The sequence below is a fragment of the Micromonospora sp. NPDC049230 genome, from assembly GCF_040647875.1.
Taxonomy (GTDB): domain Bacteria; phylum Actinomycetota; class Actinomycetes; order Mycobacteriales; family Micromonosporaceae; genus Micromonospora.
Genome location: NZ_JBEZCZ010000044.1, coordinates 1 through 56532 on the forward strand (window position 1 = coordinate 1; position 56532 = coordinate 56532).

At 71.3% G+C, this 56532-nt stretch carries 55 protein-coding genes and 2 pseudogenes (1 of these 57 only partly in view); 29 read left to right on the top strand and 28 right to left on the bottom strand.

What is annotated here, in order from left to right; all coding sequences use genetic code 11:
* The 5 genes and pseudogenes from AB0A95_RS28420 to AB0A95_RS28440 all read left to right on the top strand — a co-directional run.
* A pseudogene (locus tag AB0A95_RS28420) lies at positions 1–105 on the top strand (dTDP-glucose 4,6-dehydratase); the annotation flags it as partial.
* Positions 102–989: a dTDP-4-dehydrorhamnose reductase gene (gene rfbD, locus AB0A95_RS28425; protein ID WP_357558801.1), complete on the top strand. Its 888-nt coding sequence runs from the start codon at positions 102–104 to the stop codon at positions 987–989. The pseudogene AB0A95_RS28420 and the gene rfbD, both read left to right, overlap by 4 nt.
* Positions 986–1357, top strand: coding sequence for a DUF2304 domain-containing protein (locus AB0A95_RS28430; protein ID WP_357558802.1), 372 nt, complete (start codon positions 986–988; stop codon positions 1355–1357). Before rfbD ends, AB0A95_RS28430 begins: the two co-directional genes overlap by 4 nt.
* Entirely contained in the window at positions 1350–2051 is a 702-nt protein-coding gene (locus AB0A95_RS28435; protein WP_357558803.1) for a glycosyltransferase family 2 protein, read from the top strand. Before AB0A95_RS28430 ends, AB0A95_RS28435 begins: the two co-directional genes overlap by 8 nt.
* Positions 2048–3358, top strand: a complete 1311-nt coding sequence (locus AB0A95_RS28440) for a polysaccharide biosynthesis protein (RefSeq protein ID WP_357558805.1) — start codon at positions 2048–2050, stop codon at positions 3356–3358. Before AB0A95_RS28435 ends, AB0A95_RS28440 begins: the two co-directional genes overlap by 4 nt.
* A gap of 119 nt (positions 3359–3477) precedes the next feature.
* Here AB0A95_RS28440 and prcA read toward each other — a convergent pair whose 3' ends face one another.
* The 3 genes from prcA to AB0A95_RS28455 form a co-directional block, all read right to left on the bottom strand.
* A complete protein-coding gene (prcA, locus tag AB0A95_RS28445) occupies positions 3478–4305 on the bottom strand; it encodes a proteasome subunit alpha (protein WP_357558806.1) in 828 nt (275 codons plus the stop codon).
* Positions 4306–4366: 61 nt separating this feature from the next.
* On the bottom strand, positions 4367–5206 hold the full coding sequence (gene prcB, locus AB0A95_RS28450; protein WP_357558807.1) for a proteasome subunit beta: 840 nt from the start codon (positions 5204–5206) through the stop codon (positions 4367–4369).
* Positions 5125–5433: an endonuclease VII domain-containing protein gene (locus AB0A95_RS28455; RefSeq protein WP_357558856.1), complete on the bottom strand. Its 309-nt coding sequence runs from the start codon at positions 5431–5433 to the stop codon at positions 5125–5127. The genes prcB and AB0A95_RS28455 overlap by 82 nt, the downstream gene beginning before the upstream one ends.
* Between AB0A95_RS28455 and AB0A95_RS28460 the strand changes: the two genes are divergently transcribed.
* Positions 5320–5799 (top strand): hypothetical protein, encoded by a 480-nt coding sequence (locus AB0A95_RS28460; RefSeq protein ID WP_357558862.1) that lies wholly within the window; start codon positions 5320–5322, stop codon positions 5797–5799. The two genes, AB0A95_RS28455 and AB0A95_RS28460, sit on opposite strands and share 114 nt — an antisense overlap.
* 35 nt (positions 5800–5834) lie before the next feature.
* Here the strand turns inward: AB0A95_RS28460 and AB0A95_RS28465 are convergent, their stop codons facing one another.
* The 4 genes from AB0A95_RS28465 to arc all read right to left on the bottom strand — a co-directional run bounded on the left by AB0A95_RS28465 (position 5835) and on the right by arc (position 11675).
* Complete coding sequence (locus tag AB0A95_RS28465) at positions 5835–6050, bottom strand: ubiquitin-like protein Pup (protein ID WP_030332902.1); 216 nt, start codon at positions 6048–6050, stop codon at positions 5835–5837.
* A 104-nt stretch (positions 6051–6154) separates the two neighbouring features.
* Complete coding sequence (gene dop / locus AB0A95_RS28470; RefSeq protein ID WP_357558809.1) at positions 6155–7672, bottom strand: depupylase/deamidase Dop; 1518 nt, start codon at positions 7670–7672, stop codon at positions 6155–6157.
* A 121-nt stretch (positions 7673–7793) separates the two neighbouring features.
* Complete coding sequence (locus tag AB0A95_RS28475; RefSeq protein WP_357558810.1) at positions 7794–9758, bottom strand: hypothetical protein; 1965 nt, start codon at positions 9756–9758, stop codon at positions 7794–7796.
* A gap of 132 nt (positions 9759–9890) precedes the next feature.
* Positions 9891–11675, bottom strand: a complete 1785-nt coding sequence (gene arc, locus AB0A95_RS28480) for a proteasome ATPase (RefSeq protein WP_357558811.1) — start codon at positions 11673–11675, stop codon at positions 9891–9893.
* 178 nt (positions 11676–11853) lie between these two features.
* Between arc and AB0A95_RS28485 the strand changes: the two genes are divergently transcribed.
* Positions 11854–12147, top strand: a complete 294-nt coding sequence (locus tag AB0A95_RS28485) for a ferredoxin (protein WP_357558812.1) — start codon at positions 11854–11856, stop codon at positions 12145–12147.
* Positions 12148–12204: 57 nt separating this feature from the next.
* Here the strand turns inward: AB0A95_RS28485 and AB0A95_RS28490 are convergent, their stop codons facing one another.
* The 3 genes from AB0A95_RS28490 to AB0A95_RS28500 are packed head-to-tail and all read right to left on the bottom strand — an operon-like array spanning position 12205 to position 14910.
* Positions 12205–12777: a hypothetical protein gene (locus AB0A95_RS28490; RefSeq protein ID WP_357074003.1), complete on the bottom strand. Its 573-nt coding sequence runs from the start codon at positions 12775–12777 to the stop codon at positions 12205–12207.
* Between the two features lie 46 nt (positions 12778–12823).
* Complete coding sequence (locus AB0A95_RS28495; protein ID WP_357558857.1) at positions 12824–13774, bottom strand: tRNA (adenine-N1)-methyltransferase; 951 nt, start codon at positions 13772–13774, stop codon at positions 12824–12826.
* Positions 13775–13818: 44 nt separating this feature from the next.
* Positions 13819–14910: a site-2 protease family protein gene (locus AB0A95_RS28500; protein ID WP_357558858.1), complete on the bottom strand. Its 1092-nt coding sequence runs from the start codon at positions 14908–14910 to the stop codon at positions 13819–13821.
* Positions 14911–15050: 140 nt separating this feature from the next.
* Between AB0A95_RS28500 and AB0A95_RS28505 the strand changes: the two genes are divergently transcribed.
* The 4 genes from AB0A95_RS28505 to AB0A95_RS28520 all read left to right on the top strand — a co-directional run bounded on the left by AB0A95_RS28505 (position 15051) and on the right by AB0A95_RS28520 (position 20673).
* Positions 15051–15965: a PD-(D/E)XK nuclease family protein gene (locus AB0A95_RS28505; protein WP_357558813.1), complete on the top strand. Its 915-nt coding sequence runs from the start codon at positions 15051–15053 to the stop codon at positions 15963–15965.
* Between the two features lie 343 nt (positions 15966–16308).
* Entirely contained in the window at positions 16309–16995 is a 687-nt protein-coding gene (locus AB0A95_RS28510; RefSeq protein ID WP_357558815.1) for a response regulator transcription factor, read from the top strand.
* A 355-nt stretch (positions 16996–17350) separates the two neighbouring features.
* Entirely contained in the window at positions 17351–18118 is a 768-nt protein-coding gene (locus AB0A95_RS28515; protein ID WP_357558816.1) for an ABC transporter ATP-binding protein, read from the top strand.
* The gene (locus AB0A95_RS28520; RefSeq protein WP_357558818.1) at positions 18118–20673 is read left to right on the top strand and encodes an ABC transporter permease; all 2556 of its coding nucleotides are present in this window, start codon (positions 18118–18120) and stop codon (positions 20671–20673) included. Before AB0A95_RS28515 ends, AB0A95_RS28520 begins: the two co-directional genes overlap by 1 nt.
* A 49-nt stretch (positions 20674–20722) precedes the next feature.
* Here AB0A95_RS28520 and AB0A95_RS28525 read toward each other — a convergent pair whose 3' ends face one another.
* The 4 genes from AB0A95_RS28525 to AB0A95_RS28540 form a co-directional block, all read right to left on the bottom strand.
* Complete coding sequence (locus AB0A95_RS28525; protein ID WP_357558859.1) at positions 20723–21373, bottom strand: HAD family phosphatase; 651 nt, start codon at positions 21371–21373, stop codon at positions 20723–20725.
* A gap of 120 nt (positions 21374–21493) precedes the next feature.
* Complete coding sequence (locus AB0A95_RS28530; protein ID WP_357558819.1) at positions 21494–22237, bottom strand: neutral zinc metallopeptidase; 744 nt, start codon at positions 22235–22237, stop codon at positions 21494–21496.
* 106 nt (positions 22238–22343) lie between these two features.
* Positions 22344–22544 carry a hypothetical protein gene (locus AB0A95_RS28535; protein ID WP_357558820.1) on the bottom strand — a complete coding sequence of 67 codons (201 nt, stop codon included), beginning with the start codon at positions 22542–22544 and terminating at the stop codon, positions 22344–22346.
* Positions 22545–22755: 211 nt separating this feature from the next.
* Positions 22756–23856, bottom strand: a complete 1101-nt coding sequence (locus tag AB0A95_RS28540) for an ionic transporter y4hA (RefSeq protein WP_357074382.1) — start codon at positions 23854–23856, stop codon at positions 22756–22758.
* A gap of 72 nt (positions 23857–23928) precedes the next feature.
* Between AB0A95_RS28540 and AB0A95_RS28545 the strand changes: the two genes are divergently transcribed.
* From AB0A95_RS28545 to AB0A95_RS28555, 3 genes are read left to right on the top strand one after another with little or no spacing between them, the layout of a single operon-like run.
* Positions 23929–24309 carry a metalloregulator ArsR/SmtB family transcription factor gene (locus AB0A95_RS28545; protein ID WP_357558821.1) on the top strand — a complete coding sequence of 127 codons (381 nt, stop codon included), beginning with the start codon at positions 23929–23931 and terminating at the stop codon, positions 24307–24309.
* Positions 24306–24824, top strand: coding sequence for an SRPBCC family protein (locus AB0A95_RS28550; protein ID WP_357558823.1), 519 nt, complete (start codon positions 24306–24308; stop codon positions 24822–24824). The genes AB0A95_RS28545 and AB0A95_RS28550 overlap by 4 nt, the downstream gene beginning before the upstream one ends.
* A 33-nt stretch (positions 24825–24857) precedes the next feature.
* Positions 24858–25358 (top strand): DUF5946 family protein, encoded by a 501-nt coding sequence (locus tag AB0A95_RS28555; protein ID WP_357558824.1) that lies wholly within the window; start codon positions 24858–24860, stop codon positions 25356–25358.
* 7 nt (positions 25359–25365) lie between these two features.
* On the opposite strand, the gene mug is transcribed toward AB0A95_RS28555, so the two are convergent.
* Positions 25366–25941, bottom strand: a complete 576-nt coding sequence (gene mug / locus AB0A95_RS28560; RefSeq protein ID WP_357558826.1) for a G/U mismatch-specific DNA glycosylase — start codon at positions 25939–25941, stop codon at positions 25366–25368.
* A gap of 74 nt (positions 25942–26015) precedes the next feature.
* Here mug and AB0A95_RS28565 point away from each other — a divergent pair, with 74 nt between their 5' ends.
* The 4 genes from AB0A95_RS28565 (at position 26016) to AB0A95_RS28580 (ending at position 32268) form a co-directional block, all read left to right on the top strand.
* A complete protein-coding gene (locus tag AB0A95_RS28565) occupies positions 26016–26759 on the top strand; it encodes a methyltransferase domain-containing protein (RefSeq protein ID WP_357558827.1) in 744 nt (247 codons plus the stop codon).
* Between the two features lie 37 nt (positions 26760–26796).
* Complete coding sequence (locus AB0A95_RS28570; protein WP_357558829.1) at positions 26797–27660, top strand: CPBP family intramembrane glutamic endopeptidase; 864 nt, start codon at positions 26797–26799, stop codon at positions 27658–27660.
* Positions 27661–28143: 483 nt separating this feature from the next.
* Positions 28144–29343 (top strand): ThuA domain-containing protein, encoded by a 1200-nt coding sequence (locus tag AB0A95_RS28575; RefSeq protein ID WP_357558830.1) that lies wholly within the window; start codon positions 28144–28146, stop codon positions 29341–29343.
* 90 nt (positions 29344–29433) lie between these two features.
* On the top strand, positions 29434–32268 hold the full coding sequence (locus tag AB0A95_RS28580; protein ID WP_357558831.1) for a PQQ-dependent sugar dehydrogenase: 2835 nt from the start codon (positions 29434–29436) through the stop codon (positions 32266–32268).
* 112 nt (positions 32269–32380) lie between these two features.
* On the opposite strand, the gene AB0A95_RS28585 is transcribed toward AB0A95_RS28580, so the two are convergent.
* The gene (locus tag AB0A95_RS28585) at positions 32381–32965 is read right to left on the bottom strand and encodes a hypothetical protein (RefSeq protein ID WP_357558833.1); all 585 of its coding nucleotides are present in this window, start codon (positions 32963–32965) and stop codon (positions 32381–32383) included.
* Between the two features lie 173 nt (positions 32966–33138).
* Here AB0A95_RS28585 and AB0A95_RS28590 point away from each other — a divergent pair, with 173 nt between their 5' ends.
* Both AB0A95_RS28590 and AB0A95_RS28595 read left to right on the top strand, forming a co-directional pair.
* The gene (locus AB0A95_RS28590) at positions 33139–34176 is read left to right on the top strand and encodes a hypothetical protein (protein WP_357558835.1); all 1038 of its coding nucleotides are present in this window, start codon (positions 33139–33141) and stop codon (positions 34174–34176) included.
* 55 nt (positions 34177–34231) lie between these two features.
* Positions 34232–35179 carry an NAD(P)H-binding protein gene (locus AB0A95_RS28595; RefSeq protein ID WP_357558836.1) on the top strand — a complete coding sequence of 316 codons (948 nt, stop codon included), beginning with the start codon at positions 34232–34234 and terminating at the stop codon, positions 35177–35179.
* Between the two features lie 50 nt (positions 35180–35229).
* Here AB0A95_RS28595 and AB0A95_RS28600 read toward each other — a convergent pair whose 3' ends face one another.
* Positions 35230–35721, bottom strand: coding sequence for a GNAT family N-acetyltransferase (locus tag AB0A95_RS28600; RefSeq protein ID WP_357558838.1), 492 nt, complete (start codon positions 35719–35721; stop codon positions 35230–35232).
* A gap of 227 nt (positions 35722–35948) precedes the next feature.
* Here AB0A95_RS28600 and AB0A95_RS28605 point away from each other — a divergent pair, with 227 nt between their 5' ends.
* Positions 35949–36443: a GNAT family N-acetyltransferase gene (locus AB0A95_RS28605; protein ID WP_357558839.1), complete on the top strand. Its 495-nt coding sequence runs from the start codon at positions 35949–35951 to the stop codon at positions 36441–36443.
* 14 nt (positions 36444–36457) lie between these two features.
* Here the strand turns inward: AB0A95_RS28605 and AB0A95_RS28610 are convergent, their stop codons facing one another.
* Positions 36458–36898 (bottom strand): VOC family protein, encoded by a 441-nt coding sequence (locus tag AB0A95_RS28610; RefSeq protein ID WP_357558840.1) that lies wholly within the window; start codon positions 36896–36898, stop codon positions 36458–36460.
* Between the two features lie 313 nt (positions 36899–37211).
* Here AB0A95_RS28610 and AB0A95_RS28615 point away from each other — a divergent pair, with 313 nt between their 5' ends.
* The 3 genes from AB0A95_RS28615 (at position 37212) to AB0A95_RS28625 (ending at position 40123) form a co-directional block, all read left to right on the top strand.
* Entirely contained in the window at positions 37212–38087 is an 876-nt protein-coding gene (locus AB0A95_RS28615) for an alpha/beta hydrolase (protein ID WP_357558841.1), read from the top strand.
* 111 nt (positions 38088–38198) lie between these two features.
* On the top strand, positions 38199–38969 hold the full coding sequence (locus AB0A95_RS28620) for a hypothetical protein (protein ID WP_357558842.1): 771 nt from the start codon (positions 38199–38201) through the stop codon (positions 38967–38969).
* Positions 38970–39025: 56 nt separating this feature from the next.
* Entirely contained in the window at positions 39026–40123 is a 1098-nt protein-coding gene (locus AB0A95_RS28625; RefSeq protein WP_357558843.1) for a hypothetical protein, read from the top strand.
* 50 nt (positions 40124–40173) lie between these two features.
* Here AB0A95_RS28625 and AB0A95_RS28630 read toward each other — a convergent pair whose 3' ends face one another.
* A complete protein-coding gene (locus AB0A95_RS28630) occupies positions 40174–41187 on the bottom strand; it encodes a MerR family transcriptional regulator (RefSeq protein ID WP_357558844.1) in 1014 nt (337 codons plus the stop codon).
* Complete coding sequence (locus AB0A95_RS28635; protein ID WP_357558860.1) at positions 41181–41867, bottom strand: HEAT repeat domain-containing protein; 687 nt, start codon at positions 41865–41867, stop codon at positions 41181–41183. Before AB0A95_RS28635 ends, AB0A95_RS28630 begins: the two co-directional genes overlap by 7 nt.
* Positions 41868–42011: 144 nt before the next feature.
* On the opposite strand from AB0A95_RS28635, the gene AB0A95_RS28640 reads away from it, so the two are divergent.
* Entirely contained in the window at positions 42012–43520 is a 1509-nt protein-coding gene (locus AB0A95_RS28640) for a cellulose binding domain-containing protein (RefSeq protein ID WP_357558845.1), read from the top strand.
* Positions 43521–43581: 61 nt separating this feature from the next.
* On the opposite strand, the gene AB0A95_RS28645 is transcribed toward AB0A95_RS28640, so the two are convergent.
* Both AB0A95_RS28645 and AB0A95_RS28650 read right to left on the bottom strand, forming a co-directional pair.
* The gene (locus AB0A95_RS28645) at positions 43582–46074 is read right to left on the bottom strand and encodes a helix-turn-helix domain-containing protein (protein ID WP_357558846.1); all 2493 of its coding nucleotides are present in this window, start codon (positions 46072–46074) and stop codon (positions 43582–43584) included.
* A gap of 230 nt (positions 46075–46304) precedes the next feature.
* A pseudogene (locus AB0A95_RS28650) lies at positions 46305–46665 on the bottom strand (homocysteine S-methyltransferase family protein); the annotation flags it as partial.
* Between the two features lie 291 nt (positions 46666–46956).
* Between AB0A95_RS28650 and AB0A95_RS28655 the strand changes: the two are divergent.
* From AB0A95_RS28655 to AB0A95_RS28665, 3 genes are all read left to right on the top strand, one after another.
* Positions 46957–47826: a PAC2 family protein gene (locus AB0A95_RS28655; RefSeq protein WP_357558847.1), complete on the top strand. Its 870-nt coding sequence runs from the start codon at positions 46957–46959 to the stop codon at positions 47824–47826.
* A gap of 123 nt (positions 47827–47949) precedes the next feature.
* Positions 47950–48741, top strand: a complete 792-nt coding sequence (locus AB0A95_RS28660; protein WP_357558861.1) for a GntR family transcriptional regulator — start codon at positions 47950–47952, stop codon at positions 48739–48741.
* A gap of 348 nt (positions 48742–49089) precedes the next feature.
* A complete protein-coding gene (locus AB0A95_RS28665; RefSeq protein ID WP_357558848.1) occupies positions 49090–50334 on the top strand; it encodes an acetylhydrolase in 1245 nt (414 codons plus the stop codon).
* Between the two features lie 138 nt (positions 50335–50472).
* Here the strand turns inward: AB0A95_RS28665 and mshC are convergent, their stop codons facing one another.
* The 6 genes from mshC to AB0A95_RS28695 form a co-directional block, all read right to left on the bottom strand.
* Complete coding sequence (gene mshC, locus AB0A95_RS28670) at positions 50473–51711, bottom strand: cysteine--1-D-myo-inosityl 2-amino-2-deoxy-alpha-D-glucopyranoside ligase (protein ID WP_357558849.1); 1239 nt, start codon at positions 51709–51711, stop codon at positions 50473–50475.
* Positions 51712–51777: 66 nt separating this feature from the next.
* Complete coding sequence (locus AB0A95_RS28675) at positions 51778–52596, bottom strand: SCO1664 family protein (RefSeq protein ID WP_357558850.1); 819 nt, start codon at positions 52594–52596, stop codon at positions 51778–51780.
* Positions 52593–53183 carry a DUF3090 domain-containing protein gene (locus AB0A95_RS28680; protein WP_357558851.1) on the bottom strand — a complete coding sequence of 197 codons (591 nt, stop codon included), beginning with the start codon at positions 53181–53183 and terminating at the stop codon, positions 52593–52595. The genes AB0A95_RS28675 and AB0A95_RS28680 overlap by 4 nt, the downstream gene beginning before the upstream one ends.
* Before the next feature lie 184 nt (positions 53184–53367).
* The gene (locus AB0A95_RS28685; RefSeq protein ID WP_357558852.1) at positions 53368–54072 is read right to left on the bottom strand and encodes an MSMEG_4193 family putative phosphomutase; all 705 of its coding nucleotides are present in this window, start codon (positions 54070–54072) and stop codon (positions 53368–53370) included.
* 297 nt (positions 54073–54369) lie between these two features.
* Positions 54370–55206: an undecaprenyl-diphosphate phosphatase gene (locus tag AB0A95_RS28690; RefSeq protein WP_357558853.1), complete on the bottom strand. Its 837-nt coding sequence runs from the start codon at positions 55204–55206 to the stop codon at positions 54370–54372.
* Entirely contained in the window at positions 55203–56255 is a 1053-nt protein-coding gene (locus tag AB0A95_RS28695; protein ID WP_357558854.1) for an LLM class F420-dependent oxidoreductase, read from the bottom strand. The genes AB0A95_RS28690 and AB0A95_RS28695 overlap by 4 nt, the downstream gene beginning before the upstream one ends.
* A 186-nt stretch (positions 56256–56441) precedes the next feature.
* On the opposite strand from AB0A95_RS28695, the gene AB0A95_RS28700 reads away from it, so the two are divergent.
* Positions 56442–56532, top strand: the beginning of a protein-coding gene (locus tag AB0A95_RS28700) for an aldo/keto reductase (RefSeq protein ID WP_357558855.1). It continues 881 nt past the right edge of the window; only the first 91 of its 972 coding nucleotides appear in the window; its start codon is at positions 56442–56444; the stop codon falls past the right edge of the window.

Sequence of the window (56532 nt, forward strand, 5' to 3'; positions counted from 1 at the left end):
TACACCCCCAGCATCACCCTCGACGCCGGCCTCGCCGACACCGTCACCTGGTACCGCGACAACCGCACCTGGTGGGAACCCCTCAAGACCACACCCACCGCATGACCCGACTACTCGTCACCGGCGCCGGCGGGATGCTCGGCCGGGACCTGGTCACGGTGCTGCACGCCCGGTCCGACCTCAAGGTGACCGCGGCGGGGCGCGCCGACCTGGACATCACCGATCCCGCCGCCGTCCGCGAGGCGGTCGCCGAGCACGACATCGTGATCAACACGGCGGCGTGGACCAACGTTGACGGCGCCGAAGCCAACGAGGCGGCAGCCACCGCCGTCAACGGCCACGGCGTGGCGAACCTCGCGTCGGCGTGTGCCGCCAGCGGCGCGCGACTGATCCAGGTTTCCACCGACTACGTCTTCTCCGGCGACGCGAACACCCCCTACCCGGAGGACGCCCCCACCGCACCGATCAACGCGTACGGCCGAGGCAAGCTGGTCGGCGAGCGGGCCGTCGCCCGGCTGCTGCCCGACAACGGGTACGTGGTCCGCACCGCCTGGCTGTACGGCGCGCACGGGCCGAACTTCGTGGCCACCATGCTCCGACTCGCCGCCCAGCGGGAACAGATCACCGTGGTCGACGACCAGCACGGCCAGCCCACCTGGTCCTACCCGCTCGCCGAGCGGCTCGTCGCACTCGCCGACGCCGCCCTGGAGGGCCGGGCCGCTCCCGGCGTCTACCACAGCACCTGCGCCGGCCAGACGACCAAGTACGGGCTGGCCCGCGCCACGTTCACGCTGGCCGGACTCGACCCGGACCGGATCCGACCCACCACCAGCGACCGGTATCCTCTTCCTGCTCCTCGTCCGGCGTACAGTGTGCTAGCGCACAGCCGCTGGGCGGCCGCAGGTCTGCCGTCGCTCCCCGACTGGCATGCCACCCTCGTCGACGCGTTCGACTCCCCCGCTCCGCCCGCTCCGTGGAAGGTCGCATGAAGCTCACCCTCGTCACCGGCCTGACCGGCCTGATATTGCTGGCCACGATCGTCGAGCTGCTGCGCCGCCGGCAGCTCCGCGAGAAGTACGGCATGCTCTGGCTCGGCGTCCTGGTGATCGTCATCCCCCTGTCGCTCTTCCCCCGTCTGTTGGACAACGTCGCCGAGCTGCTCGGCGTCGCCTCCGGCGTGAGCCTGGTGCTCTTCCTCGGCATCATCTTCCTGCTGCTGGTGTGCGTGCACCTCAGTTGGGAGGTCAGCGCCCTGGAAGAAGAGACCCGCACGTTGGCAGAAGACTTCGCTCTGCTCCGCACCGAGATCGACGCGGACCGGGCGGCCCGAGACGAACTGGTGCGCACCGATGGTTAACGGCAAGCGGGTCCTGATCATCATCCCGGCGCTCAACGAGTCCGGCTCGATCGCCGACGTGGTCGGCGAGGTCCGCGGTGAGCTGCCCGGCGTCGACGTGATCGTCATCGACGACGGCTCCACCGACCGCACCGCGGCGGTCGCCGCCGCCGCCGGCGCCCTCGTCGCGAAACTGCCCTACAACCTCGGCGTCGGCGGCGCCATGCGGGTGGGTTACCGGTACGCGCGCGACCACGACTACGACGTCGCCATCCAGATCGACGCGGACGGCCAGCACGACCCCCGGTACGTGCCGAAACTCGTCGACCTGCTCGACGAGACCGACCTGGTGATCGGCGCCCGGTTCGCCGGCGAGGGTGACTACAACGTGCGCGGCCCCCGCCGCTGGGCCATGGTCATGCTCTCCGGGGTGCTGTCCCGCGTCGCCCACACCAAGCTCACCGACACCACCTCCGGGTTCCGGGCGGCCAACCGTCGGGTGATCGAGATGTTCGCCGCCTGGTACCCGGTGGAATACCTGGGCGACACGGTGGAGACCCTCGTGCACACCGCCCGACGCGGCTACACCATCCGCCAGGTGCCGGTGGCCATGCGCAAGCGGATGGCGGGCACCCCCAGCCACTCCCCCGCCAAGGCCATGATCTATCTCGGCCGCGCGTTCGCCGTCCTCACGTTGGCGCTCATTCGCCGGTGATCCGCCGGCTCCTGAGTCTGGTCCCACCGGGCACCGTCGCTGTCGGCGCCGGGCTGGCCCTGCTGGGGCTCGCCTCCTACGTCCACCTGGCGGTCGCCGGGCACAGCCTCAGCGGACCGGACTACAACTCCCTGTCCGTACTCTGGTCGATCGTCTTCACCCTCGGCATCGGCCTCTTCATGCCGGTCGAGCAGGAGATCGCCCGACTCGTCGCCGCCCGGCACAGCCAGGGCCTTCCCCCCGGGCCGGTACTGGCCCGGGGGGCGGCCCTGGCCGCCGGCCTGCTCGCCGCCGTCGTCGCCCTGATCATCGCCACCCGGGAGGCACTCGCCGACCGGCTCTTCGCCGGCGACAGCGCGATGGTCACCGTCCTGATCGGCGCGCTGGCCGGGCTCGCCGTCGCGCACACCACCCGCGGCGTCCTCTCCGGCCTGCAACTGTTCCCCTGGTACGGCACCCAACTCGGCATCGACGGCGGCCTGCGCATCGCACTCGTCGCCGTGCTCGGCCTCAACGGCGTCACCAACCCCGTCTGGTACGGCGCGGTGCTGCTCATCGCGCCCGTCGCCGGTGCCATCCTCACCGCGCCACCGATCCTGCGAGCCATCGGCGGTGGCGCCCCGGTGGCCTGGGCGACCCTGCTGCGCGGCCTCGGCCTCCTCACCGCCTCCAGCCTGCTCGCCCAGGTCGTGGTCAACATCGGCGTGATCAACGTCAAGGTGCTCGACCCGTCCGACGTGGCAACCGCCGGCGCCCTGCTCTCCGCGCTGGTGCTGGTCCGAATCCCCCTGTTCGTCTTCGCCTCGCTCCAGGCATCGCTGCTACCCGGCCTCGCCACCTCGGCCAGCACCGGCGACCTCAGCGGCTTCCACAACCTGCTCCGCCGCGCCCTCGGCATCGTCAGCGCCCTCGGCCTCACCGGCGCCATCCTCGCCGTGCTCCTCGGCCCCTGGCTGGTGCAGACCCTCTTCGACGCGCCCGGCGTCCTCGGCCACGCCGACTTCGCCTGGCTCGCCGTCGCGACTCTCGCCTACCTCTGGGCGATGGTCCTCGGCCAGGCACTGCTCGCCCTCAACCGGCACCGGGCACAGGCCCTCGCCTGGGCCATCGGCGTGGCGGCACTCGTCGTCGCGACGCTCGCCCCGGTCTCCACGGCGCTGCGGGTCGAGCTCGGCTACGCCATCGGCTCCGTCGTGGTCGCCGCCGTCATGGCCGTGCTGCTGCGCACCCGCGCCACCACCCCGGCACCCACCCACACCCCGGCCTTCGAGGCCGCCACGCCTGGCGGCGTGCCCGGAGGGGTCTGATCGGGGTCACACCCCGAGCACCCAGGTCACGCTGACCTGCGGTGCCCGAGGCGCCCCGGGTGCTGGACATGCCGCGGCGGGCGGCCAGGACACCCAGCCGCCCGCCGCGTCGACCGCTGCTACTTGCCGTCCGCCGGCTTGTCCTCCAGGTCGGCGGACGCCGCCGACGTCGTCGGCTTGTGCGACTCCGTGGTGGGTTGCGCCGGAGTGTCCGGCCCACCCGCCTCCGCCGGCTGCTCGGCGGACACGTCGCCGTCCAACAACGCGGTCAGCGCCGCACCGGTGATCCGGCGGAACGTACGCCCCACCCGGTGGCGGTCCAACACCGCCACCTCCAACTGGTTGGCGGCGATCGTCCGGGCCGCACCGCCCTCGCCACCAACAGTGCTCAACGCCTGCACCGCGACCCGGGCCGCCTCGCCGAGGGACATGTCCGCGCGGTGCTGCGACTTCAGCACCCCGGTGATCGCCTCGGCCTGGCCACCCATGGCCATCCGGCCCGGCTCGTCGTTGACCGAGCCGTCGTACGTCAGCCGGTACAACTCGTCGTCCTCCGCTGTCGCCCCGACCTCCGCCACGCAGATCTCCACCTCGAACGGCTTCGACTGCTCGGTGAAGATCGCACCCAGCGTCTGCGCGAACGCGTTGGCCAGGGCCCGCCCGGTGACGTCCCGCCGGTCGTAGCTGAGCCCGTTCAGGTCGGCCATCCGCACACCGGCCCGGCGCAGATTCTCGAACTCGTTGTACCGACCGACCGCGGCGAAACCGATCCGGTCGTAGATCTCGCTGACCTTGTGCAGGGCGCTGGAGAGGTTCTCCGCGACGAAGAGCACCCCGCCGGAATAGCTGAGGACCACAGCGCTGCGACCCCGAGCGATGCCCTTGCGGGCCAACTCGGAGCGGTCGCGCATGATCTGTTCGGGCGAGGCGTAGAACTGCATGGCCACGGCGGCGGTTCTCCTTACGGCGCGGTGCTGACGACTGCTGACTGGTGGGGGTGGACGGGGCTCACCCGCCCGGGTTCTCCATCCGACCGGCGACCACGCCCTCGGCGATCGTCGCCGTCTCGGCGTCGGTCAACCGGCGGGTGCCCTCGGCGGTAGCGGTCATCACCACCGGATAGATCCGACGGGTCAGATCCGGGCCGCCGGTCGCGGTGTCGTCGTCCGCCGCGTCGTAGAGCGCCTCGACCGCGAGGCGGGTGGCGTCGTCGACCGACAGACCGCTGCGGAAACGCTTCTTCAGCGCCGACTTCGCGAAGAGCGAGCCGGAACCGATGGCGTCGTAGCCGGTCTCCTCGTACGGACCGCCGGTCACGTCGAAGCTGAAGATCCGACCGGCCCCCGCCGGGTCGGCGGCGGCCAGGTCGAAGCCGGCGAACAGCGGCACCACGGCCAGGCCCTGCATGGCCGCACCGAGGTTGCCGCGGATCATCGACGCCAACCGGTTGGCCTTGCCGTCGAGCGAGAGCATCGCGCCCTCGATCTTCTCGTAGTGCTCCAGCTCCACCTGGAACAGTCGCATCAGCTCGATCCCGATGCCCGCCGTGCCCGCGATCCCCACCAGGGAGTACGCGTCGGCCGGATGCACCTTCTCGATGTCGCGCTGGGCGATCAGGTTGCCCATGGTGGCCCGCCGGTCGCCGGCCATCACCACGCCACCGGCGGCCGAGATGGCCACGATGGTGGTCGCGTGCGGCGCCAGGTCCGCTGCCATGCCCGGCGGCAGCGGCCGCCGACCGGGCAGCATCTCGGGAGCCACCCGACTCAGGAACGTCGTGAAGGAGGACGTCCCCGCGTTGGTGAACACATCTGGTAGACGCCCGGATGGATCAAAGCCCGCTGCCACGTGGTTCCTCTCAGATACGTGATTGCCCTGGCCAGCCTCATGGGACTGTCACGGAACTGGCCAAGACCACCGTTGCAGTTGAAGCAGAGTATCCCGCGCACCCAACCGGTGCGATGATCGTGGTCCAGATGTTGCGGGTCCGCGCCGCCACAGATCGCGCAGACCCCGCCCCGCTCGGCCAGGAGCTCCTGAAACTCCTTCTCCCCGACGCCGTACCGCCGCCGCAGGTGGTATTCGCGTGTGCCACCGTACAGCCGAATCTTGCTCTCCTTGCCCTTCTCGTTGTGGCAAGGCTTGCAGTATCGGCCGTGTCCCCCACGACCGGAGCGGTTCCGGGGAACGTCGTCGAGGGGCTTGGTGGCACCACAGGCCGGGCACCGTCGGTGCACCTCCGGCACCGACGGCAACTGACGCACGTCCCGACCCTCCCGCTCCTTCAGACGCTTGGCGTGGCTGGCCTTCGAGCGGACGTTGAAGCACGGCTTGCAATAGCTCCCGCGACCGTCCGGTCGCTTGCTGTTGGCACAGAACTGCTCAAGGGGCAGCCACTCGCCACAATCTCGACAGCGGCGGTGGCCGTCTCGGTCCTCTGACAGACGAGGCATGTCCGATTTGATCGGTATTTCCTCTATTGCCCGCCTTTCTGTACATAGCCTCTGACAAATTCCTCTGCGTTTTCTTCGAGGACGGAGTCGATCTCGTCGAGGAGGTCGTCGACGTCCTCGGTGATCTCGGCGTGCCGCTCGGCCACCTCGGGGTTGGCCTCGGTGGTGACGTCCTCGATTTCCTCGCCCTGACGGGACTTGCCGGACTGCGACTGGCCGCCGCTGTCATGAGTGGCCACTGCTGCCTCCTCCACGATCGTCTGCGATGAACTTACCTCGCGCGGGCGACGAAAAGCCCGCCGCGCGCCGGCTTACGGCACGCGACGGGCATTAGGACGTACGGTCAGCCGCCGGTCAACGTCTCCAGCAGATCCTTGGCGCTGGCACAGCGGTCGAACAGCGCCCCCACATGGGCCCGCGTGCCGCGCTCCGGCTCCATCATCGGCACCCGGACCAGCGACTCCCGGCCCACGTCGAAGATCACCGAGTCCCAGCTCGCGGCGACGACCTCGGACGCGTACTGGGCCAGGCAGCGGCCCCGGAAGTAGGCCCGGGTGTCCTCCGGCGGCTCGGTCATCGCGGTACGCGTCTCGTCGTCGGTGAGCAGCGTCTTCATCGCCTTCCGGGTGACCAGGCGGTGGTAGAGGCCCTTCTCCGGCCGGACGTCGGAATACTGTAGGTCGACGAGTTGGAGCTTGTGCGAGCCCCAGCCGAGCTTCTCCCGTTCGCGGTAACCCTCGAGCAGCCGCAGCTTGGCCACCCAGTCCAACTCGTCGACGCAGAGCATCGGGTCGCGGCCGAGCCGGTCCAGGACGCTCTCCCAGCGGTCGAGCACGTCGACGGTCTGCTCGTCGGCGTCGGTGCCGTAGCGGTCCTCGACAAAGGACCGGGCCCGCTCCAGGTACGCCCACTGCAGGTCCAGTGCGGTGAGCCGGCGACCGTCGCGCAGTCGCATGAGGTGCGACAGGCCGGGGTCGTGGCTGACCGCGCGCAACTCGCTGACCGGGTCGGCGATGCCGAGGTCGGCGCCGAGCGCCTTTTCCTCGATCATGTTGAGGATCAGCGAGGTGGTGCCGACCTTGAGGTAGGTGGAGATTTCGGAGAGGTTGGCGTCGCCGATGATGACGTGCAGCCGACGGTATTTGTCGGCGTCGGCGTGTGGCTCGTCGCGGGTGTTGATGATCGGCCGCTTGAGTGTGGTCTCCAGTCCCACCTCGACCTCGAAGAAGTCGGCACGCTGGGAGATCTGGAAGCCGCTCTGCCCGCCGTCCTGGCCGATGCCGACCCGGCCCGCGCCGCAGACGATCTGGCGGGTGACGAAGAACGGCGTCAGGTACGTCACGATGTCGGCGAACGGGGTCTGCCGACGCATCAGGTAGTTTTCGTGGGCGCCGTAGCTGGCGCCCTTGTTGTCGGTGTTGTTCTTGTAGAGGTGGATCGGCTGGCTGCCCGGGATGGTGGCGGCGCGGCGGGACGCCTCGGCCATCACCCGTTCGCCGGCCTTGTCCCAGCGCACGATGTCGCGCGGGGTGGTGACCTCCGGGGTGGAGTATTCGGGGTGGGCGTGGTCGACGTAGAGACGTGCACCGTTGGTGAGTATCACGTTGGCCAGGCCGAGGTCCTCGTCGGCCAGTGCCTCGGCGGGGTCGTAGGCGGCCCCGGAGTAGGTGAAACCGCGGGCGTCGCGCAGTGGCGACTCTTCCTCGTAGTCCCAGCGGGCTCGACCGCCCCGGTTGAGCTCGGGGCGTGCCCCGTAGGCGTTGACCACCTGTGACGAGGTGACCATCGGGTTGGCTCCGGCCTGTCCGGGCACGGAGATGCCGTACTCGACCTCGGTGCCCATGATCCGTCTTACGCTCATCGACCTACCCGCTTCGCTCGCCCGACCCGGTCCCCCGTCATGTCGAGCGTAGTCCGACTGTTCGGGGACGGGGGCACGCCGGTGCGGGCGGGTTACGGGTGTCGTCCCGGTGGCGACGCGCTCAGTACTTGATGATCATCGGTACGGTGGTGACGCGGGTCCGTAGTTCGGGGTATCTGGTGAGCAGACTGTCGACGCGTAGCTGCGCGGCCGGGTCGCTGATCAGCAGCCGGATCGGACCGGACGTTTCGCGCATTATCCTGCGGGTGCGCGCGGGTTCCTCGAACACGGGCAGGTAAATGGCCCCTTCGGTCTGCGCGGTGCTGGCTTGCAGCGCGGACAGGCAGATCGATTCGGCGTAGCCGCGGTAGGCGGTGCGGTCCAGCACGACGGTGACGGTGCCCTGCTGGACGGGGTGACGGCGGTACGCGGCAGCGCAGACCCGGGCCACCCTCGACGGCTTGTCGACGTTGTGCTGGACCAAGAGCCAGGTCCAGCTCTGCTTGTCGACCACAAGCAGGCTGTCGCGCCAGCCGGTCAGCCCGCAGAGCGTCACGACGGTGAGCACGGCCAGTGCGGCGGCGAGCACGGGTGGGGCGGCGGCGCGGATCCGGTCGCGACGGTCGGCGCCGGACGGCACGGGCAGCAGCCGGACCAGGGCGGCGGTGCCGACGATGAGCAGACCGGTGGCGAGGTGGGTGCCCTTCATGAAGTAGTAGGCGGGCTGGACGCCGGTGAGGATGTTGGCCACGGCGATGGCGAGGGCGAACCCGACAGCCACCAGCACGGCGGCGAGGTGGCGGCGCCAGGCCCGGTCGGCGCGACGAGCCTGGATCACGAGGACGATCAGCACGATCGGGGTGAGGCCGAGCAGCGCACGCCACGCCTCGGCGAGTTCGGGGCCGGCCTTGGCGTCGAGCGCCTCGGTCTGGCTGCCGCCGAGGACGCCGACCAGCAGGGGCAGCGGGGCGAGCAGTGCGGTGACCAGGCCGACGGTGAGCAGCGTCCGGCGGATCTGGGACAGCTCGCGGCGGTGGGCGATGAGCCAGCCGAGGACGAGCAGCCCGGCCGGTGGGAGGTAGAGGTAGTAGGTGAAGCCGATGCCGACGAGCAGGGCGGCCAACAGCACGAGTTGTTCGCGGTTGCCGGCCAGGGGGCGGACGACCAGGGCGGTCAGCGCGACGGCCAGGGTGAGGCCGAGCACCTCGCTGGGGTAGCCGGCGATCAGCAGGCGGGGCATCTGGCTGCCGAGGACGAGCGCCCCGACGACGATGGTCAGGACGCCGCGGTGCAACGGGTGCAGGGGGCCGGGCAGTCGCTGGGCGGCCCAGAAGAGGGTGAGCGTGAGCAGGCCGAAGGTGGCGAGGCACCACCACCCGTAGTGGGTGAGGCTGCTGACCCCGCTGGGCGTGCCGGTGGCCGAGCGCAGGTGGGTGTCGAGGAGCGCCGTGGTGAGGTGCCATCCCTGCGGATAGCGGGCGAGCAACGAGACGATGTGGTCACGGGAGCCGGCCGGGTCGAGGAAGGCGTACCCGCCGAGCCGGCCGATCGCGTCGACGAGGGCGACGTGGCGGAAGTTGTCCTCGCCGAGGGCGAGCAGGCTGAGACGCCCGGCGAGGGTGCCGGCACGCAGCCAGGGCTGGGCGAGATAGCCGACGGTGGCGGCGGTGGCGATGATCGGCAGCAGGTCGGTCCAGCCTGGACGCGGCAGGGTGGGACGTCGGCCGGTGGCCGCCGCGGCGAGGGTTAGCGCCGTCAGCGCGGCGCCGCTGACCGCGACCGGGTGCAGCCCCCACGGCCAGACCGTGAAGAGCAGACCGGCGGCGGTGGTGGCGCCGACGAGCAGCAGAGCGCCGAGCAGCAGGCGGTCGAGCAGGGTCCGGCCACCGCGCAGCAGGCTGGCCGTGGCCAGCAGCACGAGCGGGGGCAGCAGCCAGGCCAGGTGCAGCGGGTACGCCGCGGCGGGGATCAGCCAGGCTGCCGCGAGTGCGATGAGAAGCGAACGGCGAGTGTGGGCCGGCGGCGGGGTGGCCGGGTCGACAGCGGCGCGTGCCGGCGGGACGGTGACGGTGAGCTCGGACGGCACGCGGATCCTCGACGGGTCGATTGAGGGGGGCGCAACAGCGTATCCGGTGCGGTCGAGCGTGTGTGGGGGGGCCGGCGTGACGGGCGGGCCCGGAACGCGTCGCGTCCCGGGCCCGCCGGTGTCACCGTTCGCTCAGAGGTACTGGCCGGTGTTGCTGGCGGTCTCGATGGACCGCCCGGCCTCGGCGCCCTTGCCGCCGGAGACGAGCGTGCGGATGTAGACGATCCGCTCGCCCTTCTTGCCGGAGATGCGGGCCCAGTCGTCGGGGTTGGTGGTGTTGGGGAGGTCCTCGTTCTCGCGGAACTCGTCGACGCAGGAGTCGAGCAGGTGCTGCAGGCGCAGCCCCTTGCGTCCGGAGGTGAGGAACTCCTTGATGGCCATCTTCTTGGCCCGGTCGACGATGTTCTGGATCATCGCGCCGGAGTTGAAGTCCTTGAAGTAGAGGACTTCCTTGTCACCGTTGGCGTAGGTGACCTCGAGGAAGCGGTTCTCCTCCGTTTCGGAGTACATCCGCAGCACCACGGCGTCGATCATCGCCGCGACGGTGGCCTGGGGGTCGGCCGAGTGTTCGGCCAGGTCGTCCGGGTGCAGGGGCAGCCCGGCGAGGATGTACTTGGAGAAGATGTCCTTGGCCGCTTCGGCGTCCGGTCGCTCGATCTTGATCTTCACGTCGAGCCGACCGGGGCGCAGGATCGCCGGGTCGATCATGTCTTCCCGGTTGGAGGCGCCGATGACGATGACGTTCTCCAGCCCCTCCACGCCGTCGATCTCGCTGAGCAGCTGCGGGACGATGGTGTTCTCCACGTCGGAGGAGACACCGGAGCCACGGGTCCGGAAGATCGAGTCCATCTCGTCGAAGAACACGATCACCGGGGTGCCCTCGCCGGCCTTCTCCCGTGCCCGCTGGAAGATCAGCCGGATGTGCCGCTCGGTCTCGCCGACGTACTTGTTGAGCAGCTCGGGGCCCTTGATGTTGAGGAAGAAGCTGGTGTGCTTCTCCTTGCCCTGCCGTTCGGCGATCTTCTTGGCCAGCGAGTTGGCCACCGCCTTGGCGATGAGCGTCTTGCCACAGCCGGGCGGGCCGTAGAGCAGGATGCCCTTGGGCGGGCGGAGCTGGTGCTCACGGAACAGGTCCGCGTGCAGGAACGGCAACTCCACCGCGTCGCGGATCTGCTCGATCTGCGACTGGAGGCCACCGATGTCGCCGTAGTCGACGTCGGGCACCTCCTCCAGGACCAGCTCCTCGACCTCGCTCTTCGGGATCCGCTCGTACGCGTACGCCGAGCGGGGCTCGATCATGAGCGAGTCGCCGGCACGGATCGCCGAGCCGATGAGGGTCTCGGCGAGGTGCACGATGCGTTCCTCGTCGGAGTGTGAGACCACGAGCGCCCGGTCACCCGGCCCGCCGCCTGGTCCCTCCAGGATCTCCTTGAGCATCACGACCTCACCGACCCGCTCATAGCCGAACGCGTCGACGATGTTGAGCGCGTCGTTGAGCAGGACCTCCTGGCCACGGCGCAGGTCACCCACGTCCAGCGAGGGTGAGACCGCGACCCGTAGTTTGCGACCGCCGGTGAAGACGTCCACCGAGCCGTCGTCGTGCTTGGCCAGGAAGACCCCGTAGCCACTCGGCGGTTGCGCGAGCCGGTCGATCTCTTCCTTGAGCGTCACGATCTGCGTGCGAGCCTCCTTGAGGGTGCTCACCAGCCGGTCGTTGTTCTCGGTCAGCCGCGCCAACTGTGCCTGGGTGGCCGCCAGCCGCTCTTCGAGCTGCCGGACGTGTCGGGGGCTTTCGGTCAACTTACGACGCACCAGAGCGAGTTCCTCCTGCAGGAACGCGACCTGCGTGGAGAGATCGTGGGCTTCCTTCTCCCACCGTGCGGCGCGCGAGTCCGCGTCGTCGCTGCGTGCTGCCACGTCCCACCTCCCCGGGGGGCTTGAACGTTCTGCCCTAACACTAGCCGCTATGAGGCCGATTCGGTCCCACGCAACACCCTCGTCACCGAACCTTGATCGCCAAGGGTGGCCTGACGGGCCGTTACTGGCGTTCGGGTACCGTCGAAGAGTAGGACGGGAGAACATGGGGGGTGCGCCGGTGACCGAGGTCGCGACCGATCAGCTGCGGGTCTGGGTGGACCAGGATCTGTGCACGGGCGATGGGCTCTGCGTGCAGTACGCGCCGGAGGTTTTCGAGTTCGACATCGACGGCCTGGCGTACGTCAAGGGTGCCGACGGTGAGCTGCGGACGACGCCGGGCAGCCGCGTCGACGTGCCCGAGCACCTGCGGCTCGAGGTGATCGACTCCGCGAAGGAGTGCCCGGGCGACTGCATCCACGTGGTGCGCGGCGACGGTGTCGAGGTCGCCGGTCCGGACGCCGAGGACGACTGAGCCACCCACCGGCCGGGCCGCGCGGCCCGGCCGGGCCGGGCCCGGATGGGGTACGCCTCAGAGCATCGGTCGGCCGACCACCGAGGCGACCAGCCGCGCGAACTCCTCCAGCCGGGCGATCTGCCCGGCCCCGCCGTCGTCGAGGGTCTTGCCGAAGCGCAGCGCGTCGTGTCGTGGGGTGCCGACCATCTCCTCGCTCGGCGGCGCCTCGTCCAGTGAGGTGAGCAGCAGGTAGACGTCGATGCTGTCGACCCGGATCTCGCCGTTCTCGGAACGGTTGAGCCGCCGCCGGCAGCCGACCTCGGTGACTGTGGAGACCGGCACGACCCGCAACGACGACGTCATCGAGCCCGGGGGGCCCTCCTCCGGCGGTACGTCCTCGCCGTGCCACAGAATCAGCCGGCTGCCGTCGCAGACGACGACCTCCTGCCACACGCCGTTGACCTCGTTGACGAAGCGTTCCAGGGTGAAGCCGAGCACCGACGCGCCGCGCAGCACGCCGCCGAGAGCCTCCAGTGCGACGTCCGGGTCGCGCAGGTAGGCCCGCGCCGCCGATTCCAGATCCTGGTAGGGCGACCAGTCGGGAAAGACCGCGGGGAGGTCACCGCCGCCGTAGCCCGGTCGGCTCATGCCAGCGCCTCCCCCTGCTCGGCGGTGCCGGCAGCCAGCTCGATGGTCACGGCCTGCCCATCTCCCCCGTACCGTCGGACTGGGTGTCTGCGGCCACGGCGGCGGCCTGTCGGGCCGCCTCCGCCGCGCGCAGGTCCTGGCGGCGCTGCGCGTACGCCTCGGTGCCCTTGCTGGGCTTGCGGCGGCGCGGCGGCGCGGTGACCCCGGGGGCCAGCTTGCGCGCGGACACCAGGAACGCGGTGTGCGCGATCATCCGGTGGTCCGGACGGACGGCGAGGCCCTCGGCGTGCCAGTCGCGCACCAGCGACTCCCAGGCGCGCGGCTCGGTCCAGCCGCCGCGCTCGCGCAGCGCCTCCACCAGCTCGGACAGCTGCGGCGTGGTGGCGACGTAGCCGATGAACACCCCGCCGGGGACCAGCGCCCGCTCGACCATGTCGAGAGTCTCCCAGGGGGTCAGCATGTCCAGGATGATCCGGTCGAACCCGGTCTCCTGACACTCTGCGACGTCACCGACGTGCAGGTGCCACGACGGGTGCGGCCCGTTGAAGAACGCCTCGACGTTGCGCTTGGCGATCTGGGCGAAGTCGTCGCGCAGCTCGAACGAGTGCAACTCGCCCTCGGTGCCGACGGCCCGCAGCAGGGAGCAGCTCAGCGCGCCGGAGCCGGCGCCGGCCTCGAGGACCTTCGCGCCGGGGAAGATGTCACCCATGGCGACGATCTGCGCCGAGTCCTTCGGGTAGATCACCTGGGCGCCGCGCGGCATGGACAACACGTAGTCCGACAGGAGGGGCCGCAGGGCGAGGAACGCGGTGCCGCCACCGACGGTGGTGACCACGCTGCCGTCGGGGAGCCCGATCAGCGTGTCGTGGGCCAGGATGCCGCGGTGGGTGTGGAACTCCTTGCCGGGCTCCAGCGTCACTGTGTGCATCCGCCCCTTGGGGTCGGTCAGCTGGACCCGGTCGCCGGGCCGGAACGGCCCACGGTGCACGGGTGTCAGCGCCGGGGTGGTGGGGTCGGCTCCGACGGTGGAGGGAGTTGCGGTCACGGTGTCATCTTCCGGTTGGGTTCGAGGAGCTGTGCCAGGTCCGCGATGTGCAGAATGCCGACGACATCTTCGCCTGACGTCACCACGTACTGCGCGCCCGGGTGGGCCTGTACGGCCTCCATCACCCGCTCGCCGTCCAGCCCGACCGGCAGCGCGGGAAGTGTGCCCAGCGCGCGGGCGACGGAGTCGACCGCCAACCACGGTCGGCGGTCGACGGGCACCGCGTCGGCGGCGGCCGGGTCGACGAGCGCCACCGGCCGGCCGGTGGAGTCGGTGACCAGCAGGGACGAGGCGGGCTGCCCACCTTCGGCACGTCGGCGCTGGGCCTCGGCCAGGGGCGTACCGGTGGCCACCGGCCAGACCGGGCGGGCCAGCCGGGAGAGGTCGATCAGGGGGAACCGGCGGCTGACCCGGGCGGCCCGGATGGACTGCCCGGCGCCGCGCCAGAGGGTGATGGCGACCAGCAGCATCAGCGGCAGCGCGAGCGGCGCCAGGTAGTCGGTCACGGTGAGCAGCCCGACCAGGGCCGCGGTGCCGACCGCGACGACCCGGCCGGCCCACCCGGCGACCTCGGTGCCGAGGTGCCGGTCGTTGGTCAGCCCCCACACCGCGGCGCGCAGCGCCCGACCGCCGTCGAGGGGCAGCCCGGGCAGGCTGTTGAACAGGGCGACGATGACGTTGCTGACGGCGAGTTGGAAGGCGAGTTGGTGCGCCACCGTCCGTTCGGGCAGGGCGAGGGTGGCGGCGACCGCGAGGACGCCGAGCACCGCGGAGACCGCCGGGCCGGCCAGCGAGACCAGCAGGTCGACGCGGGGCGACGGGGCGTCCCGGTCCATCTCGGTGTAGCCGCCGAGCAGTTCCAGGGTGATTCCGCGCACACCGATGCCGTGGCGCCGGGCGGTGAGGGCGTGACCCAGCTCGTGCAGCAGCACCGAGCCGAGCAGCGACACGACGAACCCGAAGCCGATCAGGTAGCCGCTGATCTGCGGCAGGTCCAGCTGTCGGCGGGCGAACTCGGCGTACAGCACGGCGATGAATACCGCGAGCAGGACCATGGAGCCGTTGAGGTGCAGCGGCACCCCGAACACGCGGCCGACGTTCAGGCCGAGACGCCGGTCGGGTCGGCGCGGCGGCGGGGATGTCTGCTCCATCGCCACGATGCTACGGACCGTCGCCGTGCGGGGCGGGCGGCGGTCGGTGTCACACCGGTGCCCTAACCTTTGCCGACATGACGGCGGAACCGGTCACCACCTCCCAGCCCTCCTCCCCGGCGCAGGCGCCGCCGACGGTGCGGGCCTCGCTGTCGCCGTCGCGGGCGGCGGATTTCAAGACCTGCCCACTGCTCTACCGGTTCCGCAGCATCGACCGGCTGCCCGAGCGCACCACGATCGAGCAGGCCCGGGGCACGCTCGTGCACGCGGTGCTGGAACGCCTCTTCGACCTGCCCGCGCCGGGCCGCACCCCGGCGGCGGCCGGCGACCTGGTGGCCCCCCAGTGGGACCGGCTGGTCACCGAGCAACCGGAGCTGGCCGCGATCTTCGACGGGGCGGGGCCGGCCGGTCCAGTGGAGTTCCTCCGCTCGGCGGCGGGGCTGTTGGAGGGCTACTTCGCGGTGGAGGACCCGACCCGACTGGAGCCGGCCGAACGCGAGAGCCTGATCTCGGCGGTGGTCGACGAGGAGTTGCTGATCCGGGGCTATCTCGACCGGCTCGACGTCGCTCCGGACGGCGCGCTGCGGGTGGTCGACTACAAGACCGGGGGCGCGCCACGGGAGGCGTTCGAGGCGCGGGCGCTGTTCCAGCTGAAGTTCTACGCGCTGGTGTTGTGGCGCACCCGGGGGGTGGTGCCCCGGGTGCTGCGGCTGCTCTACCTGCGCGACGCCGAGGTGTTGGACTACACGCCGGACGCCGACGAGCTGCTCCGTTTCGAGCGCACGGTGGTGGCGTTGTGGCGGGCGATCGAGCAGGCCACCGCCCGGCAGGATTTCCGCCCCCGGCCGAGCCGCCTCTGCGACTGGTGCAGCCACCAGGCGCTGTGCCCGAGTTTCGGCGGCACCCCACCGCCGTTTCCGGTCGCCGCGGCGACCGCCGATCCGCTGCGCGACGCCCGCTCCACTCCGGTGGTGCCCGGCGCCGACGAGTGACCGCCTCGCGGCGGGCCGCCCGTGCCCGCCGCCGTGTGCCCGGCCGGCCGCCGACCACGCCCCCGTCGCGCGGCACCGCCGGCAGACCCGCGCGGCACCGCCGGCAGACCCGCGCGGCACCGCCGGCAGACCCGCGCGGCACCGCCGGCAGACCCGCGCGTGGCAGCGCGGCACCGCTCGCGCACCCGCGCGTGGCAGCGCCCCGCTGCCGGACCCGACCGAAGCGGTGCCGCGTCGGTGGGGACAGCGCGGCGGGGTGCCCTCTACCGTGGTCCGCGACGCACCGTCCGCCGTACGCGAGGATGAGCGGTGCGGGCATGACGTCGGTGGAACGGGAGACGAGATGACGGATCGGGGGGCCACGGCGCGGCCGGTACGGATCCTGCTCGCCGATGACCAACCGCTGCTGCGCACCGGCTTCCGGATGGTGTTGGGGGCCGAGGGTGACCTGGACGTGGTCGCCGAGGCCGGCGACGGCGTGGAGGCGGTGGAGCTGTCCCGGCGACTGCTGCCCGACGTCGTGCTGATGGACATCCGGATGCCCCGCATGGACGGGGTGGCCGCGACCCGGGCGATCGTCGACGCCCGGCTGCCGGTGCGGGTGCTGGTGCTCACCACGTTCGACCTGGACGAGTACGTGGTGGGGGCGCTGCGCGCGGGTGCCAGCGGGTTCCTGGCCAAGGACGTGCCCGCCGAGGAGCTGATCGCGGCGATCCGCACGGTGGCCGGCGGGGACGCGGTGGTCGCGCCGCGGATCCTGCGGCGGCTGCTGGAGCGCTTCGCCGACCTGCTGCCCGATCCGGCGGCGACACCCGCGCCGGTGCTCAGCGCGCTGACCGACCGGGAACGCGAGGTTCTGGTTCAGGTGGCACGGGGGTTGTCCAACGCCGAGATCGCGGCGGTGCTGTCGGTCAGCGAAACCACAGTGAAGACCCACGTCGGGCGCCTGCTGACGAAGCTGCGACTGCGGGACCGGGTGCAGGCCGTGGTGCTGGCGTACGAGTCGGGTCTGATCCGCCCACGGGCGTAGCCGGCGTCCGGCGACTACCCCACCGGGCGTACCCGGGAATCCCTCCGTGGGGGGACGGCCCGGTTGTCGTCGTCACCTACCGTGACCGGAGACGGTTCGGCGCTGTTGACCCTCCTGTGACGTGAGGGGGCAGAGTCGGGCTCGGCGGCCGTGCCGGTCGTGGGAAAAGGGTCGACCGGCCGTCGGCTCAGGGGCAACCCTGAGCCGGCATCGGGGGCCACCCGCAGCGGGAAATCCGCGCCGGGTCCCCCCGTGGGCGGACGGAACGGGCGTGCGCAGCGCCGATGATGGAGCAGTCACGCCGGACCATCGGGGGGCGGCGTGAACATACGGACAGACGGAAGAGGTAGATGACGTGACCGCGACGGTAGGCCAGCATGCGCAGGCCGCGGCCCGGGCGAACGACGTGTGGAAGGTGTACGGCAGCGGCGAGGCGCAGGTCGTCGCGCTACGGGGGGTCAGCGCCGAGTTCGAACGTGGCCGGTTCACCGCGATCATGGGGCCGTCCGGTTCGGGCAAGTCGACGCTGATGCACTGCCTCGCCGGCCTGGACTCGGTGACCCGGGGGACGGTGGCGATCGGTGAGACGACAGTCACCGGGCTGGGCGACGCGGGGCTGACGAAACTGCGCCGCGACAAGGTGGGCTTCATCTTCCAGCAGTTCAACCTGCTGCCCACGCTGACCGCCAAGGAGAACATCCTGCTGCCGCTCTCGATCGCCGGGCGCAAGCCGGACCCGACCTGGTACGACACGGTGATCAGCACTGTCGGTCTGAAGGACCGGCTGGACCACCGGCCGGCGCAGCTCTCCGGCGGGCAGCAGCAGCGCGTGGCGTGCGCGCGGGCGTTGGTCTCCCGCCCCGAGGTGATCTTCGCGGACGAGCCGACGGGCAACCTGGACTCGCGCTCCGGCGCGGAGGTGCTCAACTTCCTGCGCAACTCGGTCCGCGAGCACGGCCAGACGATCGTGATGGTCACCCACGACCCGACCGCCGCCGCGTACGCCGACCGGGTGGTCTTCCTCGCCGACGGGCAGATCGTCTCGGAGCTGATCGAGCCGACCGCCGAGACGGTGTTGGACACCATGAAGAAGCTGGACACTCCGGCCGAGGTGGGCAACTGATGTTCCGGGCGACAATGAAGAGTCTGCTGGCCCGCAAGGTCCGGCTGATCCTGTCCGGTCTGGCGGTGGTGCTCGGGGTGATGTTCGTCTCCGGCGCCTTCGTGTTGACCGACACGCTGGGTCGCTCGTTCGACTCGGTCTTCGCCGACGGTTTCTCCGAGATCGACGTGAACGTCGCGGCGAAGCCGAAGGTGGAGCTCAGCGAGATGGAGGGCGAGCAGACCAACGCCCCGCTGCCCGCCGCCGTGGTGGAGCGGGTCAAGCAGGCGCCGGGGGTGGCTTCGGCAACCGGCGTCGTCAACGCCGACGGCGCCCGCGTGATCGGCAGCAACGGCAAGGTGGTCACCTCGTTCGGCCCGCCGCAGTTGGGCGAGAACTGGATCGGCGAGACCGAGCTGATGCAGCTGCGGGAGGGACGCGCGCCGCAGGCCGAGGACGAGATCGTGCTCAACAAGGCGTTGGCGACGACGGCGAAGGTGCAGGTGGGCCAGAAGGTCGGCGTGCTCACCGCGTTCGAGTCGAAGAAGCGCGACTTCACGCTGGTCGGCATCATGGGTTACAGCGGCGACCGGGACTCGATCGGCGGCGTCAACGAGGTCTTCTTCACCACGCCGGTGGCGCAGCGGCTGATGCTCGGCCAGCCGGACACGTTCAGCAGCATCACCGTCAACGCCGCCAGTGGGGTCTCCGACAAGACGCTGCGCGACGACGTGGCCCGCACCCTGGGCCCGGACTTCGAGGTGAAGACCGGTAAGCAGTTGGCCGCTGACGCGGCGGCCAGCCTGAAGGAGGGGCTGTCCTTCTTCAACAAGATCCTGCTCGGCTTCGCCGCTGTGGCGTTGCTGGTCGGCACGTTCCTGATCCTCAACACCTTCTCGATCATCGTCGCGCAGCGCACCCGGGAGTTGGCGCTGATGCGCGCCATCGGGGCCAGCGGCCGACAGATCATCGGCTCGGTGGTGTTGGAGGCCATCGCGGTGGGCCTGATCGCCTCGGTGCTCGGCCTCGCCGCCGGCATCGGGGTGGGGGCGCTGCTGGCGTTCCTGTTCGGCAAGTTCGCCGGTGGCCTGGCCCTGGCCGGGGTCGGCGTGCCGGCGGCAGCGGTGATCGGCTCGTTCGCTGTCGGTCTGGTCATCACCGTGGTGGCGGCCCTGCTGCCGGCGCTGCGGGCATCCCGGATCCCGCCGATCGCGGCCATGCAGGACGTGGCCACCCCGGACCGGCCGTTGACCAAGGTCACCGTGGCCGGGTCGCTGGTCACCGGCATCGGCGCGGTGCTGCTCTTCCTGGGGCTCAGCGGCAACGCCCGCGGCAGCACGCTGCCCACCATCCTGGGTGGGGTGCTGTTCGCCTTCATCGGTGTGGCGCTGCTGACCCCGCTGATCAGCCGGCCGGTGGTGAGCCTGCTCGGTGCGATCTTCTCCTGGTCGGTGCCGGGCAAGCTGGGCCGGCTCAACTCCGGGCGCAACCCGCGCCGCACGGCGATCACCGCCGCCGCGCTGATGGTCGGCATCGCGCTGGTCACCGGCGTCACGGTGATCCTCGACTCGGCCAAGGGCAGCATCAGCGCGCTCGCTCAGGACACCATCAAGGCCGAGTTGGTGATCTCCGGTCAGCAGGGTGGTCCGCGTCCGCCGAGTTTCGACCCGGGTGTGCTGGACAAGGCCAAGGCCCTGCCCGGTGTGCAGTTGGTCGACGGCGAGTACGGCGACATGGCGAAGCTCGACGGCAAGAGCAGCTGGGTCGCGGCGAGCAGTGACATCACGTCGCTGCGGCAGATCTTCGGGGCGAAGGCCACCGCCGGTGACATCGACCGGCTCGGGCCGACCCAGATGCTGGCCAGTTCCGACACGGCCACCTCGCGTGGCTGGTCGGTGGGTTCGACGGTCAAGGTGCAGCTGACCCGCGGTGAGGCACGCACATACACCATCAGCGGCATCTACGAGTCGTCCCAGTTGACCAACCCGGTGACGTTGCCGGTGCAGGCCGCGAAGGACTTCACCATCCCGCAGCCCATCCAGGGCTTCATCCAGCTCGCCCCCGGTGCCCGGGTCGCCGACGTGCAGCCCCAGGTGGAGACGTTGCTGGCGGACAGCCCCGAGGTGTCGGTGGCCGACCGGAACGCGTTCATCAAGCAGCAGACCGGTCAGCTCGACGGGCTGCTCACGATGATCCAGATCCTGCTGGCCCTGGCCATCGTGATCGCCGTGCTCGGCATCATCAACACCCTGGCGCTCTCGGTGCTGGAGCGGACCCGGGAGTTGGGTCTGTTGCGGGCGATCGGCCTGCGCCGGTCGCAGACCATGGGCATGATCACCGTGGAGGCGGTGGTGATCTCCGTGTTCGGCGCGCTGCTGGGCGTGGCCGTCGGCACCGGCCTCGGCGCCGCCGTGGTCGAGGCACTCAAGGACGAGGGGATCACCGACCTGATCCTGCCCTGGGGGCAGATGGGTGTCTTCCTCGGCCTGGCCGCGATCATCGGGGTGGTGGCCGCGGTGCTCCCGGCCATCCGGGCGGCTCGGATCAACGTCCTGGGCGCGATCGCCCACGACTGAGCAGGAAGGAAAGGGGGGCCTCGGCGGACGCCGGGGTCCCCCTTTCTCGCTAGGCCGCGGCCCGGTCGGCCAGCAGCGTCGCGAGCAGCGCCAGGTCCACGCCGGTCAGGCTCCGCACCTGGTGTACGCCGGCAGTGGGCGCGAGCGCCACCTCCGCCGGTACGGCCAGCACCGCCGCACCCGAGGCGCGTGCGCTGGCCACCCCGGTTGGCGAGTCCTCGATCGCCACACACCGATCGATCGGCACACCCAGCAGGCGGGCCGCGGTCAGGTAGGGCTCGGGATGCGGTTTGGCCGCCACGACCTCGTCGCCCGCGACCACCACGTCGAAGTTGTCCCGGCCCAGGGTGTCCAGGGCGATCTCGACGAGCGCCCGGGGGCTGGAGGTGACAAGCGCGGTGGGGATCCGCGCCGCGCGGACGGCACGCAGCAGCTCGAACGCGCCGGGCTGCCAGGGCAGGCCACCGCGGAACAACTCCAGGATCCGGGCGTAGATCCACGCTCCGCTGATCTCCGGGTCCCGTTCGGGCTGCCCCAGGTCGTCGTGCAGGAGCCGCATCGACTCCGCCATGCTGGTGCCGATGATCGCCCGGCGGGCATCCTCGGACAGCTCGCCGCCGTACTCCCGGGCGAGTTCCTCCAACGCGACGTCCCACAGCTTCTCGCTGTCGACGAGCGTGCCGTCCATGTCGAAGAGCACGGCGGCAAGGTGGTGGCTGCTCAGCGGATCCTCCAGGGTCGTGGGCGACACCGTCGATCCTGCCAGGCTCGGGCACCGCCGGTGACAGTGCTGGGTGCCGACGTGATCCGGGCAACCCGCTCAGCCCAGGTCGCAGGCCTCCAGGGACCGCTCGTAGCCGCGGAAGAACGAGTCGGTGCGCTGCTGCGCGGTGCCGTGCGAGCCCTCCGCGAACCACGGCTGGTCCGGGTCGTCACCCACGGCCGCCAGCCCCTCGCGGAACTCGTCCAGGTCACCGTCGGCCAGGGTCAGGGCCTTCGCGCGCACCGAGTCGCCGAGGTACGCGCCGGCCATGCAGTCGGCCTGCAACTCCTGCTGGATGGTGAAGCTGTAGTTGATGCCGAGCCGCACCTGGATGCCGTGGGCGTACTCGTGGCCGAGCAGGTAGAACACGAACGCGTCACCGACCTGACGGAACGCCGCCACCGACCAGGCGACGTCGTAGGCGATGAAGTCGCCCCGGGAGCAGTAGACGGCGTTGTTGCGGGGCAGCGGCTCGCCCCCGCAGGACACCTCGCCCGCCCGCTGGTACGGGGTGATCCGGCGGATCGGTTGGAACCGCTGCCCGGACTCCTTGAACTGGGCCGCCCAGTACCGTTCGGCGATCGTCTGCGCGTCGGCGACGTCCTGCTCGAACTCGGCGACGCTCGTGGTGCCGTCGGCCCTGGTGGTGTTCGGCCCCGGGGAACCCTGCGAACGGGCCGGTGCGGGGCGTTCGCCCTCCGGCTCGGCCAGCCCGCCACCGGCGCAGGCGAGCGACAGCAGGGCGGCGGCCAGCAGGGCCGCCACCGGGCCCCGGGCGTCGCGTCCCGACCGTGTGCCCACTGTGCCTCCCCAGACGTCGGTGCTCGTGCTGTGCGGTACCCCGACGATACGACCGGCACGCCCACGCACCGGATTCACGGGCACGGGCACCGGATGGTTCACCGCGTCAGCCGCTGGACTCCCGGCCGCGCTGCCAGGTGTCGCCCTGGTCGCCGTGCCGCTCGGCCTCGTACCGCTGCTGCCGGGCGCGGGCATCCCGCCCGGCGAGGTCGTCGCCGGGCGCGGAGCGCCCGCGCCGAAGCACCACCACGTAGGCCAGTCCCGCGACCGCCACACCGATCCCCGCCACCACCCACGCCACCGTCATGTCCACCAACCTATGGCACCGCGCCGCGCACCGAACGCCGTGATCGACTCGGTTTCACCGAAGTCGCGGTGTCCGACCGTCGTCGATGCCCCGGATTCAGGAGAACCGAGTCGATCAACGGGAGCGGCCCCGCTCGTCGGCGACCCGCCGCCTGCCGGCTGAGCCGGCGGCGGCCGGTCAGGGGCTCGCGGCGGTCAGGGGCTCGCGGCGGTCAGGGGCTCGCGGCCAGGAAGACGAAGGCGGCCAGCAACACCAGGTGTACGCCACCTTGCAGCACGTTGGCCCGGCCCGGCACGACGGTCAGCACCGCGGTGACCGCGGTCAGCGCGAGCAGGGCGAGTTGGGTGCCGCCGAGGCCGAGCAGCAGGGGGCCGTCCAGCCAGATCGAGGCGATCGCGATGGCCGGGATGGTCAGGCCGATGCTGGCCATCGCGGAGCCGAGCGCGAGGTTCAGGCTGATCTGTACGCGGTCGCGGCGCGCGGCGCGGGCGGCGGCGAGGGTCTCCGGCAGCAGCACCAGCAGGGCGATGATCACACCGACGAACGCGTGCGGCAGGTTCGCGGCGGCGACACCTGCCTCGATGGTCGGCGAGACGGTCTTGGCGTCACCCACCACGGCGATCAACGCCACCAGCAGCAGCCCCAGGCTGATCAGTGCCGCGCGGGTCGTCGGCGGTTTGGCGTGCTCCTCGGCGTCGATCACCCGCCCCTGGCTGTCGACGGGCAGGAAGTAGTCGCGGTGCCGGCCGGTCTGCACCAGCACGAACAGCCCGTACAGGGCCAGCGACGCGACGGCGGCGAAGGTGAGTTGGGCCGGGCTGAACTCCGGGCCGGGCCGGGCCGTGGTGAAGGTCGGGATGACCAGACTCAGCGTGGCCAGGGTGATCACGGTGGCCAGCGCGCCGCCGGTGCCCTCCGGGTTGAACACGGCGACACGACGGCGTAGCGCACCGAGCAGGAGGGACAGGCCGAGGATGCCGTTGCAGGTGATCATGACGGCGGCGAAGACGGTGTCCCGGGCGAGCGACTGGGTCTTCTCCGGCCCACTGATCATCAGCGTGACGATGAGGGCGACCTCGATCACGGTGACCGCGACGGCGAGCACCAGTGATCCGTACGGCTCCCCCACCCGGTGGGCGACCACCTCCGCGTGGTGCACCGCCGCCAGCACCGCACCTCCCAGCAGCACCGCGACCACCACGATGATCGGCCCGGGCAGGTCCCGCCCCCAGGTGGCGAGCAGCACCAGCACGGCGAGCACGGGTACGGCAACTGTCCAGTCGGTCATCCGGGAGCGAAGCAGGGTGGCCATGCCGTACAGGGTGCCAGGCCAGCTGATCATGTGCCCACCATCGACGCAGCCGGGTCACCAAACCCGTAACCCATGAGTTACGCTTCCCGGGTGGACGAGGTGGCCACCGCGATCGCGGACCCGGTGCGACGGCACATCCTGACCATGCTGCGCGACGCACCCCTCTCCGCCGGCGACGTCGCCCAACACTTCGCGATCAGCCGACCCGCGATCAGCCGCCACCTGCGGGTGCTGCGCGAGAGCGGGCTGGTCCGCGACGAGCTGGTCGGCCGACAGCGGATCTACCGCCTCGACCCCGGCCCACTCGCCCCGCTTGCCGACTGGCTCGCCGGGCTCGCCGGCGCCGACCGGTGGGAGCGGCACCTCGACGCGCTGGAGACCGAGATCTATCGCACCCGCCGAGAGCGCCGCGGCAGCGGCCCGGCGGAGCACCGAAGGGAGCACACGGCATGACCCGTACGCCCGCCGGACGCCTGTTTCGCACCGCCACCGGCCACGATCTCGTCCTCACCCGGACCTTCCGCGCCCCGACGGCGGACGTCTGGGCCAGCCTGACCGAGTCGGAGCGCACGGCCCGCTGGTTCGGCCCCTGGGAGGGCGACGCCGCGCCCGGACGGACCATCCGGGTCCAGATGGCGTACGAGGAGGAGCAGCCCTGGTGTGAGGTCCACATCGACGCGTGCGAGCCCCGGCGACGCCTCGCCGTGTCGCTGATCGACAGCTACGGCACCTGGCGGCTGGAGCTGGCGCTGACCGAAACCGACGGCACCACCGAGCTGCGGTTCGTCCAGCACCTCAGCAGCGTGGAGGGCATCGCCGAGGTCGGCGCCGGCTGGGAGTACTACCTGGACCTGCTCGTCGCCTCCCGGGACGGCTCACCCCGCCCGGAGTTCGACGACTACCACCCCGCGATGCAGCCCTACTACCAGGGGCTCGCCGGGTCACTGGTGGACGAGGGCCGGCAGTGAGGGGCAGCGGTTCACCGGCCAGGAGGGACACCCATGGACACGACGCACACCGACCGCTGCGCCGAGTGCGCAGGAGCGTTGCCGACCAGCGGCGACTGCTGGACGCGGCTGCACGAACTGCTCGAGATCGAGACCCGTGTGCTGCCCACCCTCGAACCGGAGGCGGGAATGCGTGCCCACTTCTTCGCCGTGGCCACGTACCAGCTCCAGCATCCGTCCCGGCTCACGCGTGAGACGCTCGACCGCCTGCGTGCCGCGGTCGACGAGATGACCGGTCCCTCGGCGCCTCCGATCGCGCACCTGCGCCGCGACATGGGCCGCTTCGCGGCCGGCTCGCGCAAGGTCACCCGATCGGCGGCGCCAACCGATCGTTCGCACCTCGACAGGCGCTGGCCGGTGTCGTGGTCGGTCACGGCCCACGACGTGACGAAGGGGCAGGAGTCGGAGTACCCCGACGCCGTCGGGCGCTGGGCGGTCGCGACACTCGCCGACCTCCGTGCCGCGCTGGCCGCCACACCACGCCACGGCGGCTAGGGCCGTGTCAAAGTCCTCGGTCGAGCTCCCGGCGCAGCTTGGCGAACTCGGCGGCCAGCGCCGGCAGCGGAAAGTGCGCGTTCAGGCCGCTGGGGTTGGGCAGCACCCAGACCCGGGCCGGGCCCAGCCGGTCCGGCTGCGGACCCAGCCCGGCCCGGGGCCGGACAAAGGCGATCCGGTACGCGGTCACCCCGAGGATGGCCACCCACCGCGGCCGGTGCCGCTCGGCCTTCACCGCCAACCCCGTCACCCCGGCCACCAGCTCGTCCGACGTCAGCTCGGCGGCGCGGGCGGTGGCCCGGTTGCTCAGGCTGGTGATGCCCAGGCCCTGGCGGAGCAACTCGTCATGCTCCCACGGGTGCAACTCCCGGTCGGTGAAACCGCCGCGGTGCAGGGCCGGCCAGAACCGGCTGCCCCTGCGGGCGAAGGGCAACCCCACGGCGGCGGAGTAGAGACCCGGGTTGAAGCCGCAGAACAGCACCCGCAGGCCGGGACCGATCACGTCGGCCAGGCCCCGGCCGGCCGCCGCCGCCACCTCCTGCGGGGTCGGCCGCCGAAACGGCCCCGACCGCTGCGCGTCCACCAGACCGATCCTGCCGTACGCGGGGGCCGCGGGCACGGCGCACGCCGACGATCACGACATGGCACCCTCAGCGGATGCAGTCAGCCGACCACCTCGCCGCCAGCCGTTACGCACGGATGCGCTGGAACACGCCGCTCTCCCCGGAGCACGCCGCGCTGCTGCTGCAACGACTCGACGTCCACCCCGGCGCGCGCGTCCTCGATCTCGGTTGCGGTTGGGGTGAGCTGCTGTTGCGCGCGGTCGCCGCCGGGGGCGTGTCCGGTCCGGTGGCGACGCGGGGCGTCGGCGTCGACACCGACGACACGGCGTTGGCCCGTGGGCGGCACCTGGCCACGCAACGGTCGCTGCACCGACACGTCACCTTCGTCATGGGGGAGGTGGCGGCCTGGCAGGAGCCGGCCGACCGGGTCCTGTGCATCGGGTCGGCACACGCCTTCGGCGGCACCGGGGCCGCCCTCGACGCCCTTGCCGCCCTGGTCCGTCCCGGTGGGCGGCTGCTGTTCGGTGACGCGTACTGGGAACTGTCACCCACGGCGGAGATCGCCGAGGTCTTCGGCCCGGAGGTCGCGCCCCTGCCCGGGTTGGTCGAGGCCGCCCGCGAGCGCGGTTGGCGGGTGCTGCACCTGAGCACCGCCGACCAACGGGAGTGGGACGACTTCGAGTCGACCTGGCTCGCGGGCCGCCAGGAGTGGCTGCTGACGTACCCGGAGGATCCCCGCGCGGCCGACGTCCGCGCGGAGCTCGACGAGCGGTTGCGCCAGTACGTCGGTGGCTACCGGGGCGTCCTCGGCCTCGCCTACCTCGTCCTCGGTCGCTGATCGGCCCGCGTTGACACCGCTGGCTACGCTGCCGGCGGTGACCGCCAGACGTCGCGTCGCCCTGCCCGCCCGGATCCTCGTGGTCTGCACGGGCGCCGTGCTGGTGTGGCTGGCGCTGGAGGCTCTTCTCGACCGCGACTACGACCGCCCGACCCATGCCGTCGGAGCGGTCCTCACGACGGCGCTCGTCGTACCCCTGGTCGTGGTTGCCCGCCGCCGGCTGGACCGCCGCCCCTGGGCCGGTCTCGGCCTGCCCTCGCTGCGGGCCGGTTGGCGGCGCCTGCTGCTCGGCATGGCCTGCTGGCTCCTGCCCGCCGCCCTCGGCTTCGCGCTCTGCCTCGGTCTCGACTGGGTCGAGATCAGTGTTCGGACGTCCGCCGGGGACGCGCTGCGGGTGGCGGCGGTGCTTGTCGTGCTCGTCGCGCTGAAGGAGGCGCTGCCGGAGGAGTTGGTCTTCCGTGGCTACCTACAGCACAACCTCGCCACCCGGTTGCCGGCCTGGCAGGCCGCCACCGGGCAGGCGGTGGTGTTCACAGTGTTCGGGTTTCTCATCGGGGCCGCCCGGTCCGTCGACCGGCTCGCCCTGTTCTTCGTCTTCGCGCTCCTCCTGGGCGCCTTCCGTGCCGCCACCGGCGACATCTGGGCGGGCATCGGCTTCCACCTGGCCTTCCAGACGGTCGCCCAACTCTTCGGTGACGTCGGGGCGGTCTTCGACGTGACCGGGTCCGCCGTCCTGGGAGTCGTGGCCATGGGAGCCGTCCCGTTCTCGGTCGGCTGGCTGGTCGTGCGCCGCGTCTACCGGGACCGCCTCGACTGGCGGGCACGTGAGCCGGACCCGTGTGCCGAGGCGCCGCTCGACCGCCACGCGCGAGGCGGGAACGCTGTCTCTCCGAGCGGGTGAACGCGTCGAATCGTCGCATCTTGCCATGATCAACTGCCGGAGGCTGATCGCCGGACCGACCCGCATGCCGGCCCGAGGCAATCGCGTTCTCGCGACCGTCGCGCACCGGCCGCGGCAGGTCAGAACGGCAGCGCCACGAGGCGCCCGGCGAGAAGTTCCCCATCTTAGTCGGTGAACCCGCCGCCGGCCACACGTCGCGCACGGCCCCGGCGCCGGCCGCGCCAGCGGGTACCCGGGCCGGTGAACGTGGGCTTGACGGGGCGCAGACATCGGAGGTTTACTGCGTCAGCGATGCCAGTCGATACAATTCGACCGTCCACAGTGCCGGTCGGGGTGATCGGCTGGTGACGCGCCCCATCCCCCCACCACCCCGCACCACCTCAGCCGAGCATCGGCGGCCCGGCTTCCGCACCACCGCCACTGTGGCCTCCGGCCTGCCCGCGTGCACAGCCTGAGGTCCACGCTCAGCAGAGGAGCAAGACCATGCGTTCCCGTCCCCGCCTGCTGGCCCTCGTCACCGGCCTGGCCGTGTTGATGGCCGGCCTGGTAGCCCTGCCCACGCAGGCCTCGGCCGCACCGCTGACGAAGGTCCTGGTGTTCAGCAAGACCGCCGGCTTCCGCCACTCGGCCATCCCCAACGGCATCGCCGCGATCCAGCAGCTCGGCTCCGCCAACGGTTTCAGCGTGACCGCGACCGAGGATGCCGGCCAGTTCACCACCTCCAACCTGGCGCAGTACCAGGCAGTGGTGTTCATGTCGACGACCGGTGACGTCCTCAACGACAGCCAGCAGACGGCCTTCGAGTCGTACATCGCCGCCGGCGGCGGGTACGTCGGCGTGCACGCCGCCGCCGACACCGAGTACAGCTGGCCGTGGTACGGCGCGCTGGTCGGGGCGTACTTCGACTCGCACCCGGCGATCCAGACGGCGACCGTGAAGATCGAGGACCAGACCAACCCGTCGACCGCGCACCTGCCCGCCACCTGGTCCCGCTCCGACGAGTGGTACAACTACCGCACCAACCCCCGCTCCACCGCCCGGGTCCTGGCCAGCCTCGACGAGTCGTCGTACAGCGGCGGCAACATGAGCGGCGACCACCCGATCACCTGGTGCAAGGCGGTCGGCGGCGGCCGGGCCTGGTACACCGGCCTCGGGCACACCGAGGCGTCGTACACCGACCCGAACTTCACCAAGATGCTGCTCGGCGGTCTCCAGGTCGCCTCGGGCGCGGTGAGCGCCGACTGCTCGCCGCGGACGACGACTCCGCCGACGACTCCGCCGCCCACCGCCGCCGGCTCCACCCTGAAGGCCCGCGCCAACGGCAAGTTCGTGAGCGCGCCGAACGCCACCACCGCGCTGATCGCCAACAAGACCTCCGTCGGGACGACCGAGCGGTTCGACCTGGTCAACCTCGCCAACGGCAACGTGGGAGTGCGCGCCAAGGGCAACGGGCAGTTCGTGGCCGCGGAAAACTCCGGGAACTCCCCGCTGATCGCCAACCGGGCCAGCGCCGGCTCGTGGGAGACGTTCCAGCTCGTGCGCAACTCCGACGGCACTGTGAGCCTGCGGGCCACGGTGAACAACCGTTACGTCTCCGCTGACAACGGGGGCAACTCCCCGCTGATCGCCAACCGGACCTCCATCGGTCAGTGGGAGAAGTTCGACCTCGTCACCACCAGCTGACCTGGCTCCCAGCTCGTTCTCCACCACACCCCCACCTGGTCGTGGCACGCCCCCGCGCGCCCGTCCACCGGTCGTCGAGAAAGGACGATCATGTTCTCGTACCCCCGGCGCTGGCCCCGGGTCCTCGTCGCGGCGGTCACCACCGTCGCGAGCGTGACCCTGGCCGTGGCCGCCGCACCGTCCACCGCGCAGGCGGCGGTCATCCCCGCCAGCGACTATCAGCAGGTCAAACTCGCCACCGGCTCGGCCGAGCTGGGTGAGGCGATGTCCCTTGCCGTCCTGCCCAACCGCTCGGTGCTGCACACCGCCCGCAACGGCGTTCTGCGGGTCACCGACGTGAACGGCAACACCAAGACCTCCGGCACCCTCTCGGTCTACACGCACGACGAGGAGGGGTTGCAGGGCGTCGCCGTCGACCCCAACTTCGCCACCAACCGGTGGATCTACCTGTACTACTCGCCGACGCTGAGCACCCCGTCCGGCGACGCGCCGACGACCGGCTCGCAGTCTGACTGGGACCGGTGGAAGGGGCACCTGCGGCTGTCCCGGTTCACCCTCAACAGCGACGACACGCTCAACCTGGGCAGCGAGAAGATCGTGCTCCAGGTCGCCAACGACCGTGGGCAGTGCTGCCACGTCGGCGGTGACCTGGACTTCGACGCCGCCGGCAACCTGTACCTGACCACCGGCGACGACACCAACCCGTTCGAGTCGTCCGGCTACGCGCCGCTGGACGAGCGGACCAACCGCAACCCGCAGTTCGACGCCCAGCGCTCGGCGGGCAACACCAACGACCTGCGGGGCAAGGTGCTGCGGATCAAGCCGCAGGCCGACGGCACGTACACCATCCCGTCGGGCAACCTGTTCGCTCCCGGCACGGCCAACACCCGTCCGGAGATCTACGCGATGGGTCTGCGTAACCCGTTCCGGATGAGCGTCGACAAGGCCACCGGCGTGGTCTACGTCGGTGACTACGGCCCGGACGCCGGGTCCACGAACTCCAGCCGCGGCCCCTCCGGCCAGGTCGAGTTCAACCGCATCACGGCACCCGGCAACTTCGGCTGGCCGTACTGCACCGGCAGCAACAGCAGCACCGAAACGTACAACGAGTACACCTTCCCGTCCGGGCCGTCGCAGTCCAAGTACAACTGCACGGGCGGGCCGACCAACAACTCGTTCCGCAACACCGGCCTCGGCACGCTGCCCGCGGCGAAGCCGGCCTGGATCAAGTACGCCGGCGACTCCGGGTCCCCGTCGGAGTTCGGCAGCGGCTCGGAGTCGCCGATGGCCGGGCCGGTCTACCGCTACGACGCCTCGCTCAACTCCAGCATCAAGTTCCCGTCGTCGCTGGACGGCCAGTTCTTCGCCGGCGAGTACGGCCGCCGCTGGATCAAGCCAATCAAGATCAACGCCGACGGCTCGCGCGGGGAGATCTCCAGCTTCCCGTGGAGCGGCACCCAGGTCATGGACATGGCCTTCGGCCCGGACGGCGCGCTCTACGTGCTGGACTACGGCACCGGCTCGAACAACCAGGCGCTCTTCCGGATCGAGTACATCGGTGGCGGCAACCGCAACCCGATCGCGGTAGCCTCGGCCAACCCCACCTCGGGGTCGAACCCGCTGACCGTCAACTTCTCGTCGGCCGGCTCCTCCGACCCGGAGGGCGGGGCGCTGAGCTACCTGTGGACGTTCGGCGACGGCACCACGTCGACGGCGGCCAACCCGACGAAGACGTACACCACCAACGGCACCTACTCCCCCACCCTGAAGGTCACCGACCCGACCGGCCTGTCCGGCACGGCGAGCCTGGTCATCACCGTCGGGAACACCGCGCCGACGGTGACGCTGACCACGCCGGTCGACGGGCAGCTGTTCAGCTTCGGTGACACGGTGTCGTACCAGATCTCGGTGAGCGACCCGCAGGACGGCACGATCGACTGCTCCAAGGTGAGCCTGACCTACGCGCTGGGCCACGACAGCCACGCGCACCAGATCACCTCGAAGACCGGTTGCAGTGGCTCCATCACCGTCCCGACCGACGGTGAGCACGACTCCGCGGCCAACATCTACGGAGTCTTCGACGCCGCCTACACCGACAACGGTGGGCTCACCACGCACAGCATCAAGACCCTGCAACCGAAGCACCGTCAGGGTGAGCACTTCAGCGCCCAGTCCGGTGTCCAGGCCACCGACCACACCAACGCCGAGGGTGGTCGCACCGCCGGGTTCATCGAGAACAACGACTGGATCTCGTACCAGCCGTACAACCTGTCCAACGCCAACCGCATCACCGTGCGGGCGTCGTCGGCCGGCGCCGGTGGCACCATCGAGGTCCGGGCCGGGTCGGCCACCGGCACCCTGCTGGGCACCGTCACGGTGCCGGTGACCGGCAACTGGGAGACCTTCGTCGATTCGTCCGCCACGATCAGCAACCCGCCGAGCGCGTCGACCACGCTGTACCTGGTGTTCAAGGGCGGGTCCGGCTACCTGTTCGATGTCGACGCGTTCACCTTCGCCACCGGCACCGGCGGTAGCACGCCGGTGAGCACCCTACGGGCGCAGGTCAACAACCAGTACGTGTCGGCGGTCGGCACCACCGCGTTGATCGCCAACAAGGCCAGCGTCAGCAGCACCGAGCAGTTCGACCGGGTGGACGCCGGCAACGGCAACATCGCGCTGCGGTCGCGCGCCAACGGGCTCTACGTCTCGGCCGCGAACGCGGGCGCCAACCCGTTGGTCGCCAACGCCACAGCGATCGGTTCGTGGGAGACGTTCCAGCTCATCACCAACTCGGATGGGACGGTGAGCCTGCGCGCCACGGTCAACAACCAGATCGTGTGCGCCGAGAACGCCGGGGCCGGATCGCTGATCGCCAACCGTACGTCGGTTGGCGCCTGGGAGAGGTTCATCCTGACCACCGGCTGAGCAGCGGTGCGCGGCCTGGTCGGCGGCCGGGCCGCCGTACGGCGGGAGTCCGGGGCGGGCGGTGAAAACCGTCCGCCCCGGTTCTTTTCGCGATGCCACCGGCCCGGTGGACTCACGAGCCCGCGGGCACCCCGGCGTCGAGCTGGCCGATCATCGGGGCGAGAAGGTCGTTGAGCTCCCGGGCCAGCACCACCACGGCTCGGCACGCCGTGGTCGCGACGTCGTCGTCCGGACCGTCCGGAGCCGGCGGCAGCTGGTCCAGCGGCACCGGTGCCTCGACCTGGAGCATCGCCCGCAGGTGCGGGCTGCGGGTCTGGTCCTGCTCCGTCGGGGTCGTGTACTGGCCGAACAGTTGGGGCCAGTCCCGCCAGCCGCGGTCGCGCTGCCACTGCCTGGTCCAGGTGAGCTCGGCCGGCCAGCGGGAAACCACAGTCACGGCGCAGACCATGCTGCCGTCCCACGGGCTCCGCGCACAGGTCGCCGAGACGATCCGCCGATGCCAGCGGACGAAGCCGGGCGACAACGCGGTGGCGACCCGCCAGGCCGTCGCGGCGAACTCGACGGGCGAGATGTCGCCCCAGGTGTCGGCGAAGTCGTCGATCCGCCGCCGCACCTCGGCCTCGTAGCGGCCAGCGGTGTCGGTGCCGTGCTCGCGGTCGAACTGCTCGTCCAGCCAGAAGGCGCGCGGCTCGGACATCCCCACCCCCCGGATTCGTGAAGGTTTCTCAGACACGACGCGGCGCGTTCCGCAGTCAGGCAACCGTCACCGACCGTACACGACAGGACCACTGTGGATCGCCCGGCCGACCCTAGCGTGGGCGGTGCGACGTCGGAGCATGGTGACTCCGACCGCCAACCTCAGGGGGCCTCGTGCGCAGGAAACTCGGATTCGTCTCGGTGGGCATCATGCTGCTGACCACTCTCGCCGTCGCTCAGACGCCGGCCCGGGCGGGTGCCGTGGCGGCGGGCACGCCCAGCGCCTCGGCGACCGTGGCCGAGGCGCGCGCCACCATCCACGGGCGGGTGCCCACCGACGCGGACAGCGCGGCGGCGGCGGGGAACGCCTACTGGACGCCCGAACGCATGCGGGCGGCCCGCCCCGCTCCCATGCCGGACGGGGTCGACACCTTCGACGGGGAGGCCGCCGACCGCCCCGGCCGCATCGGTGCCGCACGAGACGTGGCGACACCGGCGGCGCCACGCTCCTCGGCGGCCGGCGTGCGCGCGGCCGTGGGAGGCGGCAGCCAGGGAACCCAGGCGGTGAACGCCTCACCCGGTGTCGGTCGCGTCTTCTACACCCACAACAAGGAGGACTTCTTCTGCTCCGGCGGGACCATCAACAACCCGCAGGCGAACATGGTCTCCACCGCCGGGCACTGCGTACACCCCGGTAACGGCGGATCCGTCTGGTACGACAACTGGGCGTACGCGCCGGAGTACACCGACGGTGTCGCGCTGCACGGCCTCTGGTTCGCCAAGGAGTTCACCTCCGTCGAGGGATGGGTCGACTGGGGTTACCTCTGGTGGGACTTCGCGTTCGTCACCATGCACCCGCTCAACGGCGACCGGCTCGTGCACGTCACCGGCGGGCAGGGGCTCAGCGTCAACAAGTCCAAGACGCTCACGGCGATGCTGCTCGGCTATCCGGGCGAAGCCCCGTACGACGGCCTGTCGCAGTACTACGCGCAGGGTGCCCTCAAGGCCGCCGGCGCGCAGCGGATCAAGCTGAAGAACTGCCCGCTCAACCACGGCTCCAGCGGCGGCCCGTTCCTGCGCGCCTGGGACAACGCCCTCCGATTCGGATACGTCAACTCGGTGATGTCGTACAAGTACTCCGACAACATGTACGGTCCCTACTTCGACGACGACGTCCTGGACATCTACAACGTCGCGAAGAACAAGCAGTAGCCGGCACCGGTCCGGTGTCTTGACAAGCCCCCCGGTCCAGAGTGGACCATGCACCGTGCGAATTCTCGTGGTGGGTGGCAGTGGCCTGATCGGCGCTCATGTCGTGGACGTGCTGCGCGAACGCGGCCACGCCACGACCACTGTGGCGCGGACCGCCCAGCCGGGGGTCGACCACCTGCTCGACCTCGGGTCCGCCTCGATCGAGGACCTGCGGCCGCTGCTCGCCGGTCACGACGGCGTCGTGTACGCCACCCGCACCGACGAGCAGCGGCCGCTGCCTAAGCCGATCTATCCACAGTTCCGCCGTGACAACGTCGACCCGGTGGTGCGCCTGTGCACCGCCGCCCGCCTGGAGGGCCTCACCCGCGGTGTGGTGATGGGCTCCTACTACACCTATTTCGACAGGCTGCATCCGCGGTGGCGGCTCGCCGAGCGGCACACGTACATCCGCTGCCGGGTCGAGCAGGCCCGCGAGGGACGGGCGGCGGCCGGCCCGGATCTGCCCGTCGCCGTCCTCGAACTGCCCTTCGTGTTCGGTCGGGCCGGCGACCGGCTGCCGAACTGGGCCGGGCCGCTGGACCGGTGGGCGCGGTCGCGTACCCCCCTTGCCGTGCCGACCGGCGGAAGCGCCGCGGTGTCGGCGCGCAGCGTCGCCGAGATCGCGGCGGACGCCCTGGAGCAGGCCAGCGGCGCGGACATCCCGGTCGCCGACGAGAACCTGACCTGGGACGACATGATCGGGCGCATCGCCGAGGCGGTCGGTCGACGCCGCCGGGTCGGCCGACTGCCGGCCGGCGCGGCGAAGGCCGCGTTCCGCCTCGGCGGCGCGTTACAGGCCCTCGGCCGCAAGGAGTCGGGAATCAACCTGAGCCACCTCGCGGACCTCCTGCTCGTCGACCTGTTCGTCGAGCCGACGACCGGCCGGTCACTGGACTCCGCGCTCCGCGAGACCTTCCCGACGACGGCGCCGACCGGTGCCGCGACGGCTGTCGACCCTGGGTAGCCGCGCGCCGGTGGAGACGCGTGGCGGGAATGCCTGTTCGCGCCGTCGTGTCAGGAGGCGGCAGGCGACGGGGCGCCCCCTGTCGACGGGGGCGGTGTGGCTCGTTCGGGTGGTCGTGCGAGGTACGCGGTCTTGACGTCCGCCGAGAACCCGCAGGCTCGGTAGAAGGCGTGGGTCGCGGGGCTACGCGAGCCCGTCATGAGCATCGCCTTGTAGCAGCCGGCGTCCCACGCGGCCTGGAGCGTGCCGGCCATGATCTGCCTGCCGAGGCCCGTGCCGCGCCGCGACTCGTCGACGACGACGTTCTCGACGACGGCGTAGGGCGAAGCCGACCGGCTGAGGTTGGGGATCACGTTGAGGTACGTCGTGGCGACGACGACCCCGTCCAGTTCGAGGACGAACAGGTGCAGCCCCGGTGAGCTGACGATCTGCTGGAAGGCCGCCTCGTCGGATCCATCCGCCAGCACCGGATCGTCGGCGTTCAGTTGCCGATAGAGTCGGATGATCTGCTCGAAGTCGTCGGGCCGCGCCGCACGGAACATGCCCCGCAGCGTAGCCAAGAGCCAGGCGCCGCCTCGTGCCGCGCCGCCCGGGTGCCGCTACCGTCGCACGCCGCGGTACACCTGTCGTCGAACGAGGCACCGTCACCTCCACTCTGGCCCCGGCATGCGGCCGTGCCATCGACACTGGGAACGAGGTAGACCTCATCAGTTGGTACCACGACCGCCGCGCGTCGGCGACGGACCTGGTCCTGTGGCAGGGTGTGGCGGTGCGAGACGTCGAGATCCGCGCGGCCACCCCGACCGATCGCCAGTTTCTGGTCGACATGCTGGTGGAGGCGATCAACTGGCTGCCGGAGCGCAACTGGTCTCGCGAGCAGATCCTGGCCAATCCCGCGTTGGCGCACTACGTCACCGGGTGGATGCGGCCCGACGACGTCGGGGTGGTCGCGACGCAGCCGGCTGGCCGGCCGGTCGGCGCGGCCTGGTTGCGGCACCTGACCGCCGACGATCCGGGATACGGGTACGTGAGCGACGACGTGCCGGAGCTGACCATCGGCGTTGTGGAATCGTGGCGGGGCCGAGGCGTGGGTCGGGTGTTGCTGCGCGCCGCCCTGGACGTCGCGCGTGCCCGCGGCACCGGTCGGGTGTCGCTGAGCGTGGAGCGGGCGAACTTCGCCGCCGGGTTGTACGCCGCCGAGGGGTTCCGCACCGTCGAGTCGTTCGAGAACGCCGACACCATGGTCGTCGACATTCGGGCGTGACCCGTCGGCGGCCCTCAGCCGAGCTGCTCGGCCAGTCCGACGATGATGCCCTCGGGGCCACGGACGTAGCAGAGCCGGTAGCTGTCCTCGTACCGGGCCAGCTCGCCGACGAGCTCGGCCCCCCGCGTCCGCAGGCGGGCGATGACGTCCTCGATGTCGTCGACGGCGAACATGATCCGACGAAGGCCCAGCGTGTTCGCGGGGGCGTCCGTCGGCTCGGCACGGATCGCCTCCGGCGCGTGGAACATCGCCAGCTCGACCTTTCCGTGGCCGTCCGGGGTCCGCAGCATCGCGACCTCCTGCCGGACGTCGTCGATCCCGATCACACGTTCCACCCACCGCCCCTCGACCGGCCCCCTGCCCTCCACCTCCATGCCGAGTTCGACGAAGAACGCGATGACCGCGTCAAGGTCGTCGACAACGATGAGGACGTTGTCCATCCGCTGGATCGCCATGCCGGGCCTGCCTCTCGTGGTGCGGCCCTGGTGGCCACTCACCACTGAGACGGAGCCGCCCGGCCGTTCTCGACATCCTGGACCATCGGGTTGTCCGGGGGCCGCCGCTGCTCGCCGGCGCGGGCGACCACGGTCCACCGGCTGCCCGTACCAGAAATTCCGGGAATCAGCAGGCCGTGCGCGACGGACGGATTGGACCGACAGTGCCTGCGCGGCCCGGCCGGGCCGGGAACAATGGACGTCGCTGCCGGGGGTGCGGCTGTTCGGCGGGCACCCGACGGGCCCGCGCCGACCGCTGTGGGAGGAGGACGCGATGCAGGCGATCCGGAAGGTCCGCCATCGACAGGCCGACGTCGACGGTCTGGAGGTGTTCTTCCGCGAGGCCGGGCGCGCGGGTCAGCCGACAGTCCTGCTGCTGCACGGCTTTCCGAGCTCGTCGCACACCTTCCGCGAGGTCATGCCCACGCTGGCCGACGTCGCGCACGTCATCGCGCCCGACCTCCCCGGCTTCGGTCTGTCGTCGTCACCGACCACCGACACGTACGACTACACCTTCGAGAACCTCTCCCGGACGGTCGAGCACCTCCTCGACCAGCTCGGGGTGGGCCGCTTCTTCGTCTACCTGCACGACTTCGGCGCACCAGTGGGCTACCACCTGGCCACCCGCGAGCCCTGTCGCATCCGTGGCCTCATCGTGCAGAGCGGCAACGCGCACCCCGACGGCCTCGGCGAGCAGTGGGACGACGCCAGGGCGTACTGGGCCGACCCGACCGACCAGCAGCGCGCCAAACTGCCGGACTGGTTGACCTTCGACGGGACCCGGGACCAGTATCTCGCCGGGCTGCCCGAGGGCGTGCGCACCCTGCAACCTCCCGAGTCGTGGCACCTCGACTGGGAGCGCCTGCGTCGACCGGGCACCATCGACGCCCAGTTCGCGCTGTTCACCGACTACGCCAACCACGTCGCCCGCTTCGCCGAGCTGGCCGCGTACCACCGGGCCCACCAGCCGCCGGCGCTGGTGCTCTGGGGACGGCACGACCCGTTCTTCGACGTCGACGAGGTTCTGGCCTACCACCGCGCCCTCGACCGCATGGACGCGCACATCTACGACGGCGGGCACTTCCTGTTGGAGACGCACGCGGCCGAATGCGCGGATCTCATGCGAACGTTCGTGCTCGACAACACCTGAGCCGCGTCGACGCCACTCACCCGGGGGGGCACAGACGTCTCGTCGGGCCGCCGTGGTCGGCTGGCTGAGCGACAGGGGATCGTCAGCGGAGTCGAGGCGTAGGGTGGCGCGATGTTCTCCGTCGACGCGCGTGACTCGATCCGGGAGCGGCTGCTCGCCTCGGCCGAACGTGACCCCGCCGTCGTCGGGGCCGCGATCACCGGATCCCACGCCGTCGAGGGTGCGGACCGATGGTCCGACATCGACCTGGTCCTCGGCATCGACGGCTCGCTGGATTCGGCGCTGCGCCACTGGAGTGCACTGCTCTACCGTGACTTCGCCGCCGTCCACCACTGGGACCTGCCGTCCGGCTCGTCGGTGTACCGGGTGTTCCTGCTTCCCGGCATGCTCGAGGTGGACATCGGGTTCACCCCGGCCGCTCAGTTCGGGCCGCGCGGTGCGAGCTGGCGTACCGTCTTCGGGCATCCCGCACCGGCGCAGGACGATCCGTCCCCCGATCGGCGGACCCTGGTCGGGTTGGCTTGGCACCACGCCCTGCACGCGTGGATCTGCATCCAACGACACCGCTGGTGGCAGGCCGAGCAGTGGATCAGCGCCCTCCGCGGTCAGGTTCTCGCCCTGGCCTGCCTGCGGCTCGGTCATCCCACCAGCTACGCGAAAGGCGCCCACCTGCTTCCTCCGGACGTGACAGCGCCGCTGGACGCCACACTGGTCCGTGCGCTCCACGACGCCGAACTCACCCGCGCTCTCCGCGCGGCGACGGCTGCGCTGCTCGCGGAACTCACGCTCGCCGATCCGTCCCTCGCAGCCCGACTCGCCGCGACACTGAACGATCTGCGCCCCGACGGTCAGCCGTCCGGCTCGCCCGTTCCGCGCCGCTGACGACGGCTCATCGGCAGAACGGCGCTCCGCTGCGCGGCATCCGTACGATCCTGGACATGCCTGATCTTGCCGAGCGGTTCGCCCAGCTCGCCGACGAGTACGAGGCCCGCAAGCGGGCGGCGACCGCGCTCGTCGAGGGCTGGGACTGGTACACCTGGCCGGGGCTTGATCTGCGTCCGTTGCACTTCGAACGGGACCTCCGCAAGACCGGGCGTCGTCTGGACGCCCGTCCCCCGCTGGATCGGGACGTGCTGCGTATCGGGTTCGATGCCCGGGGCCGCGTCGCCGTGGTCGAGGAGTACAGCGGCTTCCTCGACGGCGCCCGGTGCTACGAGACGTTCTTCCGCCACGGTGACGAGGTCGTCGAGGTGGCGCACTTCGACAGGGACGGTCCGATCTACCTGCACGAGTACCGTTTCGAAGGCGGGCTGATGCACACGGCCAGCATGGTCGCGCGACGCGGCTCCGGGCGGGAATCGTACGCGTACGTTGACGGGCGGATCAGCCGCGTCGAGATCGAGCACAGCGGTGCTCCCCCGGCTGTCCTGGTGGCCGAGCACGACGACCTGGGCCTGCTCCGGCTCGTCAGGATCCGCGGCCACGAGTCGCGGGTGTGCTACGCCCGGCCGCCGGCGGGCTTCGATCTTGAGGCGGCGTGTCGCGCCGTCGAGGACATGGCGGTCGCGCTGATACCGGACGCCGTCGCCCGGCTGGCGGTCGACGCCCCCATCGCCTGCCTCGCCCTCAGTTACGACCGGCCGACACAGCTGGTGATCGACGTCAGCGCGGCCACCGCCGACGAGCGCGCCGAGCTTGCCTCGCTCGAAGCCCGAGCGGCCTGGTCACCGGCGGACTTCGCGGCCAGCACCGACGTCGACCTCGGCGACACGGAACCGTCACGGCTCGTCCAGCAGGAACTCACAGTGCTCGACGCGGACGACGATGACGTGGCAGCCGGATCCGCGATCGGCCGACGACTGTGGTGCCGGGTCGCGGCTCGACTGAACCTGCGCGACTGGTCTGCCACGCTGCCGGTCACCGATGACTTCGTGGTCTACGCGGTCGACCTGGAACTGGTCGACCTGGAACGGAACCTGGCCGCTTGCCTGTCACCGGAGCGACTCGCCGAGTTCCACGGGCGGGGCCTGTGGTGACCCCAACCGGGTCGTGAGACTCGCGGGGCTTGGTCCTACTGGCCGGACTGTCAGCCGTCGGCGCGCTCTTCGAACGCCGCCACGAGGGTCGCGGCGATGACGGCGACAGCCCGCTCATCGTCGATGGTCAACTGCCGCAGGGTGCCCTGCGCGATGGTCGCCGGCATCTCGGCGAGGGCCTGGGTCAGGCGTATCCGCACCGCGGAGTCCGCAGTGTGCCCGGCGAATTCGTCGACAAGTGCGCTCATGATCCGGGCCGCGTTGCCCGGTTCCAGTGACAGTGCCCCCAGGACCTCCGCCGCTTCGACGTCGTTCGCGCCGTCGACCACCATCTCGACGAGTGTCGGCACGGCTTCGGTCGCGCCACGCCCGCCCAACGCCAGAGCAGCGTGCCGTCGCACCGTCGGGTCCGAGTCGCCGAGTGCGTCCGCGAGCACCGCGGTCGCCGCATCCGCGGATATCTCGGCGATCGCCAGGACCGCGCGCCGCCGGACGTCGACATTCTCCGAGTACACGCCGGAGGCCACGCTTGCCACACCGTCACCGCCCGACCGCGCGAGGGCCCACCGGAGGGCGCCGGCGACGTTCGGATCGGCTTCGGCGAGAATCGCCTCCGCCAGCAGCGCGTGGGGAACCGGCAGGTCTTCGGCCTGGTCCAAAACGGTCTGCTGCCGGCGCGCGGCACTGGACGAGTTGAGCCCGTGCAAGAGTTCGACGATGCGCAGGACGCCCTGCCAGCCGGAGGGCGCCGAGGCGTCGACCGTACGGAGTCGATCGAGTAGTTCCTGTTCCCGCTTCAGTCGGTCCTCGGTCCGGTGGATGAGGTCGCCGACCAGTGCGGACGGCGCGAAGGCAGGATCCTCCAGAGCACGTCTGACCTGCCGCAGCGACAGTCCCAGGGACCGCAGACTCTCCACGTGGAAGATCCGGCGAATGTCCTCGGCGGAGTACTCGCGGTAGCCACCCACGGTGCGGCCCGTTGGTCGCACCAGCCCGAGGGAGTCGTAGTGCCGGAGCATCCGGGTGCTCACCCCCGAGCGGCGTGCCACCTCACCGATCAGCACTCGGGCCCCTCGATCCGTTCCGGCCCGAGCGCGACGATCCGCTTCGCCTCGTCGACGGCCGCGTCGAAACCGATGTCCGGGTCGCGCAGGAGCAGCTCTGTGGCGCGGGCGTGCGCACTCACCGTCGGGTCGGCACCGGCCATCGCCGTCCGCAGGTCCGGCTCGATCAGCTCGCCGAGTGCGACGAGTGCTCGGCTGAGACTGAGTTTCACAGTCCGGTCGCCGCGACCGAGTTGTGCGGCCAACTCCGTGGCCAACCCCTTCTGTTCGCCGTCGGGCACGAGGACGACGGCAGCACGCCACGCGCTTCGCGCCACCTCGTCGTCGGCGTCGTGCAGCAACGCGCGTGTGATCGCGGGGTACGCGCTCCTGTCACCGATCTTGGACAGCGTATGCAACGCCTGGCTTCGGGCCTGAGCGCGTTCGGTCCGCAGTTCCGCGCGGAGTCTGGGCACCGTGATCTCCGCCGGAAGGCGGGTCAACGCCCACGTGAGCATGTCGCGCACGAAGAAGTCCGGCTCTGTCGCGCACCGTCGCACGAGCACATCGACGAACCCGGGGTCGGCGTGCGTGCCAACCGTCAGAGCCGCCTGGAGCCGCGTCGACGAGTTTTCGGCGCTCAACGCCTCGAACAGGCGCAGGTCTTGTGCATTCCGGTCTGTCGAGTTGACGGAGACCACCTCCCGCACCCAGTGAAGACCTTGTCACAGTGTCAACGTCAAGTCCCCGTGGTGCGGGAGCACGCCGGCAGGACCACCGGCTTGTTGACTCCTGCCGGGCGTCCTGCCTGTCTCCCACCACCGAACGTTGCTTGACTCAGCGGCATGACATCAATACGGAAAGCGATCGCCAGTACGGCGATCGCCGGGGCACTGGTCGGCGCGACGGCGCTCGCCGGTCCCACCTCCGCGTACGCGGAGTCCGACCAGCCCGGGGCGGCCGGAGCCGCCGCCTCCATCCTCGACATCATCCCGGCACCGACTCTGGACCGGATGGTCGCCCAGGCCCCGCTCGTCGACGCCGCCAATGTCATCCGCACCGCTGTGGACCGCGCGCCGGCACGCGGCTACGCCGGCATCGGCCTGGTCGACGACCACGTCACCCTCTGGTGGAAGGGCGCACTACCCACCGACATCACCGCAGCCGTCACCGACGCCCGCCGCACCGCGCCGGTCCAGGTGGCCAAGGCCACCTACTCCCAGGCCGAACTCCGCAAGGCGGCCGCCGCCCTCACCCCGGTGGTGAAGGCCAACCCGGCCGACGCCAGCCACTCGGTCCGGCTGCGCACCGACGGCACCGGCATCGACATCGGCGTGGACTACACCGCGGGCGCCAAGCTGCCGAAGCTGCCGGCCACCGGCGTGCGTACCAGCTTCGTCGAACGCGACCGGTTGGTCGAACGGTCACGGGCCAACGACGCCGCGCCGTTCGACGGCGGGGCGAGCATCGGGGTCACCATGCCCTGGTGCACCGCAGGCTTCGGTGTACGCAACGTGGACACCGACGCCGGTTACCTCCTCACCGCCGAACACTGCGGTGCCATCGGCTCGCCCTGGCACGTCGGCTTGTCCACCGGCACCGGCACGCTGGTCGGCTACGCGGTCGACAGCAACGACGACCACGACACGATGATCATTTCGACGTCGACTCCCGGCGACCACCTCTACGTCGGCGGTCAGCAGGACGAGGTCCGCGCCAAGGTGCTCCGCTGGACCGAGGTCTTCCCCGGCCAACTGCTGTGCCAGTCCGGGCACACCTCCGCGGGCGAGATCGGCGGTCCGGTCTGCAACCTGCGGGTCGACTTCCACTACGACGACATCGAGGACCTCGTCGAGGCCACCCAGCTCGACGGCGACGAGGCCGCACGGGGCGGCGACAGTGGCGGCCCGGTCTACTCCGTCAACGCCGACGGCACCGTGCTCGCCGCCGGCACCACCACCCGGTCACTGGGCGTGGGCTTCGGCTTCCAGGACTTCGCCACCGCCCGCGACGACTACGGCAACATCGTGCCGGCGACCACGATCGCCAGCACCTGCCGGGTCTCCTTCGTCGTCACCAACTCGTGGGTCACCGGCTACAGCGCCAGCGTCACCGTCTACAACGACGGCCCGGCCGCCAACGGCTGGTCGCTGGGCTTCGCCTTCCCGGGTGGACAACTCGTCCAGGGCCACTGGAACGGCATCTTCCAGCAGACCGGCGCGGCGGTGACCGTCACCAACGAGAACCACAACGCCAGCATCCCGACCGGCGGCGCCGTCAACTTCGGCTTCACCGCGAACGGCTCCCCCGCCGTCCCGGCCCCGTTCACCCTCAACGGCACCACCTGCAACTGACCCCTGTCCCTGCACATCGGGCCCCGCCGCATCGTCGGCGGGGCCCGGTTCGTGCTCAGGCTCAGGACTCGGCCAGTTCGCGCCGCAGGCTGGCGCGCAGAGTCCGCACCTCCGGTGCGTCCAGTTCGCCACACCGGTCGAGCGCCCGCTGGCGCAGCAGGCGGGCGTCGGCGGCCCGTCCCGGAGCCGAGCCGGCCAACGCCGCGAGCGCGGACAGGGTCTGCGCCTCCCACCACGGGCAGCACAGCGCGGAGTACAGGGCCAACGCCGCCCGCAGCGCCTCGGCCGCCGCGTCGACCTCAGCCAACGCCTGGAGCGCGAGCCCGTACCGGTGGATGGCGTTGGCCTCGCTGAACGTCGCACCGCACCGGTGGAACACCCGCCGGGCGCGGGCGTACTCGTCGGCGGCGGCCCGCCACCGGCCCATCCCGGCCAGGTCCGCCCCGAGACTCATCATCGTCCCGGCCCGGGCCACCGCCGCGCCGGTACGGCTGAGACCGCTACTGCCACGGGCGTAGAACGCCAGCACGTCGCGGTGCAGGTCGGCCGCCTCGGCGAACCGGCCGAGCGCGGCCAGCGCTCCGCCCTGCACGCCCGCCGCGCTGTGCTCGCCGAGGGCGTACCCGATCTCGCGGAAGAGGCCCACGGCCCGGCGGCAGTGGTCGACGGCCGCCACGCCGCGGCCGATCCGAATGAAGATCGCGGCGGTGTACGTCAGCGCCCACGCCTCCTCCCGGCGGTCCCCGATCCGCCGGGCCAACTCCAGCGCCCGGTCCAGGGCGGCCAGCCCGTCGGTGTTGCGGTCCCGGCAGAAGTACCGGGCCCAGCCCAGGAAGTTCAGCAGGACGGCCTCGTCGCGAGGGCTGCCGGCGGCCCGGGCCGCGGCCACCCCCAGCGAGAAGATCTCGTCCCAGGAGTGCCGGTGACTGTTGCCGTCGGAGTACCAGTGCAACGCCCTGGTGACCGCTACCACGTCGGCGTGCCGACCGCGCCGGGCCGCGTCGCGCAGCGCCGCCAGCCAGTTGCCGGACTCCCGATCCAACCAGTACGCCGCCGCCCGATCGTCGTCGAACGGGGAGTCGACCCGGGAGGCGAGCGGTTCGAACATCGAGCCGGCCTGCCGGGTACGCCGCAGCAGCCAGCCGACCATCTGCTCGTGCGCCCCCGTCCGGCAGGACTGTTGTTCCTCGGCGTCGAGGCGTTCCTGGGCGTAGAGCCGGACCAGGTCGTGGAACTGGTACCGGTCGCCCAGGGTCAGGAGGACACCGGCCTCGACCAACTCCTCCAGGGCCGCCGCCGCGGTCTCCTCGTCGATGCCGGCCACGGCTGCGACCAGCGCGGGTTCGAAGTCGGCGCCGGGGATCAGCGAGGCCCGCCGGAACACTCGCGCGGCCGTCGGCTCCAGTTGCCGGTAGGAGACCTCGAACGCGGAGCGGACGCCCAGGTCGCCGGCGGTCAGCACGGTCAGCCGCCGACGCTGGTCGCGCAGCAGGTCCACCAACCAACCGACCGACCACTGCGGTCGGCTGGCGAGGCGGTTGCCGGCGATCCGGACGGCCAGCGGCAGCCGGCCGCAGAGTGTGACGATGTGGTCGGCCGCGGCCGGTTCGGCGGCGATCCGGTCGACACCGATGATCGCCGCGAGCAGCAGTCGACCGTCTGCCGGGGCGAGCAGGTCGAGCGGCAGGCGGACCGCACCCGCAAGACCCGTCAGCGGACGCCGGCAGGTGACCAGCGTGAGGCACCCCCGCCCGGCCGGCAGCAGTGGGCGTACCTGTGCCTCACTCGCGGCGTTGTCCAGGACCACCAGCAGCGGCCGGTCCCGGGTGAGGGTGCGGAACAGACCACCGCGCTCGGCCGGCGACACCGGCACCCGGTTGTCCGGCACGCCGAGCGACCGCAGCAGCCCGGCCAGCGCCTCGGCCGGGTCGACCGGGCCGTCCGGCGAGGCGCCCTGTAGGTCGACGAAGAGCTGCCCGCCGGCGAAGGCCGGGCTGAGCCGATGGCCAGCGGCGACGGCGAGGCTGGTCTTGCCGATCCCCGGCGGCCCGTGCAGCACCACCACCGAGGCGGTGTCCGGCCGCCCCGCGGTGACGTCGGCGGCCAGCGCCGAGAGCCGCTCCAGGATCTCCGCCCGGCCGGCCAGGTCCGGAACGGCGGCGGGCAGTTCCCCGGGTACGACCACTACGGCACTGTCGTTCGGCCTCCGCACCCGATCGTGCGGCACCGCGACGCGGTCGCCCGGCACCTCCGCGCGGTCGCCCGGCGCCGCGACGCGGTCGCCCGGCACCGCCGCGCGGTCGTGCGGCTGTCGCTCGACCCGGGCCAGGGCGACGAAACGGTCCCGGTCCGCCCCGGCCAGCCGCAGGGCATCGGCGAGCAGCGCCACCGTCCGTCGTTGCGGGCTGCGCACCCGACCGTGCTCCATCTCCCGGATGCCGCGGACACTGGAACCGGCCGCCTCGGCAAGCTCCTCCTGGGTCAGCCGCCGCTCCAAGCGGAGGGTCCTGAGGAAGGCTCCGAACTGGTCACGTCGCACCTGACTCTTGGGCATGCTCCCCCAACCACCCAACGTCCTCAGTTACGTAACGTGCTCCGATGCTCGCATGTGCGTGACCGGTTTCGGGCCACTGTGGACCGAGTGTGAGTATCGCCATGGCGGATCCTCCACAGGTCACCGGCGGCCAGGGACGACCGAGAAGCCGTGTACGGCCTGGAGACGGCAGGGTCGTGGTTCGGCGGACTGCCGGCGAGCTCAGACAAATCACTCCCGCTCCGGTGGGCCGCGTCCGCGCCACCGACGAGCAGACCGGCGGCGTTCCCCTGGTACGCGTCGCGCGGCCGGCGTGGCCGAGGGTGGCCGAGGGTGGCCGAGGGTGGCCGAGGGTGGCCGAGGTCGGCTGCCGTGGCCGAGGGTGGGCAGTCTGGTGCCCGGCCCGATCGAGCCGAACACGAACCGGGGCCGCTGTGGGGTGCTGACCGCGTCGACCGCCTCCCGAACGATGCGTCCGCTCGCCTCGGACAGCTCCCGGATACGCTGCGGGATGTCCTACTCGGCGAGGTTGGCACCGAGCGTGTTGGTCTCCACGCAGTCCGCGTCGGCGGCCAGGTACGCGTCGTGCACCCCACGCGCCACGTCCGGTCGGCCAGCACACCCCTCACCGAAGTCCGCATCCGTTCAGGTTGGCGCGGCACCCCCTCCGCCCAGCGGCCCCTCGGCACCCGACCCACATCGTGTCAGCGGGAGCACCATGTCCGGTTCATTCGTGTATGACCGGGCCTCGGAGTGCCCGACCGGCGCGGCCCACAGGCCGTACCCTCGCCTGGCACGTAGGCTGACGGACGTGAAGGACAACAGGGACGCCGCCGTGCCCCACGGTATGACGACCGGGCGCCATCCCGGCGCCCGCCGCGACGAGCAGGGTGAGGTGACGGCGTGACCGAGTTCGACGGACTGCCGGTGCTGCGGTCCCCGGTGGCCATCGCCGCGTTCGAGGGCTGGAATGACGCCGCCGACGCGTCCACCGCCGCGGTCGAGCACCTCGAGCAGGTCTGGAACGCCCGGCAGATCGCCGAGTTGGACCCGGAGGACTTCTACGACTTCCAGGTCAGCCGGCCCACCATCACCATGGCCGACGGGGAGACCCGCCGGGTGGAATGGCCGACGACCCGGTTCATGGTGGCCAGCCCGGAGGGCACCGAGCGCGATGTGGTGCTGATCCGCGGCATCGAGCCGAGCATGCGCTGGCGGACGTTCTGCGAGCAGGTGCTGGAGATCTGCCACAGTCTCGAGGTGGAACGGGTGGTGCTGCTCGGCGCGTTGCTGGCCGATGTTCCCTACACCCGGCCGCTCCCGATCAGCGGCAGCGCCTCCGACGCGCAGGCCGCCGAGCGCTACCAGCTCACCCCCACCCGCTACGACGGGCCGACCGGGATCGTCGGCGTGCTGCACGACGCCTGCTCCCGCGCCGAGGTCGACGCCGTCTCGTTCTGGGTGCACGTGCCGCACTACGCCAACAACCCGCCCTGCCCGAAGGCCACCCTCGCCCTGCTGCACCGGGTCGAGGAGGTCGTCGACCTGCCGGTGCCGATGGCCGACCTGGCCGAGGAGTCCGCCGAGTGGGAGCAGCGGGTGCGCAGCGCCGCCGAGCAGGACGCCGAGCTGGGCGAATACGTCCGCGAGCTGGAGGAACGAGTCGGCGACGAGGGCATCACCCCGCTGACCGGTGACGAGATCGCCCAGGAGTTCGAGAAGTACCTGCGGCGCCGGGGCGGTTCAGCCGGCCCCACCGCCGGCTCCTGGTAGCCCAGCCTTCCCGCGGGCCCTCGGACCTTTCCTGGTTCGAGGGCCCGTTTTCGCGTGTCCGGGGTGGCGCCGCCACACCCTCTAGGGCATCCTAGGAACCTAGATGTGATCAAGGAGGTGGGTGTGCAGATCAACCCCGGGGCCGCCGAGTTCCCGCACCGACAGATCGCCGCGCAGCTCAAGGCCCAGGTCCGCCGCGGCGACTGGGGGCCCGGCGAGCGGCTGCCGTCCATCCCGGCCATCGCCGAGATGTTCGGCGTCGCCAAGCAGACAGTGCAACGCGCCGTCGACCAGCTGCGGGTCGAGGGCATCCTGATCACCAAACCCGGCTCCGGTACGTTCGTCCGGGGCACCCGCCGGCGACTCAACCGCCTCTCCCGAGGCCGGTACGGCGGCTTCCGCGGCTACCACACCGACCTCGCCGCCCGGTACCGTCAGCAACTCGTCTCGGTCGGTCGGGCCCCCGCCCCCGCCGAGGTCGCCGACGCGTTCGGGGTGCCCGACGGCACCGACCTGCTCTGCCGCCGACACCTCGTCCGCACCGACGACTCTCCCGTGGAGGTCGGCGCCTCCTGGTTCCTGCCCCGCGACACGACGGGCACCTCACTGGAGCGCGCCGAGGCGTTCGGCCGACCCCTCTACCAGGAGGCCGAGGAGGCCACCGGCCGACGGTACGTCTCGGCCACCGACACGATCAGCGCCCGCCAGCCCAGCCGGGAGGAGGCCGAGACGCTCCAGATCCGGCCGGACACCCCGGTGCTGCACCTGCTGCACGTCGCCTACGACGCGCACCGCAAGCCGATCGAGGTGGCTCAGGCCACCTGGCCCGGCCCCATGACCACCCTCACCGAGGAATACAAGATCCCCGGCCCCACTCCCGACCCGGAGTCCGACCCCGGCCTGGTCCTAGGCTGACCCACCCCATCCCGCGCCGCGCCACCCCATCCCGCGCCACCCCGCATCGCGCCACCCCGCACCGCGCCACCCCGCGCCGCGCCACCCCACCTCGCGCCGCGCGGTGATCGACTCGGCTTTCTGAAAACCGGGGCGTCGCACCGGACTGGACCCCGGGACTTCCTGAAAGTCGAGTCGATCACCTCTCGGGGGCACGGCATGCGACATAGCTGAGCGCGCCGACCTCGTTGCATCTATACACTCGGTATATATACTGCGGGTGTATCGATGGCCGGGCGGAGGTTCCGGTGTCGAGCAACCCCAGGAGGAGGATCCATGCCAACCGTGCGGTCTGTCGGTGGACGAGGAATGACGCGCCGTGGCCTTGTCGGGGCCGCGCTGGCGGCCGGGGTCAGCGTGCCGCTGGGCCTTGCCGGCGCTGCCGGCCGCGCCGTGGCGGCCACTGCTGCATCGGGACCGGTTCGGCTCACCCTGCCCCCGGCGACCGGGCCGCACCGGGCGGGCACTGCTGCTACGGGACCGGTCCGGCTCACCCTGCCCCCGCCGACCGGGCCGCACCGGGTGGGCACTGTGGCCTTGCACCTGGTCGACAGGTCACGGCCGGATCCGCTGGCCGGGCCGGGGCGACACCGGGAACTGATGGTCAACGTCTGGTACCCGGCCCGGGACGTGCAGCGCCACCCCCGCGCCCCGTGGATGACCGCCGCGTCGATGGGCATGCTGCTGGACTCCGCCGGGCTCGACCCCGACGCCGTGCTGTCGCCGCTGACGGCTGGGCGCGAGGGCGCTCCGGTGCGGCACGCGGGCCAGCGGCTGCCGGTGGTCGTCTACTCGCACGGTGCCGGCAGCCACCGCTCGGACACCACCATCGTGGTGCAGGAGCTCGCCAGCCACGGGTACGTGGTGGTCACAGTGGACCACACCTACGACGGGTTCGGCGAGTTCCCCGACGGCCGAGTCACGGTTGCCGACGAGAACTACGACGCCACCCCGTGGACCTACAGCCAGGACGCCCGGTTCGTCCTCGACCAGATCGCCGAACTCGCCGCCGGGCGCAACCCCGACGTCGACCACGCGCCGCTGCCGGCGGGGCTGGGCGCCACCCTCGACCTGAGCCGGATCGGCATGTTCGGTTGGTCGAAGGGCGGCACCGCGACGGCCCTGACCATGGGCACCGACCGGCGGGTCCGGGCAGGGCTGAGCATCGACGGCCCGATGGTGTCGCAGCCACTGCCCACCACCGACCTGTACCGGCCGTTCATGCTGATGACGGCGGAGTTCACCCGGGCCACGGAGCCCGCCGTCGCCGAGTTCTTCACGCACCTGCGCGGGTGGCGACTCAACGTCCACGCCACGGGGGCGATCCACTCGTCGTACGGCGACAACCAGTGGCTGATGCCGCAACTGGCACGGGTCGTCGGGATGAGCGACGAGGAACTGGCCGGCTGGATCGGCACGCTGGACCCCTCCCGCGCGGTCCGCATCGGGCAGGCGTACCCGCTGGCGTTCTTCGACAGGCACCTGCGGCACCGGGGCGGCCATCTGCTGGGCGGCCCGAGCCGGTCCTTCCCCGAGGTGACGTTCGTGCCGTGACGAGACGTGTGATCGACTCGGCTTTCAGGAAATCGGCGGGTCGCATCGTGCGGAACACCGCGACTTCCTGAAAACCGAGTCGATCGCCCCCGGGGGGCGGCACCAATGCGCCGGGTCGGGGTGGGCCGGGGCGGGGTGTCAGAGACGGACGCCCAGGAGGGCGTCCACGGTGTCCGCGAAGAGGGCCGGGGCGTCCGTGTCGTCGGCGGCGCCGGCGAGGGTCGCGTCGGCCCAGCGATCGGCCGCCGCCAGGGCACCGGGGGTGTCCAGGTCGTCGGCGAGACGTGCGCGTACCTCGGCCAGCAGCTCAACCCCGGACGGCCCGGCGGGCGCGGCGGCGGCCTGCCGCCAACGGGCCAGGCGTTCCTGCGCGGTGGTGAGCACCTCGTCGGTCCAGGTGCGGTCGCTGCGGTAGTGCCCGGAGATCAGCGCCAGCCGGATCGCCATCGGGTCGACCTTGTCGGCGCGCAGCCGGGACACGAAGACCAGGTTGCCGCGGGACTTGGACATCTTCTCGCCGTTGAGGCCGATCATCCCGGCGTGCACGTAGTGCTCGGCGAACGGCGTCTGGCCGGTGAGCCGCTCGGCGTGCGCGGCGGAGGCCTCGTGGTGCGGGAACAGCAGGTCGTTGCCGCCGCCCTGCACGTCGATCCGGTCGCCGAGGAGGTTCAGCGCGATCACCGCGCACTCGATGTGCCAACCCGGGCGACCCGCGCCCAACTCCCCGCCCGGCCAGGACGGCTCGCCCTCGCGGGCGCCGCGCCACAGCAGCGGGTCCAGGGGGTCACGCTTGCCGGCCCGGTCCGGGTCGCCGCCGCGTTCGGGGAAGATCTCCAGCATCTGCTCGCGGGTCAGGTTCGACTCGTAGCCGAACCGGCCCGTGGCGGAGATGTCGAAGTAGACGTCGCCGGTGCCGTCGTCGAGTCGGTACGCGGCACCGTCCTTGACCAGCACCTCGACCTTGTCGGCGATGTCCGGGATCGACTCGACAGCGCCCACGTAGTGCTGCGGCGGGATGATCCGCAGCGCCTCCATGTCCTCCCGGAACAGCGCGGTCTCGCGCATCGCCAGGACCACCCAGTCCTCGCCGTCGCGGGCGGCCCGCTCCAGCAGCGGGTCGTCGATGTCCGTGACGTTCTGCACGTAGCGCACCGGACGGCCGGCGTCGCGCCACATCCGCTGCACCAGGTCGAACGTGATCATGGTGGCGGCGTGACCGAGGTGCGTGGCGTCGTACGGGGTGATGCCGCAGACGTACATGTTTCCCGCGTCGGCCGGCTCACTCGGGTGGACACCCTGCCGCGCCGAGTCGTACAACGCCAGCGGCTCGCCCCTGCCCGGCAGCCGTGGCACCTCGTGTCCCGCCCAAGACTCCATGGGATCAGCCTAGCCAGCCCGCCCACGACGCCGGAGCGTCCCACGGGTGATCAAGATGACAGCGGGTCACATGGGTGGCCAGGGCACCGCGGGCCAGTCCTCCGGTGGCTGCGGAAAGCGGCAGGTCTCCCGCAACCTGTCGATCCGGGACGCCAACTCGGCCACCTCCCTGATCGTCAGGTGGTCGGCCAGCTCCTCGCCGAGCGACCCGGCGACCTGCCCGGCGAGCCCGTCGAGCATCTCCACGGCGTCCGGCGGCAACTGTTTGCCGGCCCAACCCCACAGCACCGTACGCAGCTTGTCCTCCACGTGGAAACTCACCCCGTGGTCGACCCCGTAGATCCGGTCGTCGGCACCGACAAGCACGTGACCGCCCTTGCGGTCGGCGTTGTTGATCACCGCGTCGAGCACCGCGAGACGGGCCAGCCGCGGGTCGTCGGAGTGGGCGAGAGCGTACGCGGTGCCGTCGTCGTCGCGGGCCGCGGCGATCGGGAACCAGCGCGGCGGCAGCTCGTCGGCCGGCACGAAACCGACGAGCGGCTCGGCGTCCTCCGGCTCGTCGATCCACAGCTGGCAGGAGCCGGGGCCGAACGGGCCGTCCCGCAGCACCGTGGGCGGCACCAGGCCCCAGCCGGTGGCCCGGGAGACCAGGTACGCGGAGACCTCCCGGCCGGCGAGGGTGCCGTCGGGAAAGTCCCAGAGCGGACGCTCACCGCGGACCGGTTTGTAGACGCAGCGGGCGGTGGCCCCGTCCAGGGTCAGGACGCCGCGCAGCGTCGTGTTCGACGCGTCGACAAGCCGACCCTCCAGGTCGAGGGTGCCGTCACGCAGCAACCGCAGCGCGGCGTCGCCGTCCTGGCGAGGCTGGAGGCCGGACGAGGTCACCGGTGATAACCGTTGTGCCGCGGGCAGAGGTGCCCGGCGGGGTCCAACGGTTGGCCGCAGAGCGGGCACGGAGGCCGACCCGCGTTGACCACTCGCCGGGCCCGCTCGATGAACTGGCGGGTCGCCTGCGGGGTGAGCCGGACCCGGAGCCGGTCGAGGTCCTCGTCCGGCTCGTCGTCCTCGACATCGTCGTCGTCGGCGTCCTCGTCGTCCTCGTCGCCCAACTCGACCTCGGGCTCCACCTCGCCCGCGGCGATCGCCTCGATCACCACTGTCGCGGTGTCCACGTCGAAGGCCAACCCGAGGGTCCCGACCCGGAACTCCTCGTCGACGGGCGTGTCCAGTGGCTCGTTGTCGCCGATCACCGGCGCCAGCTCGGGCAGCTCCACCCCGAAGCGACGTTGCGCCTCGGTGAGCAGCTCCTCCAGCTTCTCGGCGAGCAGGGACACCTGAACCTTCTCCAGCGCGACGCTGACCAGCCTGCCGCCGCCGCGGGCCTGCAGGAAGAACGCGCGCTCCCCCGGCGGCCCGACAGTCCCGGCGACGAACCGCTCCGGCGGTTCGAAGGCGTGCACCTGGTGGGTCATACCCACGACCCTATCCGGCCCGCCAGGGCACCGCGCACCCCACCGACCCGTTTCGCCCCGGGGGCGGCACGCCCGGCGTACCAGCGGCGATGACCGGGCGTGGCGGCCCACCCGCCGGCCTCGGTCGGCCTCGGCCGACGATCAGGCGGGGGTGTCGCGGCGTGGCGGCGGCCCGGCGGCGTCGTCACGAGGACGCACCGGCGCCACCGCCGACCGCGGCGTCCGAGTCGGCCGCGCGGGGAGCCCGCCGACGCCGCTTGCGCGGCGGCGGCACCAGCGCGGACAGGTCGCCGCCGGTGTCGTTGAGCCGGACCAGGAACGGCCGCAGCGGTGTGAACCGGATCGCGGTCACCGACGCCGGGTCGGCCACGATCCGCTGAAAAAGATCCAGGTGTACGCCGAGCGCGTCCGCCACGATGGCCTTGATCACATCGCCGTGGCTGCACGCCAGCCACACCGCCTCGGGACCGTGTTCGGCGCTCACCCGGGCGTCCCACGAGCGCACCGCCGCGACCGCCCGCGCGGCCATCTCCGCCATCGCCTCCCCACCGGGGAACACCGCGGCGCTGGGGCGCTGCTGGACCACCGGCCAGAGCGGCTCCTTCGCGAGCTTCTTCAGCGGCTGCCCCTCCCAGCTGCCGTAGTCACACTCGATCAGCCCGTCCTCGACGACCGGGGTGGCCTGCGGAAGCGCCAACTCCAGGGTCTGCCGGCAGCGGATCAGCGGACTGGTCACCACTGCGGCCAGCGGCACCGCCCGCAACCGTTCACCCGCGGCGACGGCCTGGGCGCGCCCGGTGTCGTCCAGCTCGACCGGTTGCCGGCCGGCCAGACCGCCGTCGGCGTTCGCCGTGGTCCGGCCGTGTCGCAGAAGCAGAAGGGTCGCCACGGGACCACCCTATGACCTACGTCCCGCCCGGGACGGTCGCGGGCTCCGAGCCACGCGCCGGTGGGGTCGGCGCGTCGGGGTCGGCGCGTCGGGGTCGGCGCGCGCCGGGGTGCCCGCCGGTCATGATCGACTCGGTTTTCAGGAAGTCGGGTTGTCCGGCCGTACTGGACAGCGCGATTTCAAGAAAGTCGAGTGGATCACGGCCGGCGGGCGGGAGGCGGCGGGCGGCTTACGGGGATGACGACCGCGACCCCCGGTCCCGCTCGAAGGCAGGGCCGGGGACCGTCGACGGGTCGGTCAGGTGGCGTCGATCGAACCGGTCAGCAGCAGCGCCAGGACCAGCGTGCCCAGCGCGACCCGGTACAGCACGAAGACGTACAGGGTGTGGTGGGCGACATAGCGCAACAGCCAGGCGATGGCCGCGTACCCGATGCCGAAGGCGATGAGGGTGGCCACGATCGTCTGGGCCACACTGGGCACGGACGTGCCCGGGGCGGACGGCTCGAAGACGTCCCCGAGGCTGAACACGCCGGACATCACCACCGCCGGGATGGCCAGCAGGAACGAGTACCGTGCCGCCGCCTCCCGGGTGAGGTTGAGCAGCAGGCCGGCGGTGAGCGTGCCACCGGAGCGGGACACCCCGGGGACCAGCGCCATGGCCTGGGCGAAGCCCATCACGATGCCGTCCTTCATCCGGAAGTTCTCCAGGGTGCGGGTCTGCCGCCCCCAGTACTCCGCGAAGGCCAGCACGAAGGCGAACACGATCAGGGTGGTCGCCACGACCCACAGGTTGCGCCCGGCGGTCTTGATCTGGTCCTTGAACACGAAACCGAACAACCCGATCGGAATCGAGCCGACGATCACGTACCAGCCCATCCGGTAGTCGAGGCTGGAACGCACCGACGTGTCCCGGATGCCCACCAACCAGGTCCGGGTGATCCGCCAGATGTCCTTGGCGAAGTAGATCAGCACGGCCGCCTCGGTGCCGAGCTGGGTGACCGCGGTGAACGACGCGCCGGCGTCCCGGTCGAAGAAGATCGCCGAGGTGATCCGCAGATGCCCCGACGAGCTGACCGGAAGGAACTCCGTCAGTCCCTGGACGATGCCCAGGACGATGGCCTCAACCCAGGTCACTCGCCGACTCCCGAAAGCTCAAGTGCCTCCGCGACGGTACGCAGGGTCTGCACACCGCTGTCCCGGTCGGCCACGAACAGGGATACCGACAGCGTGGTGACACCCGCGGCAGCGTACTCCCGCATCCGCTCGGCGACGCGTTCCTTCGGGCCGAGCAGTGAGGTGCGGTCGATGAACTCCATGGGTACGGCCGCGGCGGCGTCACGCTGCCGCTTGGCCAGGTACAGGTCCTGCACGTCGCGGGCGGCGTCGCCGTAACCCATCCGGGTGGCGAGCTGGTTGTAGAAGTTCTGCTCGCGGCTGCCCATGCCGCCCACGTACAGCGCCGCGTACCAGCGGACCAGCTCGGCGCAGGAGGCCACGTCGTCACCGATCACCACGGGCACCGCGGGCACCACGTCGAACCCGGCCAGCTCCTTGCCGACCCTGGCCCGGCCGGCGCGCACCGAGGCGAGCTGCTCCTCGGCGAACTCCGGGGCGTAGAACACCGCCAGCCAGCCGTCGGCGATCTCACCGGCCAGCTCCAGGTTCTTCGGGCCGACCGCGGCCAGGTAGATCGGTATGTGCTCGCGGGGTGGATGGAAGCCCAACCGCAGGGCCTTGCCGGGGCCGTCCGGCAGCGGCAGCGTGTAGTGCTGCCCGTCGTAGGCCACCTCCTTGCGGGCGATGGCCAGCTTGACGATGTCGACGAACTCGCGGGTCCGGGCGAGGGGCTTGGCGAAGCGCACGCCGTGCCAGCCCTCGGAGACCTGCGGACCGGAGACACCCAGGCCGAGCCGGAACCGGCCACCGGAAAGCGCGTCGATGGTGGCGGCGGTCATGGCGGTGGCCGCCGGCGTACGGGCGGGGATCTGCATCACCGCCGCGCCGACGTCGATCCGTTCGGTCTGGCCGGCCATCCAGGCGAGCATGCTGGGCGAGTCGGAACCGTACGCCTCCGCCGCCCACACCACCGAATAACCCAGCCGGTCCGCCTCCTGAGCCAGGGCCAGATGGTCGGCCGGTGTGCTCCATGCTGTCTGGTATCCAAGACTGAGCCCGAGTCGCACTGGTCCTCCCCCATCCGTGGCACAGGTCGCACCAGGTTACGCAATGCCGAAAACGGACTCGATCACCGGCTCGCCACGAATGCTCCCCCCTCCATCGGGGCAGCCCAGAGCGGCGGAACCGGCAGAACCGGCGAAGATACGGGAGCGAGGATATCGGTGGCGGCAGGTTCGAAATAAGGTTCACCCATGCAACAGCGACCGCTCGGCCGAAGCGGGCTGGCGGTTTCCCGGCTCGCGCTCGGCACCATGACCTGGGGCCGGGACACCGACGCCGACG

What these genes read in the sequence shown, in the direction of transcription:
- AB0A95_RS28550 (WP_357558823.1), top strand. Translation starts at nt 24,306, where the DNA reads ATGACCCGTACGCCCGCCGGACGCCTGTTTCGCACCGCCACCGGCCAC.
- AB0A95_RS28640 (WP_357558845.1), top strand. Translation starts at nt 42,012, where the DNA reads ATGACATCAATACGGAAAGCGATCGCCAGTACGGCGATCGCCGGGGCA.
- dop (WP_357558809.1), bottom strand. Translation starts at nt 7,672, where the DNA reads ATGAGCGTAAGACGGATCATGGGCACCGAGGTCGAGTACGGCATCTCC.
- AB0A95_RS28615 (WP_357558841.1), top strand. Translation starts at nt 37,212, where the DNA reads ATGCAGGCGATCCGGAAGGTCCGCCATCGACAGGCCGACGTCGACGGT.
- AB0A95_RS28520 (WP_357558818.1), top strand. Translation starts at nt 18,118, where the DNA reads ATGTTCCGGGCGACAATGAAGAGTCTGCTGGCCCGCAAGGTCCGGCTG.
- AB0A95_RS28575 (WP_357558830.1), top strand. Translation starts at nt 28,144, where the DNA reads ATGCGTTCCCGTCCCCGCCTGCTGGCCCTCGTCACCGGCCTGGCCGTG.
- AB0A95_RS28585 (WP_357558833.1), bottom strand. Translation starts at nt 32,965, where the DNA reads ATGTCCGAGCCGCGCGCCTTCTGGCTGGACGAGCAGTTCGACCGCGAG.
- AB0A95_RS28535 (WP_357558820.1), bottom strand. Translation starts at nt 22,544, where the DNA reads ATGACGGTGGCGTGGGTGGTGGCGGGGATCGGTGTGGCGGTCGCGGGA.
- AB0A95_RS28460 (WP_357558862.1), top strand. Translation starts at nt 5,320, where the DNA reads ATGATCGTGGTCCAGATGTTGCGGGTCCGCGCCGCCACAGATCGCGCA.
- AB0A95_RS28545 (WP_357558821.1), top strand. Translation starts at nt 23,929, where the DNA reads ATGAGTTACGCTTCCCGGGTGGACGAGGTGGCCACCGCGATCGCGGAC.
- AB0A95_RS28510 (WP_357558815.1), top strand. Translation starts at nt 16,309, where the DNA reads ATGACGGATCGGGGGGCCACGGCGCGGCCGGTACGGATCCTGCTCGCC.
- AB0A95_RS28555 (WP_357558824.1), top strand. Translation starts at nt 24,858, where the DNA reads ATGGACACGACGCACACCGACCGCTGCGCCGAGTGCGCAGGAGCGTTG.
- AB0A95_RS28620 (WP_357558842.1), top strand. Translation starts at nt 38,199, where the DNA reads ATGTTCTCCGTCGACGCGCGTGACTCGATCCGGGAGCGGCTGCTCGCC.
- AB0A95_RS28430 (WP_357558802.1), top strand. Translation starts at nt 986, where the DNA reads ATGAAGCTCACCCTCGTCACCGGCCTGACCGGCCTGATATTGCTGGCC.
- rfbD (WP_357558801.1), top strand. Translation starts at nt 102, where the DNA reads ATGACCCGACTACTCGTCACCGGCGCCGGCGGGATGCTCGGCCGGGAC.
- AB0A95_RS28610 (WP_357558840.1), bottom strand. Translation starts at nt 36,898, where the DNA reads ATGGCGATCCAGCGGATGGACAACGTCCTCATCGTTGTCGACGACCTT.
- AB0A95_RS28505 (WP_357558813.1), top strand. Translation starts at nt 15,051, where the DNA reads ATGACGGCGGAACCGGTCACCACCTCCCAGCCCTCCTCCCCGGCGCAG.
- AB0A95_RS28580 (WP_357558831.1), top strand. Translation starts at nt 29,434, where the DNA reads ATGTTCTCGTACCCCCGGCGCTGGCCCCGGGTCCTCGTCGCGGCGGTC.
- mshC (WP_357558849.1), bottom strand. Translation starts at nt 51,711, where the DNA reads ATGGAGTCTTGGGCGGGACACGAGGTGCCACGGCTGCCGGGCAGGGGC.
- AB0A95_RS28680 (WP_357558851.1), bottom strand. Translation starts at nt 53,183, where the DNA reads ATGACCCACCAGGTGCACGCCTTCGAACCGCCGGAGCGGTTCGTCGCC.
- AB0A95_RS28600 (WP_357558838.1), bottom strand. Translation starts at nt 35,721, where the DNA reads ATGTTCCGTGCGGCGCGGCCCGACGACTTCGAGCAGATCATCCGACTC.
- AB0A95_RS28490 (WP_357074003.1), bottom strand. Translation starts at nt 12,777, where the DNA reads ATGAGCCGACCGGGCTACGGCGGCGGTGACCTCCCCGCGGTCTTTCCC.
- AB0A95_RS28645 (WP_357558846.1), bottom strand. Translation starts at nt 46,074, where the DNA reads ATGCCCAAGAGTCAGGTGCGACGTGACCAGTTCGGAGCCTTCCTCAGG.
- AB0A95_RS28435 (WP_357558803.1), top strand. Translation starts at nt 1,350, where the DNA reads ATGGTTAACGGCAAGCGGGTCCTGATCATCATCCCGGCGCTCAACGAG.
- AB0A95_RS28565 (WP_357558827.1), top strand. Translation starts at nt 26,016, where the DNA reads ATGCAGTCAGCCGACCACCTCGCCGCCAGCCGTTACGCACGGATGCGC.
- AB0A95_RS28540 (WP_357074382.1), bottom strand. Translation starts at nt 23,856, where the DNA reads ATGGCCACCCTGCTTCGCTCCCGGATGACCGACTGGACAGTTGCCGTA.
- AB0A95_RS28665 (WP_357558848.1), top strand. Translation starts at nt 49,090, where the DNA reads ATGACGCGCCGTGGCCTTGTCGGGGCCGCGCTGGCGGCCGGGGTCAGC.
- AB0A95_RS28625 (WP_357558843.1), top strand. Translation starts at nt 39,026, where the DNA reads ATGCCTGATCTTGCCGAGCGGTTCGCCCAGCTCGCCGACGAGTACGAG.